This window comes from Acinetobacter sp. YH01020 (genome assembly GCF_013420275.1).
Classification (GTDB): Bacteria; Pseudomonadota; Gammaproteobacteria; order Pseudomonadales; family Moraxellaceae; genus Acinetobacter; species Acinetobacter amyesii.
In genome coordinates this window covers 1-46,588 of sequence record NZ_VOYN01000027.1, presented here as the reverse complement: position 1 = coordinate 46,588, position 46,588 = coordinate 1, and the positions used below count along the sequence as shown (strand labels likewise).

Sequence of the window (46,588 nt, the reverse complement as noted above, 5' to 3'; positions counted from 1 at the left end):
CTTGTTCCACTTTAGATATTTGTTTAAGATGAGATGTAACTCATTGAAATGTGTCATCATATTCGTCGTCAGAAAACAAGTATTATGCCATTATTTCAATGAGTTATCTTTTTTGTCGTGTACAAAGAAATCACACAGATTATCCGAAATAAATTTTAACTTTATATATTTTAATAATAACCAGAGGGCTTGTACGGTGTTGAAAAAATTAGTCGTCATCATCGCTTTAATCTTACCTATAACGGCTTGTGAAAAAATTGGTGATTTCTTGATTGCAAAATTCGAATCAAGCCTACCAAGTGAGACAAGCTCACAGCGTACCAAGTCAGAAAAATTATTCGCAGCACTACACCAACCCCATCAAGACAGCTTTTTGGCATTGGTTGAAGAAAATGTTCGTGATGCGATGCTAGCAGATCCAGAGCTGTTTTCACGTATGAAAAAGCTGATTCCTGCAGGTCAACCTAGCGCTGAAGCGGAAGTGATTCAGCGAATGGCAAATACTCGGCTGGGAGAAGGTAAGACCACAACAATTGTGTATAAATATGATTATCCGCAAAAAGAATTGTATATGAGTGTGGTCTTTGCAGGTCATGATGGGGACGATAAAGTGAAAGGATTCTGGCTTGAAAACGCTGCAGAAAAAGAATCAGATGATTTGGTTACTGAGATCACTTCAGATGCAGATGATTTTGATATTCAAGTGGATGAGGCATCGACTGTGACGCCAACAGCATACAGTTAATTGGCGACAGAAAGCATTAAAATTTCAGACATGCTAAGAAGCAAAGCGTTCGAGTCTATGATGAATAGGTTTGAACGCATTTCGCTTGAGACCAGACATGTCTTACAGCACAAACAGTTTTATCTTTTGGCAAACTTTAAACGCCAGACAGCAAGACATAAAAAAATCAGTCCAATACTTGTGAGATAAAGCAGTTTTGGGATGACGATTACTGTAGGCACACCCATCTGATTGAGTTGAAGGAACATTTGAATGCCTTGGGTCGAAGGTAATGCTTGAGCGAGTATTTGCATCCATTCAGGCATAGCTGCATGTGGCCATGCCGTTCCCGAAAGTAGAAATAGCGGAATAGAACTAAAAACGATGACATGTCCTGCACGTTCTGGCAGGTCAAGAAAGGTGGCTAGATAGAGCGTCATCGCAATAATACAACTGAGGAAGATAGGCACAGCAATGAACATGCCCCAAAAATTTCCACCCCGTGGATAGTCATTCAGCCAAAAGGTAAAACCAAATAAATAGAAGCACCCCAAAGTTCCAATGGTCAAAATACACAAGAAAATGCCAGCTAATTGTGTATAGCTTGGACGCCATGTGGTGTTTTGTCGATAGGTCGCAATCAGCATGCACAGACCCAATAAAATCGTCTGATGAATAATTAAGGGTGCAACCGCTGGGAAAATATAGCTGCCATAGCCTGAAAGTGGATTAAATAATGGAATCTTATGGATCGACAAAGCGGGGCTAAAATCGGATATGTTCTGGAATTTTTCTGCATATTCGACGAGGGCATTTTCCATCGAACTGGCTAAACCTAAGCCAATTTTTTGCGTCTTTAGAAAATTTGCAGCACTGAGATATAGACCAATTCCACCGGTTTCACCACGGCGAATGCTATTTGAAAGATTACTCGGTAGCAGTAAAATCCCGTCAGCTTGCTGACTTCTGAGCATATTTTCAGCTTCAGCAAAATTACCAGTCACAGCTCGAATTTCTACATTGGGACTATTGGCTACAGCACCAATAATCGTATTGGAGAGTATGCTTTGTTCCTCATCCACCACAATAATGGGGAGCGATTCTGCGTGTTCCGCTTGATAAGCAATGGGATAAAAAAAACTGTAAAGAAAAACAGAAAGCACTAAGGTGGTAAAAATCGAACTGTGCTTTACAATATCTTTAAAGGTTTGAATATAGTGTCTGAGCAAAGTTGATAGAAATGACACGATTTTATTCATATGACTTGCTCGTTTAGTACTTTACGTAAAAAGAAACTGGCGAGAACAAAATAGAACAGACAGTAAATGATCAGGGTGACAAGCGGTGTGATTGAAATGGAGTTTGGGCTACCAATGACCCATTGTTCTGTTTGTAATTTGGCATAAGGCGTATAGGGAATAATATTGGCCCAGAATTTTGTAAACATCGGAGCGTTATTCAGCGGCAATGTTACCCCTGCAAAACTCAGTGATGAGCCACCATATACCGCAATAAAACCAAAAGATTTGGTGAGATCACGTGTCGCCAAAACTACAGTAGAACTGATAAAGGCATAGGCTGTATAAAAAAACAATTGCCCAAGCAAAATGAGCAGTAATGAACCCTGAACAAACCACCCTCGAAACACGATTAGCCAGAACATCCACGCCCATGTCCAAGCGGTAAAAATGAAAACATAACTGAGATTTTTAGCGATTAAAGCTTGAAAGACAGAAGTCGGTTTCACCCATTGATTTACAGTGCCATATTTGATTTCTTGACCGACTGAAAATGCGACACAGCAACACAGTAATAAATGCAGAATCGCAGGAATCATGTACAGCTCTAAATAGAACTCATAATTTAAACCTGGATTATATAAAGGTGAAATTTTGACATTGGGTGTCGGTGCATCGAGGTAGGGAATTATATTTTCTAAATACTGATGACCACTAAAATCGGCCATGGCTTGCAATGTACTTAGCAGCATGGCTGATGAAATACTATTGCCAACACTAAAATAGCTTTGGTTATAGGCAATGCTGATTTCTGCATCTTTTGCTTGAACCAGTCGTTGCTCTGCGCCAGCAGGAATATGAATATAGCCCCAAATGTGGGTTTGATTTAAAAGCTTTTCAGCATCGTCCATACTGGGTGTAATGGTGGCTACTTTTAACGTATGGTTGAGCTGCGCAAAGTGGGTGATGTTACGGCTTAAACTGCTTTGATCTTGGTCTATGATCGCGATGGGTAAATGATCTGGTTTGCCTTGAGCAAACATATTAGTAAAGAGCAAAATCACCAGGGCAGGGGCAAGTGTGACCATACACAAGTCCCATTTATGCTGCATCAAATAGCGAAACTCACGCAGAATGCCTCTAAACATTATTTACGCTCTTCAATTTTAAACAAAACGCTCATACCCACTTTTAAGTCAGCAATCGGCTGAGCGGGTTTCAGTTGGACTTTAAAACTACGAATGTCATAGCCGCCCGTTTGTCGCGTGGTTTTAATCGTTGCAAATTCACCTTCGGCTTCGATGTGATCAATTTTAAAATCGGCAGATTTGTTTAGCGCCGGTATAAATCCTTGCATGGTCTTGAGTTGATACACTTGAGCATACTGGTCTTCACGGACATTTAAGCTAATCCATAAGCTATCATCTTGAATCAGGCTTACAACGGGCACACCCATCGCAACTAATTCTGAAACTTTGCCATAGGTTTTTGAAATGGTGCCATTGGAGGGTGCAAACAATTTGGTTTCAGCCTCAAGTGCATTGGCTTCAGCCAACGCGGCTTGCGCAATCTTGACTTGGGCATCTGCCGAGCTTTGTTGTTGCGGTGTACTGCCACGTTTTGCACGCGCATATTGTTGATAAGACGCTTCTGTCATTTGTGCAGCAGACACTGCGGCAGCTTGCATTTCATCACGGCGTTGTCGTGAAATCACACCTTCTTTATAGAGGTTTTGACCACGTTGGTAGGTGGTTTGCGCCAATTGTTGCTGTGCTTTTAGACTTTGCCAATTGGCATATAAACTTTCAATATTTTCTTGTTGAGAGCCACGTTCAGCTGTGGATTGCAGTGCTTGCGCAGATTGAAGTGCAGCTAAAGCCTGTTGTTTCTTTGCATCGACTTCAGGGCTGGTTAAACGGACCAGCGCTTGACCTGCTTGTACTTTTTCACCGTCATGCACATATATTTCTTCGATACGGCTGGGTACTTTGGTACTAATGTGGATGGTTTCAGCCTCAACTCGACCTTGTAATTCAACCTGTTTGGGCTGATAACTTTTCCATAAGCCAAATGCAATCAATGCCAAAAGCAGAACCAAGACAATGCCAATCCCGAACTTGATCAAAGCAGGTTTATTACGACTTTGCACTGAGGTGTTTTTCGTCTCTGTATCGGTATTGGTCGCCACTTTTTCTTGAGTATCCTCAGCAGTATTTGCTGTAGATGAAATGTCTGAAGTCGAGACATTGGATTGGGATGTTTCAGCTTTCGCAGAGGCATCTTCTTGGTGATCAGTTGGTTCCTGATTCATATTGTTTCCCCTCGGCTAAACTTAGCGAATATAGTCGGTGTGTGATTGATTGATATAGCTTTGGAACTGGTCAATGCTCCCGTGACTTTGTAGCAGTGTTGCGAGTGACATCACGTATTTATAAGCATTAAGCGCCATTTCACTTTGTAGCCCGTTCAATGCATTTTGTGCATCAATGACTTGTGTGGCCGTACCCATATCTTCTTTAAATGAAAGCTGTTGAATTCTTAAATTTTCTTGAGCAGCTTTTAGGTTTTGCTGCAACAACAGGTGACTTTGCTGAGCGCTGGTGACTTCATTAAATGAGCTATAAATCAGGCTTTCAATTTCTTGTTTGGTACGCTCAGTCATTAACTCAGATGCATAGCGTTGAAGTTCAGCAGCTTGTACGGATTTGTTTTTATCAATACCTGAAAATAAGTTGTAGCGAGCGGCAACACCAACGATCCAATTTTGTTTATCGTCGAGACTATATTCACCAAAGGCAAAGACGTTGGGTTTTTTTGCTGCGCTTTGGGCTTTCACATTAGCACCAGCCAATTGACTGTCCAATTGCATTTTACGCACCAAACTAGACTGATCCTGATAACTTTTTAGTAAGGCGGTTATATTTTGATTGTGTTGCTGATTGATAAATAATGGCGTTGTAAGATCAGTAATTTGGCTGCTTTGCATTAAGTTGTTTAACTTAAATAAGCTAGAGCGGAGATTCGCTTCAGTATTTTGAAAAGTTCTGAGTGCATTATTCTTCGCCACTTCAAATTGCATACGCTGGCCTTTGCTAATAAAACCCTGTTGTTCCATTTTGAGCGCATTGGCATAGTGTTGTTGCATCGCATTTAAATTGAAGCGGCTGCTTTCGACTAATTTTTTTTGTAATTGAGCATTGAAGTAGGCTTGGATTAATTCAAAACGTTGCACATCTTGTTGTTGTTCACTGCTTATCGCGCTGCGTTTGGCTTGGATATTGGCAATTTCCTTGGCGTTAGACGTTAACCCACCGGTATACAGCGGCATCATTACGGAAACGGTAGGGCGGATCACTTGATCATCTAAGACCACTTGGGAAGAATCTGGAATTAATCCGACACCATCACGGATTGGCTGTTGCAGACTGTCTTTTAATGGGTCTGCCAAATCACTCGGTAAGCTTTTATCAATTTTATTATTAATGCCATTACTCAGCGTTTGTTCTAAGTTGTTTTTTAAGGCGCCGAGAGGAATATCGAGTTCATTATGAAAGGCATAGGCACGGACGTTTAAATCCACACGAGGTAAACCAAGGCCTTTAATGGCCTGAGCTTGAAGTTCGGCAGATTGTTGTAGCGCTTGGTTGGCCTGAGTGCTAAAAGAACTAGTGAGTAGACTTTGTTCTGCTTGGCTATAACTGATACTTTGCGCAAGTACTGTCGGGCTAAAAAAGCCACTGAAACAACCAAGGCCAAGCAGCAATCCTGAACGAAATGTATGTTTAATTTTTATAGAATAATCTGTTCGAGGTAGAGGCATAAAAACACACTCACAGCTAGGATGGGTTCATTATAGTCATTGTGATGAAGTTGGGTAAATTCACTAAGTTGTTGTATTGTTTCATATACATATGTAAATAAATTTTATCTTTGTAGCGCACGTCATTTTCGCACATCAAGACCTTAAATTAGCATCAATTCAAGGGATAAAAAATATCAGTAAATCTAATAATTTGAATTAATAAGAATTAATTTTGATCTTTATTGAAAATTTGACTTCAAATGTCAGACAGCATTGGAATATTTTCAGCTTTAACTACTGCAAGCACGCGTCAGATATGGTTAAATGCCATCATTTTATTGTGTTTCACTTTGAAAGGAAAACTCATGCGCGCGTACAACTTCTGTGCTGGTCCTGCTGCATTACCCACTGCCGTTTTAGAAAAAGCTCAAGCTGAAATGCTTGACTGGCAAGGCAAAGGCCTTTCGATCATGGAAATGAGCCACCGTAGTAAAGACTATGTCGCTGTGGCAGAGAAAGCAGAAGCTGATCTTCGTAAGCTGATGAATATTCCAGACAACTATAAAGTGTTATTCCTTCAAGGTGGCGCATCACTTCAATTCTCTGCGATCCCATTAAACCTATTGGGTAAAAACAGCAAAGCAGACTATATCCACACTGGTATTTGGTCTGAAAAAGCGTTGAAAGAAGCACAGCGTTATGGCGACATTAATGTTGTTGAAGCGGGTACGATCATTGACGGTAAACTTGCGATTACTGATCAAAGCACCTGGAACTTATCTGATGATGCGGCTTATGTGCATTATGCAGATAATGAAACTATTGGTGGTCTTCAGTTTGCCAACATTCCTGAAACGGACAAACCATTGGTTGCCGATTTTTCATCGAGCATTTTATCTGCACCATTAGACGTATCTAAGTTCGGTTTAATCTATGCAGGTGCTCAGAAAAATATTGGTCCTGCTGGTTTAACTTTGGTGATTATTCGTGATGATTTATTGGATCAAGCGAAAGCAGATATTCCAAGTATCTTGAAATATTCAGCTCAAGCGAAAAATGGTTCAATGGTGAATACACCTTCAACTTATGCATGGTACTTATCTGGCCTCGTTTTTGAATGGTTACTTGAGCAGGGCGGTGTAGACGCAATTTATAAAGCGAATATGGCAAAAGCTGAATTACTTTATGGTTATATTGATTCAAGCGATTTCTATGCAAATCCAATTGCAAAAGAATTCCGTTCAATCATGAACGTACCATTTACTTTGGCGAATCCAGAATTGGAAAAACAATTCTTGAAAGAAGCTGAAGAAAACCACTTGCTGAATTTAGCTGGTCACCGTTCAGTGGGTGGTATGCGTGCAAGTATTTATAATGCTGTTCCGCTAGAAGGCGTTCAAGCACTGGTTAACTTTATGGATGACTTTGCAAAACGCAACGCATAATCCTAAAGGCATAAAAAAACCGGCAAATGCCGGTTTTTTTATTGAATAGATTAAAAAATAAAAGTATGTAACACGTATGCACAAATCAGCATACCTAACATAAAAAATAAGCAGGACATTGGCTCGATTTGATATCGAGATTCCATGTGATGGTCAACTTGCGATAAGTTTTCTTCTTGCACGACTTTCATAGATATTCTTTCCGATCTATTTATCGTTAATTACTATTTCTTAAACGCATTTTTAACATAATTATTTGATTAAATAAAGTACTATCTGCCATAAACTTACTAAACTATTTAGTTTATTTAAAAATAAGCAACCGAATTGCTAAATTTAGTTTCATAAATTTCCTATCTTATTTATTTATATTAGATTTTTATATTTTATCTTTTGCAGATGGATTTATTTAGCAGCATTATTTTGAATTTAATATTGTGGATAAGTTATTTTAATTTGAATTTAAAAATAGAATAAATCGACTGGCTTGTGGATAAAAAATATTCAATCATTTAAATATTCAGCGAATACACATGATTAGCGAGAAGTAAAAAAACTGCCCAGAGGCAGTTTTTTTATTTGAAATAGGGTTTTTGAATTCAAATTAGGCAGATTTTGCGTAAATATTGGCTTGTATCCACAGGTTGCCACGAATATATTGCCCAACATTGAAATCTTTATGCGCCGGATTTCGTGTTGCAACACGAACAATCACCGCTTCTTGGTTTTCTTCGTGGATTAAGGTTACATCATACAGCGTATAGTCTTGCTCTTTAAATTGCATGGCAGTTTTGCCAACTATATGCCCTTGGAACCATGCTTCATCTTCTTGACCGAGGTTTTCACCATATAGGTATGCAACCATTTTAGAAAAATCGACGGTGACTGGCGCTTTGTCATCTTCAGACTTTGGTTGCCATGCTTTAATTTGTTCGTGTAAATCTGCAGGGGCAACACCATTATTTGCTGCCAAGATATCGTTTAAAGCACGATGATGTTTAATCGATGCAGGATCATCAACGACAAGCTGTTCATGTTCTGCGACAGCTTCGAGTTCATAGGCCCAAGCATTGAGTTGCACACTGTAGCTTGCATCTTTTTCATATTGGTCGTGATTGACGCTATATAAACTATCAAAAGCATACACACTGGTATTTGCGCCTAAGTCGAGGCAAAGCACTGCTTGTGTATTGGATTTACAGGTAATAATACGTTCAATGGTGGCTTTGGTTTTATATGGGCTATCAAAACTTGGAAATGCAGTTTTAACGGCTTTAGGTTTATTATTTTCTACCGCAATCACTTGGCACAGTTGAATCGACGCTTGTGATGGACCTTGAATCAGCCAGGTACTTTGATCCATATCAGATTCTTGTGCGCATAAGCCCATCGGCATAATGGGTGCATCTAATGCCTGACCCAGCCAAACTGGTACATCCGTTGTCGGGTTGCCTGTAAGCAAATTCCAATGTTCAACATGACTACCAAAAGTTTGATCTTCAATAGTGATAATTTCAGGGCTATTTTGTTTTTTCATATGCACAATTGATATTGGGTTGGTTTCATAATTAATAAATCGAGGGTTATTTGAAATTTTCAAGTCACCGACGTCATATTTATCATGAAATCATGCATAAAAAATGTTTTCAGTAGGATTTAAATGTAAAAGCATTGGAAAATAAGCCCAAGTTGGAGTCAATTTGCAGCTTTTCGATTCTCATGATTAGAGAAATGTAGATCCATTCAGCGGATGCAGATCCCCAAATTGTCATGTAGATTTGTTACTATGAGTCATGTTTAAAAGTGAATGGAAAATCAGTGCTGCCATTTAAATTATGGGTGGATGCAGATGCGTTACCACGCATTTTACGTGATGTAATTGTTCGGGCTTCTGATCGTTACCAGTTAGAAGTCACTTTTGTCGCCAATCAAAATGTTGGGATAACGCCGTCGGTGCGGATTAACTCGATTCAAGTCATGAGCGGGGCAGATGCAGCGGATAAAGAAATTATTCAGCGCATGAAAGAGCACGACATCGTAATGACACAGGATATTCCACTTGCTGCTGAAGTGATTGAGCGGGGCGGTATAGCGATACATCCACGCGGTGAGATTTATACCACAGCAAATGTCAAAGCACGTCTACACTTGCGCGACTTTATGGATACATTACGGGGCGCAGGTGTGCAAACCGGTGGTCCAGCACCGATTTCTGAACGAGATAAGCGCGAATTTTCTAGTAGCTTAGATCAAACCATTCAAAAGCAAAAACGAAAAACGGCGCAGAAGTAAAAACCATGCCATCTAAAACAAATCTAGCGACCACCTATGCGTTGTTGGTCTTTATTTGGTCGACCACGCCACTTGCCATCGTTTGGAGTGTCAGTGATATCAATGCGTTTTGGGCACTGACATTACGCTTTTTTATCGCATTACCCTTGGCTGTCGCATTATTGTTTATTTTTAAACATAAACTGCCGATGGATAAAAACTCGCTGCACAGTTATTTGGCGGGGGCGTTTAGTTTTATTGGTTCTCAGATTTTTACCTATATGGCAACGGCCTATCTCAGCTCAGGCATTATTGCCCTGATGTTTGGTTTGGCACCAATTATGACGGGTCTGATCGGTCGTTTCTTCTTTCATACCTATCTGCATCGCTTGCAATGGATGGGGATGTTGATTGCCGTCTGTGGTTTAGCCATTATTTGCTTAGGCGGCAGTGATCAGCACGTACAGCCTGTTGGCATCGTCTTAATGTTAATGAGCGTATTCGTCTACTGTATGTCGATTTTTTGGGTGAAAAAAGTCAATGCACCTTTGCAGCCCATGTCTCAAGCCACAGGTTCGATTCTTATCTCTGCACTATTTTCTGCCGCGATGCTACCGTTTATATGGCAGTATGCACCGACACAGATGCCTTCAACTAAAGCGCTCATTGGCTTATTTTATGCAGTGATTATGGCTTCATTGATTGCAATGTTTTGTTATTTCAAACTGGTACAAAACATCAAGGCGACAACTTTGTCTTTAACAACGGTACTCACACCCATGCTTGCTATGCTCTTTGGTGCTTTACTGAATGATGAAAAATTATCATTGATGGTTTTACTTGGTGCTGTGATTCTATTATCAGGCTTGTTTGTTTATTTTTATAAAGATTTTCGGGCGAACAGAGAGCTCGCCCACAAATTAAAACATTGATTAAAAATCACTCTTTGTTTTGGGTCAGTGCGATACACTCTGCAAGTTTGACGCGGTCTTGAGGGAGCAGTGTGATAAAATAGGCACCCGTACGGTATAAGTTGCTTTCTTCTTCACGGCTATAAACCACTTGCGCAGTTGCCGCAATATGGAAAAAATTTTCAGGGTGGCTTAAGGTGAGGTGGATATAAGTACCTTCTTTGATTGGACGTTCACTGAAAAAACTTAATCCTGTTTCTGAAAAATTGACATGTTCAGGCACTGGTAACATGCTTTGTACAATTGCGTCGTATAAAGAACCCGTAATAAGGTTTAACTTTTGGTTAAATAAGGATAAGATTCGAGCAATTTGTTGATCTTTCTCAGCTAATTGTTCTAATTCGTAGTTGAGTGCATGATCAAATTGATCTAATTCAGCAAGTAGTAGAAAATAGCGCGGCAATACAAAATTAGGATCGTAAGGATCATTCAGTGCAACATCATCAGAGATAATCTGATAGTTGATGCGCAAAGCAGCATCGATACGCGACATTACACGGCGTTCAGTTTGAACGCTTTGATGCTGTAAGTTTTCCATAATATATATTACCTCGGACTAGATGGTTATGTTTAAACCAATCTCGCTGTATATAGGGTTGAGATACACTCGCGCTCGGCGCAGTAACCACTTTATTTCTTTTATTGCTCTGGTATCCATGATCGGCCTCACGCTTGGTGTGGCAGTCCTTATTACAGTTTTATCTGTGATGAATGGTTTCGATCGTGAGCTGAAAACTCGTGTCTTAGGAATGATACCTCAAGCCACTGTTTCTTCAACACAAATTTTAACAAATTGGCCTGAACTTGCAAAAAAAATTGAGCAGCATGAGCATGTTCAAGGTGTCGCACCATTCACCCAATTACAGGGAATGTTGACGGCACAAGGTCAAGTGTCTGGCATTATGGTCAGTGGGATTGAACCGCAGTATGAAAAAAAGGTATCAATTATCCAAGACCATATGGTGGAAGGCAGTATCGATAACCTGAAAAAAGGTGAGTTTGGTATTGTCCTTGGCAAGCAAATGACAGATGCCTTAGGTTTAGGCTTGAATGACAGTGTGACCTTAGTGCTTCCTGAAGCAACACCTTCTCCGGCTGGCGTTGTTCCGCGTTTTAAACGATTTAAAATTGTGGGTATTTTCAGTATTGGTGCGGAAGTTGATTCGATGATGGGCTATGTGGCCCTGAACGATGCGTCGACTTTATTAAGACTGCCAGATGGTGCACAAGGCATCCGTATGAAGTTGGATGATATTTTTGCAGCACCACAAGTCTCTCAAGAAATTGTGCGTGATTTACCTGCAAACTTCTATGCTTCAGATTGGACTTATACACACGGCAACCTATTTAGTGCGATTCAAATGGAAAAGGCAATGGTAAGTTTATTGCTGTTCCTGATTGTATTGGTTGCAGCATTTAATATCGTGTCTTCATTGGTGATGGTGGTCACTGATAAAAAATCCGATATTGCCATTTTGCGTACACTAGGCGCTTCACCGGCTACAATCACACGGATCTTCATGGTGCAAGGTACAGTGATTGGGGTGATTGGTACGGTGTCTGGGGCAATTTTAGGGATTATCGCTGCATCTAGTATTAGTAATTTTGTTGGTTGGTTGAATACAACACTGGGCTTAAATATGTTTGATGCTTACTTCATCAACTATTTACCGTCTTATTTAAGATGGCAAGATGTTGTGGTGATTGTGTCCTTATCATTGGGTCTTAGCTTTATCGCGACTATTTATCCGGCTTTACGTGCAGCTAAAGTTCAACCTGCAGAGGCTCTACGCTATGAGTAATTTAGTTTTAGATGCCCAAAACATTACCAAATCTTTTACTGATGGTAAGTCTACAGTCGATGTAATTCGCGGACTTTCATTACAAGTCAAAGCAGGTGAGTTTGTTTCAATTGTTGGTTCAAGTGGCTCTGGTAAAAGTACGTTGTTGCATGTATTGGGTGGCTTGGATCGTCCAACATCGGGTCAAGTGTTGATTAATGGTCAACGCTTTGACACTTTAGGTGAAGCAGAGCGTGGATATATCCGTAATGAGCATTTGGGTTTTGTGTACCAATTCCATCACTTGTTGCCTGAATTTACCGCGTTTGAAAATGTGGCGATGCCATTAATGTTACGTAAGTCGAGTAATTTCAAAGAAGTCAAGCAGCAAGCTGAATACCTGTTGGAACGTGTTGGACTTTCGCATCGTATGACGCACAAACCGGGTGAGCTTTCAGGCGGTGAACGTCAACGTGTGGCTTTGGCTCGTGCATTGGTAGCAAAACCTAAGTTGATGATGGCTGATGAGCCAACAGGGAACTTAGACCGCAAAACCGCAGTAAAGATTTTTGAGTTGCTATCTGAGTTGCGTAAAGAATTTAACATGGCCATGTTAATCGTGACCCATGATGAATATTTAGCTCAATCTGCTGATGCGATTTTGCATATGCAAGATGGTTTATGGGTAGATGACTAAGCGCTAAATTGATTTTGTAAAAAATTAGTGGATTAAGATTGTTTGATTGAAGCTCACCTCGGTGGGCTTTATTATTGCCAGCACATAATAAAAATAATGAAGACTCATGTTACAAATTTTTTGTATTGGCTGGATTTTAGGTATTTCTTTTATGGGGTTCATGTTTTGGAATCCACAACTCTCGACAGCTCAGTTGCTTTTTATTGTCCTGATTTGGCTAGTGCTACAGCTCTACATTTCACCAAAACTAAAAAGTATCTTTTCGAAAATCTTACAGCTCAGTACAAATCTTTGCATAGGTTCAATTCTCGGTTTTAGTTTCGCCAATACTCAACTCGATCAGCGTTTGGCATTGGTTGAACATCAGAGCAGACAAGGCGAGTTTATTGCGTATATTCCACAGATCAGCCAACTCAAAGACCAAGCAATTCAGCAAAAAATTGAAGTGCTCAATCTGAATCAGCAGATTCAATATTTTATGGCGTATTTACCCAAGTCAATTTTGCAAAATAATGAACAGACGATTCAGTTGGTCCCTGGACAATACTATCGTATGTATGGTGAATTACGACCTACCCAAAGCTATGTGACCGAAGGTGCATTTGACCAAGAAAGGTGGAGCATACAGCAAAATATACATGCCAGTTTAAAGGTGAAGTCGGTCGAACTTATACCATCTCGACATATGGTTGCTATGGGCTATGGGCAGCAGTATCAACGACATCAAGGTGTGCTACACCAGTTCAAAATAAAAGTCGAACAACAACGTTTATATTTAAGAGCGTTTATATACCAACAACCGCTGCAGAATCATGGCTTGCTGTTAGCGCTGCTTACAGGTGATAAAAGTTTACTCACTGAAGGCACCAGTGAGTTATTTCAACGCTTTGGGATGAGTCATTTACTGGCGATCTCTGGTCCGCATGTACTGGTTTTTGCTAGCATGCTCTGTTGGGCGATGCAGTTGGGTATCCGTAAATATTGTCCCAAAATCTATCTCAAATGGCCTAAACAATATGTATTGGTCGTGCCCTTTATCTTCTGTGTCCTTCTATATTGCGCATTTACTGGCTTTGAAATACCTGCACTGAGAACGCTGACGATCTGCCTAGTTGCAAGTAGCATGCTTTTGTTACGGCAAACCATTCAGCCTTTTCAACTGCTGATTTTTAGTGCCGCTATTTTATTGCTAGTGGACCCCTTTAGTATTTTATCCGCAGCATTTTGGTTGTCTTATGGCGCATGCTTTATTTTACTGCGGATTTATCAAACCTTAAGGAAGCATTTACTGGCTCAAACGGACGCCAGTTTTTGGCAAAAGTTAAAGCATTCAATGTGGTTGATGGTGGAATCACAATGGAAAATCTTTGTCGCTTTATTTCCATTGATGGTGATTTTTTTCAAGCAAGTGACTTGGATTAGCCCACTAAGTAATTTATTTGCCATCCCGTGGTTAGGGACTGTGGTGGTTCCTTTAGATATCATCGGAGGGGCACTTTCTTATATTTCTACACCTTTGGCGCATTTGGTTTTTTTATTCAATGATCTGTGTTTGGAAATATTGCATGTGTTTCTCTATGGCTTAGATCGACTCTTTGAACCAAAAATGCACGATGTCGCATTGACGTCAACTCAAATCATACTGTTGATACTCGTTGTAGTAATCTTATTTTTACCTGAAGGTATCTTGCCAAAATATTGGGCGGTCATTGCCTTTTTTGCTCTGTTTATCCCATGGAGAAATTCAGCAAACTTTCAACTTTCAATTTTAGATGTGGGGCAAGGGCAGGCGATCTATATCCGTTCTGTAGATCATCATATGATGGTAGACTTCGGTGGAAACTATGATGAAAGTCAATTTAGTGTCGGGCAAAATATCATCCGGCCATTTTTGAGTGTGAATGGTGTCCATCGACTAGATCGGGTGTTATTGACTCATTTAGATCAAGACCATAGTGGTGGCTTTTTCTCATTGGAGCAACGGCTTGATATTGGGCAGCTTTCAAGTAATGAACGGGTACAAACCACGAACCAAGCTCCACAGCGCATATGTCAGCGTGGTCAGCAGTGGAATTGGGATCAGCAAGTCTATTTTGAAATACTCTCGCCAAAGCCTGAAGATCTGAGAGATGCCCAATGGAATGCTAATGAACGCTCTTGTGTACTGTATGTGACGGTCAAAGGCGTCAATGGACCACAACATTTTCTATTGATGGGGGATGCGGGTTGGGAGACTGAATATCAAATATTAAGTGATTATCCAGACCTAAAAGTCGATGTCTTGGTACTTGGACATCATGGTAGTCAGCACAGTTCATCCTATGCATTTTTAACGCATTTTAAGCCCAAGTTGGCGATTGCTTCTGCCGGTCGGTTTAATCGTTATGGGCATCCTGCAAAGATGACCAAAACACGGCTCAAACAATTAGATATTCAACTCTTGCAAACAGCACAGAGTGGAAGTATTCATTTCAAGCAAAATAAACAGCAAATTGAACTAATTGAAGAGCGGACAAAGTATAAATGGCTCGATCTATATCGCAGGCTATCTAAAGAATCCGAATAGAAAAACTACTTCAAGTATATTGCTTGAAAATGTCATTCTGTCACATTTTTAATTTTTTGCTGTCTTTGATATTCCTCACGAATATCACGAATGCGTTGAGCGGCTTCCTCATCACTAATATTGTATAGATTTCTCAATTTTGGATTGGCTTTAAAGCGTTTATAGCTCCAGTGATAATGCTCTGGATAACGATGAATTAAATCTTCCACTGCTTTAAAGATAACTATAGAGCCATCATCTGCATTGCCTTGATAGATATTCTCATCCATAGGTTCGATATGCATATCAAAACCATGATTATCGTTACGAATGGCATACAGTAAGAGCGCACGTGCTTTGGTTTTTTGAATTAATTTTGCACTTAAGTTGCTAGTTTTTAGTGGAATACCAAAGTATGGAATCATTTCGCCGCCGACATTTGGCGTATGGTCTGGCAAGATCACAGTCGTCCCACCTTGTTTTAAGGCTTTGAAAATCTGACGTACACCTGATTCATCCGTAGGAACCAATATTGCTTGCTCACGGCTTCGAGCAGCACGGACAAAATTGTTGGCAGATTCGCTTTTTACAGGCTTGTACATGATGGTCATTTGAGTGTATTGCGCAACCCATGCATTCATGATTTCCCAAGTACCAAAATGTGGTACTACGAGTACAACGCCTTTTTGTAGGGTGAGCGCTTCATGTAAATATTCAGCGCCATGTACGTGATGAATTCGTTGAATATTTTTTTCTGTACTTGCACCCCAAATGTTAAAAAATTCAAAATAAGAACAAAGTTCGTTTCGAATCGCTTGTTTAGTGAGTTGAATGCGAGCTGACTCTGATAATTCAGGCAATGCAATTTTAAGATTGCGTTGAATCGTAGAGTAGGTTTTAGAGATTTTTAAAACATTGACTAACCCAGCCAAACCTTTTGCAATTAATCTTGAAATTTGAATAGGTTGACGGCTGATAAATTTTAACAGGTGATATGTGGTGTCCTGTGAATTTTGGTCGGTCATCTTATTTAAGTCTGAAAGAAATGAAAGAAAATTTAAAATAATTATAGGGGAAAATGAATTGATTAGACAGTTATAGCGATTAGCGTGTATATAATGACTACAAATTAACGACCAAATGGGTTTTTTTATGTCCGAATGGCCACCAAAACCTGAAGAAAAACAGCAAAGTTCTTCAAACAATATTCAGCAGCCAACTGGAAATGAATGGAAAATATTAGAAAAAGCCGTACTTTCTTCCGTTGAGGAACAACGTAGAGCACGTAGATGGGGTATATTTTTTAAATTTTTAACCTTTGCTTATTTGCTATTTATTATCATTGCGATGGCAAAAAGTTGCAGCATGTCATCATCAGATCCTGCAGCAACAGCGGGTTCACATATTGCCGTGGTTGATATCATTGGGACCATTGCAGCGGACAAGCAAAGTGTAAACAGCGCAAATACTATCAAAGCTTTGAAAAAAGCCTATGAAAACAAACAAAGCAAAGCGATTGTTTTAAATATTAATTCACCAGGTGGTTCACCTGTTCAGTCTGATGAAATTTGGCAAGAAATTCAGTACTTGAAAAAAGCCCATACCGATAAAAAACTGTATGCCATTATTGGTGATACAGGCGCTTCAGGTGCGTACTATATTGCGTCTGCGGCAGATGAAATTATTGTCAATCCTTCAAGTTTAGTGGGTTCAATTGGCGTGATCATGCCGAATTATGGTGTTAGTGGTTTGATGCAAAAATTCGGTGTAGAAGATCGCACCATGACTTCGGGTGAGAACAAAGCCATTTTATCCATGACTCAACCTGTAGATGCAGCACAAAAAGCACATGTTCAAGGTGTACTCGATAACGTTCATGCGCATTTTATTAATGCCGTGAAAGAAGGTCGCGGTAAGAAATTAAAATCGAATGATCCGGCTATTTTCTCAGGTTTATTTTGGACAGGTGATCAGGCTGTGAAGCTGGGTATTGCTGACCGTACAGGTAGTTTAAATAGCCTGAAACGTGAGTTGAAAACTGAAAAAGCTGTGAACTACACCATTGAAAATAGTCCATTTGATTCTGTACTTGGTCGTATGGGAAGTTCATTTGGTCAAAGTTTGGCAAGCGCATTGTCACAACAGGTTCAATCTGAAAACAGCACGAAGTTACAATGAAACCGTTAATTCATTTTGCGCACGCCAATGGCGTGCCATCACGGGTTTATCAAAAATTGTTTGATTTATTGAGTGATGAATATGATGTGATCTATGTGCCGCTACTTGGGCCAGATAAGCGTTACCCAATCGATAACCATTGGAAAAGCTTAACACAGCAAGTCATTGACAGTATTGTACGTCAGGCCAATGGTCGTAAGGTGATTGGATTAGGTCATTCATTAGGTTCGGTTTTAACATTTCAGGCTGCTTTACAACGCCCAGAATTGTTTGAACAAGTGTTAATGATTGATCCGCCTATGATCATGGGGAAAGAGTCTTTTGCTTTGCACATCGCAAAACTCCTCAAACTTAAAGTCCTCGATAAAATGTCCCCAGCAGGATTGTCGAAGCGTCGTCGTGATCATTGGGACAGCCGTGAACAAGCAGCAGAGCTTTTAAGGCCGAAAGGTTTTTATAAAGATTTCGATCCAGACTGTTATCAAGCTTATATTGATCATGCCTTGATGGACGATAAACTGCGTGGTGGGGTGGAATTGACGATTTCACGTGATGATGAAGTTCATATTTTTCGAACTAATCCTTCACTGTGGTGGTTACCTCATGCTCAACCGCAAGTACCTGTACAGCAGTTAATTGCAGAGCAGGGGCCATTTTTGGCACGTCACTTTCCCCAAATGGTCGAGAAAAAATTTGCGATTCCATTTAAAGTGGTTAGCGGCAGTCATATGTTTCCATTAGAAAAACCAGTAGAAACGGTTGAGTTAATCAAACAAATGTTAGCGGTTCATGCCAAACATGAATGATTGAATGTACTCAAATAAAAAAACGCATCCGAGGATGCGTTTTTTATTTCTATTTAAAATAGATAAAAACTGATTTTAAAACTTGCAGAATTGAACAGGTGCTTGCATCGGTTGATTGCGATATAACACCCCATCAGCAGTATGTTGGATCGTACCATTACAGATCCATTCTGCGACTTGAGGATAAATCACATGCTCAAGCATGTGAACCCGATCTGCCAGACTTTCAGCATGATCATGCACATTGACTTTAAGCACACCTTGAGCAAGCGCTTGGCCGGCATCTAGCTCTGCAGTCACGTAATGAACTGTACAGCCATGGAAGACATCACCAGTGTTTAACACACGTTGATGAGTATGCATGCCTTTATAATTTGGTAACAAAGAAGGGTGGATGTTAATCATTTTCCCTTCCCATGCTTTGACAAATTTTGGGCTTAAAATGCGCATAAAGCCTGCCAAAATCACCAAGTCAACATCCCAGTCGAGCAGTTGTTGATGCATCACATCATCAAAAGCTTCACGACTTGGATATTGTTTGTGTTCAATGATTGCAGTTGCAATCTTTGCTTTTTCTGCACGTTGCAGTGCAAAAGCATCAGGTTTATTGGAAATTACCCCAACGATTTGACCTGATAGATTGGCATCGATCAGGGCTTGCAGGTTAGATCCGCTGCCTGAAACAAGTACAGCAATTTTAATCATGAACGTTGCTTATGCGAAAACTACACGGATTTTTTCGTCAGCGCCTTCAACAGATTCAGCATTGTCTGCAATGTGACCGATTGTGAATGCTTTTTCGCCAAGGCTGTTGAGTAATTCAACAGTTTTGTCAGCATCTGCTGCATCAACTACGAGAACTATACCCACGCCACAGTTAAATGTGCGGTACATTTCAAATTGTTCAACACCACCTTCTTTTTGAAGTAGTTTGAACAATTCTGGCCATTCCCAAGATGCTTCATTGACTACCGCTTGAGCACCATTTGGCAGTACGCGAGGTAGGTTGCCTGGTAAGCCGCCACCCGTGATGTGTGCCATTGCGTGTACATCCACTTCTTTCAATAACTGAAGTATTGGTTTTACATAAATACGAGTTGGTTCCATTGCTGTATCTGCAAGTGGACGACCATCAACGATTTGAGTAAGGTCAACGTTTTTCACATCTAAAATTTTACGAAGAAGTGAATAACCGTTTGAGTGTGCGCCAGAAGATGCAACACCAACTAAAACGTCACCCGCTTTAACTTTAGAGCCATCAATAATTTTGCTTTGCTCAACTACACCTACGCAGAAACCTGCAAGGTCATAGTCTTCGCCTTCATACATACCTGGCATTTCAGCAGTTTCACCGCCAACCAATGCACAGCCTGCAAGTTCACAACCCGCACCGATACCAGTTACAACATTTGCTGCAACGTCAACGTTGAGGTGGCCAGTTGCATAGTAGTCAAGGAAGAACAGTGGTTCAGCACCACATACAAGAAGATCGTTTACGCACATTGCAACCAAGTCTTGACCAATTGTGTCATGACGGTTCAAATTCAATGCTAAACGCAATTTTGTACCAACACCATCTGTGCCAGATACGAGAACAGGTTCTTCATAACCTTTAGGAATTTTACAAAGAGCGCCGAAGCCGCCTAGGCCGCCCATTACTTCAGGACGTGCAGTACGTTTCGCGACAGATTTGATACGATCGACTAACGCGTCGCCCGCTTCAATGTCGACACCTGCATCTTTGTAGCTTAAACCAGTGTTTGGGGTAGAAGTTGAGTTGCTCATAATGAAGTCTCCGCATTCGCGCGGGGATTATAACCTGAATATGCAAAACTCTTATGCTATTTCGCACTAAAATGTTATCTTTATTAAAATATTTTCCTTTCTATAACGATTACATTGAAAAAAGGTGACTTTATATGGGTGATCGCACCTTGCGCCGAATATTTATTCTTGCTGGGATAGCATTGATCATATGGGTTTTATACTTATTAAAGCCTGTAGTTGTTCCTTTTATCGGCGCATTTCTAATTGCATATTTATTTAGCCCTTTAGTCGATAAATTACATAATATTGGCTTGCCGCGCTGGTTATCTATCAGTTTGGTCTTTATTGGAATTGGTGTTGCTATATTCCTTGCAATGTGGTTCCTCGTACCACTGGTATGGGAACAGTTGATGTATGCGAAAAACAATATTCCAAGCAATATTCATTGGGTCAACTATACATTCCTGCCGTGGTTATCAGAGACATTTAATCTTGTACCGATGGAAATTGATACAGAGCAAATGTCAGCAGCGATCATGGAGTATATTCAAACCAACTATAGTGCAGACAGTATCCAAGCCATGTTGTTAAAAGTGGCACAATCGGGTCTGAATTTCATACAGATTGGTGGCACGATTGTCTTAATTCCAATCATAGCTTTCTATTTCTTATTAGATTGGGAGCGTATGTTAGAAAACATGCGTCGACTTATCCCACGTAAATATGAAAAAAGCACGCTCACAATCGTGGGCGAATGTCATGAAGTTTTAGGTGCATTTGTAAAAGGCCAATTCTTGGTAATGTTCTTATTGGGCGTTGTTTATGCGGTTGGACTTCAATTAGTCGGTATTGAGGTTGGTATCATCATTGGGATGATTGCGGGTCTAGCCAGTATTATTCCGTATTTGGGTTTTGCGGTTGGTATTATTTCGGCAATTGTGGCTTGCTTGTTCCAATTCGGTTTGGATTGGGTGCATTTAGCCTTAGTTTTAGTTGTCTTCATGGTGGGACAGGCGATAGAAGGCTATATCCTACAGCCGTTCTTACTGGGTGACAAAATTGGTTTGTCTCCAGTAGCCGTGGTTTTTGCAGTACTTGCAGGCGCACAATTGGCAGGACTGCTCGGAATGCTCATTGCATTACCAGTCGCAGCGATTATTGTGGTGTTATTACGTCATGCGCGTGAAAATTATGAGAAAAGTAATTTATACCGAAATGATGTACTCGTGGTGAATGATGCTGAAATTGGCACATTAAGCGTAGAAACCGATCAAATTGCTGTCGATATCGAGCTCAAAAATCAGTCTGCAAATTCGCTGCAAGATCCTGAAATTTCGAGTAACATTGAACGATCAGAACATAAAGATTGATAAGGCCAAAATATAGATATGCGTCAATTGCAGTTAGATATAGAACCTCAGCTCGATGCCCGAATTAGTGATTTTTCTGGGCCGAGTTGGGGACATGTAATCGATGGTGTACGTCAATTACATGCAGGATTAATGAATCGTTTCTATATCTATGGCGGAGCTGGCACAGGAAAAAGCCATTTACTGTCTGCAATATGTGATTCATATTTAGAAATTGGCAAATCAGCAATTCAAGTTTCATTGCTTGAATTGCTCGATGCGCCCACTGAAGCGATTACTTCGCTAGATCGCTATGACTTGGTGGCTTTAGATGATATTGAAGCCATCAGTGGAGTTCCACATTGGCAAAAAGCCGTTTTTCACCTGATTAACTATAATAACGAAGAAGGTGGTCAATTGGTCTTTTCATCTCGACTGGCACCAATTGAACTCAAACTTGAACTGCCAGACCTACAGTCTCGATTAACTCAGGCTGTTAGTGTGAAAGTGCCGAATGGTAGCTTATACGCAGACCGTCAAGCGCTCGTTAACTCTGTTTTAGCGCGACGTGGCATCCATATGGATCAACAAATTGTGGATTATTTGTTGGCACATGGGCCGCATCAGGCGTCTATTTTACTTCGCTCTTTAGAACAACTTATTCAGATGTTAAAAGGTGAAAAAGTCAAATTGAGTCATGCCAATTTAAGACAGATTTTTGCCCTAATTGATGAATATCGGTAAGCAATAAAAATTCTTGAGTAATTACTCAAGCTGTGACAAAGTACATAAAAATATTTTAATGTTGCAAGGATTGTGCAACTTAAGAATAAAAAGATAAAAAATATTTAAGGAGATGGATATGCTCAAACAGAGCATAGGCATTGGCATGCTTCTCATGGCAGGTCATGCATTTAGCGCAGAAATTATCGTTACAACTACTGAAGATGTTGTAAAGGATGACAAGGAATGTTCACTTCGTGAAGCCATAGAATATATCAATAATGGTATGCCAGAAGCCGGATATAATGGTTGCGGGGGTAAAGACGCCTATGCCTCAATTTCTCTGAAAAAAAATGAAGTTTATAAACTCACTAAAAAAATTGATATTAAAGCGGAATTGAACCTGAAAACGGTGTATGACACTAACGTCAATGAAGATGTCGTACTCGGTCTCAATAATGCCGTCATTGAAATGACCGGTAAGGATCAAATTTTTAATATTAATGACGGCGAAAAAGAACTAATTGCGATCAATTTTAAAGAAATTTCATTTAATGGATGTAAGCAAGATCAATGCGCTGATAAGGGCGGCATCATTTTTAATAATGAAAAACTCACACTTGAAAATGTAAAGTTTGAAGATGGCTATGCACGACTTGGTGGTGCAATCTACAATGTTGGATTTTCAGAAGATGGCGCAGCTGTAGCCAGCCGTCTATATATACGAACCACGATTTTTCAAAACAACAAAGCGGTAGATGGTGGCGCAATTTACTCAGAAGCACCTGCTTATGAAATCTATACATCTTTATTTAAAAATAATGAAAGCACTTCTGCTCGAGCGATTGTTTACAATCAAAATGGGCTCGCAGACATCAGCAAGTTGGTGTTCAGTAACCCTCAAAATATCATTGCCAATAGTACCTTTTTCAAAAACAAAGGTTTTGCTGTCAACTTACGTGATGGTTTAGCACTCAATAATATTACAGTACTGAAGAACAGTGGTGGTATCGAACTAAATAGTACCTCTGAGCATGCTTATTTAGCCAATAGTGTGGTGATTGGTAATGCGCTCAGTGGTACCGCTCAAGATTGTAAAGTCGTGAACTCAGGAACAGACCAATCTGTTTTTTATAACAACTTAGTGGCTGCGAGTTGTCCTGTTGGACCTGCTGCAAATTTAAATGATGTGTGGTCTGGGACAAGTTTAATCGCGGGTGAAGATGAAGGTAGCTGTAAAACCTTAACAGAAGATCGTAATGCACTTTTCTGTCCATTTACCACAGCAAATAACGCATTTATTGGTTATTTACGTCCTCGTATTTTATTAGATTACGAAACGATTTTCTCAAGCCCGATATTAAATAAGGGCAAGACCACAGCAGATGGCAATGAGCATCATGTGTATTGTGAGTCTTCTGATCAGCGTGGAAAAAATCGTAATTTGGATGATGTTTGGTGTGATCGTGGTGCCATCGAAATTGTGGTTCCTGTGAGCATGCCTCGATTAGGTAAAGACATTCGTACAGGTGAAGTGGCCAAGTTTAATATTTTAGATGCATTAGGTGACAGTGATTTAATTCCAAAAGAAGAATGTACAAAAGTGATGGGTATGGCAAATCCAACGGGTGAGCCATGGCAAGATGGTTGCCCAATAATTGTACAAAGCACCGAATCTAAAGGTAAATTTACACTGAATTTGAATGGTGATTTTGAATACACGCCAAATGGAAATTGGCATGGCGCAGATATTTTTGAATTGCGTGTGGTGACGTCTTCAACCCGTTTTAATACTTCGGCAAAAAATTATTTAGCTGCAGTAGTGCGTATTTTCCAAGAACCAAACAATGAAATGGAAAGTAAGACTGTTAAAACATCGGGTGGTGCTCTAGGCTGGGCGAGTATTTTTGCGCTGCTTGGCTTAGTTGGATTTCGTCGCTTTAAAAAATAGTCTGGATAGAATTAAGGACAGCACATGAAAAATTATAAAAAAGGATTGCTGGCGGTCATGGTCCTTGCGGCTATGTCATCTATGGCAGCGACAAGTAACATCATCAAAGTTACGACCTTTGATGATGAAAATGGAGAAAATCTCAATCAATGTTCTTTACGTGAAGCAATTGAAACTGCGCGTAAAAACAAATCTTTTGGTGGATGTAATGTCGGCAATCCAAATAATGGGCAGACCGATTATATTCAACTTGAAGCAGGTGAATATCTTCTGACCAAAGGTGAGTTAGTTCCGCTCAATCAGATCGTGATTGAGGGGAAAAGTCGCTTTAACTATGATTCAAAAAATTTACTGACGCAGAAATTTCCTGCCTATGAGGATATTAGAACGACGATTAATGCCCAAGGCAAATCGCGTATTTTTAATACTTCACGCTCAGAAGCCAACTTTATCGTCAATAATGTTCGCCTTACTGGCGGTATGGCAGAAGACCGAGGTGGTGCCTTGTATTTAGGGGGAGCATTTACCTTAAATAATGGTGCGATAGAAAACTCTCAAGCCAAAGTTGCTGGCGGTGCAATCTACTCCGTTGCGCATAATATGTCGAAAAAAACATTATTGGTGAGCAGCTTAGTTCAGGGGAACATCGCACCTAAAGGTAGTGTTGTCGCTATGGACTGTATCGGGAACTTAGGGGATACCCAGCCTGAAATTGTGTTCCAGCAAAGCAGTATTATTCAAAATGGTTCATCGACGAGCAATAGTGTGATGGACTTCTGTGGAAATGCCAAGGTTGAACTGACAGCAAATACGATTGCAAAAAACCAAGCAAATCCAAGTACGGGTAGTATTATCCGTGCCATTTCTCAGGGAACGGAACGTTTAAGTGCTTTCTCTAGCTTCGTTTTAACCAGTAATACAATAGTCGAAAATAATGCGGCTAGTACGTATTATTATGATAACAATGGTACAAAGGCTTGGTATTTCAATGTATTGGCCTACAATACTGGTGGAAAATCTTGTCGCTATCTGAATAATGCTGTACCTGATAATAGTCAAAAATTTGTTGCAAGTAATAACGCTTTTGAACTGGCAGCCGCACAGTGTGATTTACCCGAAAGTGTACTGAATAGTACGGAAAGCTTTCTGCAAAACCATGATGTAAGTAGCTATGCTATGGGGACTTTATTAAGCGCCCTACAAACAAAATCTGCTTATAACTTGTATTTACCTTTGTATTACCCGAAAGCAATCGGCAGCGGTTTTGACTTGATCAATCTTGGCTTAGAAGGTTGTAGTGATGCGGATCAACGGGGCATTTTGCGGATCACAGATGGTACTTTACAGTTATCACCTACGCAAAGAAACACATGTGAGATTGGTTCGGTTGAGTTAATGAATTTAACCGCAGCAGATATGGCAGAGATTACCAATGAGTCTTTAACAGCTCTACAAGATAAGTATCAAAATACAATTGATGCATTGAAAAAGGATATCGACGATCCAGATTATGCAGAATATAAAGTTGCCAATCAGGATGATTTAACAAAGTACGAAGCGGTATTAAGTGCATTAAAAAATAACCTTAAATATCGTGCGGTTTATTTTGATCCATTCCCAGCATCATTACCTCAAGAAGAGTCTGTGAATGGTAGTGCTGAAACACGACAAATTACCTTAAATGCTGACAACTATACCGTGACGACTTCACCAATCGGCATTGGTAGTGAAATTACGGTGTCTAGTACAGGCGAAGCAAGTATTGTGGGTAATCCACCACATGACCTGCACTGTGATTGGGATGCTGGAATAAAACAAATCGTTATATATCGCACCAGTGGGGCAACAACAGCACCTACCGAATACGGTTTTTGTAAATATACGCTAAAACAAAAGACAGGGAGTCAGGCGGAATCCTCTGGTGTAGTACGTGTGGCATTTAAAAATATGACCCCAGTGGCCAAAGCTGCCCAATATACGATTAGTCCGTCAAATAATTTGTCTGTTACCGTCAATAATTTATTAGAAAATGCTAATGATGATGGTGATGGTCCAGTTGCATCTATGCCAGCGGGTAAATCGGTATGGCATAAAAATGAAGAAGGCCAAATTATTCCAATTCGTTTTACGAAAATCCCTGCAGGTTTGAACTTTGAAGCTGAGTATAGTGGCAGTTGTCCGGTAAGTTATTTAAAGGAAACTTGTTACGGTGGAAAAATTACCTTCTCAGTAAAAAATGGCTTCAGTCAGTTCGACTATCCTGTTGAATATAGCGTTATTGATAGTGATGGTATTGCCTCAAGTAATGCAATTCTGACCCTTAAGAATACCGCGAAAAACACCAACTCTTCTTCTAGCGGCGGTGGCTCTATGGGAGTATTTGGATTGCTGGCATTGATTGGTTTAGGTGTGTATCGTCAGCGTCGGTTGAGCAAGTAAGACAATAAAAAAGCCTCGATAAGAGGCTTTTTTATGGCTTAGCTAATGTAATGGATTTGATTTTCACAACATACTGTTGTTTTTAATTAGTGAACGACAGCGATAGGCTGTAAATATTTATTGATATACTCATCGCGAATAGCAGGTCGTTCATCAGGACTAGCTTTTTGCATACGTGTCGCGAGTTCTTTACGTTCTAAAGTACTCATTTTTTGCCATGTTTCGCGCATACGCTGCTTTTCACTGTCCGGAAGTTGGGTGAACCAATCCATGCGCTGTTGCAAGCTGACACGTTGATCTGCAGGAATCTCTTTGAGTGCCTGATACTTTTTAATTAAAGTCTGTTGTTCTGCTTCAGATAGCGAATCCCAAGTTTCATTAACTTGAGTATCTGCATCTTTTGAAAAAATCCAAAAGCGATCAAAGCCAGCAAAACTGGTTTGCAAAAAACTAAAAGCACAGAATGCAATTGCTAATTTTTTAGCTGCCATGTGGAACTTTGTCCTCACCCAGAACCATCAACATTTCAAGATCTTCCACCATTTGAGGGGAGAGCTTAGGGGTTGAAATCACCTGATTTTGTGGTTTGTCATCCAGTACAGTCGCATTCGGTAAAATGACAAAACCTGCAATTGCTGCTGCAAGTGCAAAGCCAGACATTTTCCAGAAACCATAACGAGAAGTTTCGCGCTGATGAATATCTTCAAGCACGTTATTCATGACAGTTGCTTTGTCTTTATGGTGCTGTGCGAGTCCATCAAGTTTGGAAGTTACTTGCTTTAAGAAATCATCTTGTTTCATTCGGATGATCCTCCCATATGTGGATTCAAATGTGCCAAAGCGGTACGTAAACCTTGAATGGCACGGTGGTAATGTGTTTTCACACTGCCTTCGGAACAATTCATAATTTCTGCAGTTGTATGCGTATCAAAACCTTCCCAAGCTCGCAACATAAATGCTTGTTGCTGGCGGACTGGAAGTTCTGCGATAGCATCTTGTATTTCCTCTGCAGTGACAGCCTGATCCAGAAAGTCGAAAGGGTTTGGTGTAGATTCATCTACAACATCCTGTATTTCGACATCGTCGTCATCTAGGCTGACTTTTCTAAATAAGGAAAACGGCTGCGAACGACGTGCTTCTTTTCGACGCCAGTCTTGCAGCTTGTTATTTAAAATGGTGTAAAACAGGGGATACCATTCCTCTGTGGACTTTTCAGCATAAGCTTTATGTAAGGAAATAAAGGCTTCTTGCACCAAGTCCATGGCAATGCCATGTTGACCGTGCGTTGCACTTTCCATCATTACTAAAGCACGCCCCGTCACTTCATTCATGAAGTTTTTCAGGCGAGACTCAGCCGTGCTTTTTAAAACACTGCTGTCTTGCGTCTCGGACTTTTTGGGTGCTAAATCCATAGAGATGGAAAATCCTGTCATCGGATACCCACCATTATTTCCATATTCATATACAAATAACGATGGAAATAACGGTTAGGTTGACAAAAAGAATTATTATTTTTTCTAGTGTAGTCTATTTTTTTCAGGCTTAAGCGCTAAATACAATAAAATAACGATTTTACTGACGCTGACGTACCATTTCAAAAAAACAGATCGAGCCAGCAATGGCTACGTTTAGTGATTCTTGACCACCCGGTTGAGGAATCGCTACGGCTTCTGCATGTTGTAATGCATACTCAGAAACACCTTGACCTTCATTGCCTAAAATCCACACACATTGTTTGCGCAAATTTTTGCTATATAGGTTTTCAGACTGATGTGAGCTTGTTGCATACACTGGAATTTTGAATTTCGTCAAAATATCTTCAAGGGCAATATTTTCAAAGGTATTTAATGAAAAATGTGCGCCCATACCTGCGCGTAATACACGCGGTGACCAGAGTGATGCAGAGCCTTTGGTACAAACGACTTGCTCAATACCCGCTGCGGCAGCAGAACGGAGTAGGGTACCTACATTACCAGGGTCTTGAATGTTGTCTAAAATTAAGGTGTCTTCACTGAAGTTAAGCGCTTCACTTGAACTTGGTAAATCCACAATCGCTAAGCAAGCAATAGATGTTCCAAGTGTACTGATATCTTTGTATAAAGATTCACTTAGAATGAACACCGCACCTTGATATTGTTCCGCAATGCGGTCGAAGTCGGCATGATTAATTGCTTGTTCAGTGGTGAAAATCGATTTGATTGGACGTTTTGAGTCTAACCATGACAACACCAAGTGTGTGCCTTCCAAAACAGTTTGACCTTGTTTTTTACGGTAGGCATTTTGTTCGATTAAGCCACGGAGGTGCTTAATTTTCGGGTTGTCTTTTGATTCGAGATAAATCAGAGCCATGAGGGAGATATCCACGAAAGTCAGCAAAAATACTGACTTTCGTTATTAGAAATTAATTATGGTATGAAGTAACTAGGTCAACTTCGTTTTTAGAACCAATAATCACAGGAACACGTTGATGAAGTTCTGTTGGTTGGATGTCTAGAATGCGGACACGGCCTGTTGTAGAAGCACCGCCAGCTTGTTCCATCAACATACTCATTGGGTTTGCTTCGTACATTAAACGTAGACGGCCTGCTTTTTTCGGATCTTTGAAGTCGTATGGATACATGAAGATACCGCTACGGCAAAGAATACGATGAATATCACCCACCATGCATGCGACCCAACGCATATTGAAGTCTTTTTCACGCGGGCCAGTTTTACCTGCAAGAAGTTCGTCGATATAACGTTTTACAGGTTCTTCCCAGTGACGTTGGTTCGATGCATTAATTGCATATTCTTTAGTGTCTGCTGCAACCGCAATCGCATCTTTAGTTAATAAGAATTCTTTGCTTTCTGGATCAAAAGTAAAGAATACTACGCCAGCACCGACAGTTAGAGCCATCATTGTTGATGGGCCATACAGTACATAACCTGCAGCCGCTTGGTTAACACCCGCTTGCATGAAATCTTCAGCTTGCGTTACCGCATTTTTTGCAGGAAGAATTGAGAAAATTGTGCCGACACACATGTTGATATCGATGTTGCTTGAACCATCTAATGGGTCAAATAAGACAAGATAATCGCCATTTTCTTGAGCTGGCGTGAATTCATCTAATTCTTCAGAAGCCAAACCACCAACATGTGGATGAACTTTTAATGCATCGATGAGGTAATCATTTGAAATGACATCAAGTTTCTTTTGTTCTTCACCTTGAACGTTTTCGTGTTGCGCGCTACCCAATACACCAGCCAAAGCACCTTTTTGTAAAAGAAGGTCGATGTCTTTGCATGTATTACCAATTGTTTCAATAACTTGTGCTAATGCAGGAGTAAGATTACCACTTTGTTGTTGTAGAAATTGGGAAAGGGTGAGATTTGACATAACCGGAAAACTCCAAATATTAATTTATCAAAAATGATAAAAATGTGATTGTGCAACATTTTAGATGAGAACGATGGAAAAGAAAAATTAAACTAGACTATTTGTCGTGATTTTACCCTTGCAAGTCCTGAATAACATGCTATGTTGAATCTAATGTATAAATCGAAAGACAGGGAGCACAACAATGACCACACAAAAATTTGATGCGACTCCGACTGCAACTGAGGGATTGAATTTAGACGATATTTCTGCGGATACCGTAAAAGCTGCTTGGAGCAGTTACGAAGCAAAAGCAGAGTATAAAAAGTTCAATAAACATGATCTCATTGAGTCGATGCAAACAGAAAAAGAAAATGCTGAACATCCAGAAGCAGAAGCATAATGATTTGGATTATTAAGCTAATTTTCTAGTTGGTAAAGCTAAGGATCTCGTTTTAAAAGTCGTTTATTTGTATTTTTAATTGGTATTTTCTTAAAGTTCTAAAGCCGCTAACTGAATTTATCCTGAGTTAAAGGGCTAAAATGAGTTAAGGACAGAACGTTGCAAATGAAACGATATAAATTAAATGATACGGGTTAAATCAAAAAAGCACTCATTAATGAGTGCTTTTTTTTAGCTCAGACTTTTTCAAGTCTTATTTAAGTAGCGGAGGAACAGCTTCGTAGTTAATTTCTACGCGGCGGTTTTCTTTCCATGCATTTTCATCATGACCCGCATTGATTGGCATTTCTTTACCATAGCTGACTGCTTCAAGCTGGTTAGGGCTTACACCTGTTGTAATCAGGAAGCTTTCAACAGCTTTGGCACGACGTTCACCAAGTGCCATGTTGTATTCACGAGTACCACGTTCATCGGTGTGACCTGTTAAAGCTACGCGTGAGTTTGCATTAGCAACAAGGAACTGAGCATGAGCTTGAAGGGTTTGTAAGTCTTCATTGCTAAGCTCGGTACTGTCGTAGTCAAAGTGTACTACGCGCTTCGCTAAAAATGCTTTATTCGCTTCAGTTACACCTTTCGATGATGCACCTGCAAGGTTTTGTGCATTGAGTGCTGCATCTTCACTTAAGCCTGAAGTGTTTACAGTGGTTGAGCCATTTGGGTTTTGTCCTGCTTGTACATCTGCTGCAGGTTTACGGCTGGCACAACCAGTCATTACTAATGCTGTAGCTAAAACAGGTAGCGCAATCAGTTTCATTGCTTTCATATTGATCTCCATGACGGTTATTTATGATGTTTCATTAAAAAGTTATTGTTGAATAAATCATGCAGTGTTTATTTCGGTGCCCAAGCTGGCTCACGAACTTCACCTTGTTCACTTGGTAAGTTCATGCGGAAACGACCATCTAAAGACATGATCGAGAGCAAACCACGGTTTGCTTCACGTGTTGCATACACGACCATTTGACCATTTGGTGAGAAGCTTGGGGATTCATCTAAACTAGTTGGCGTTAAAATATTGGTTACACCAGAACCAATGTCTTGAACCGCAACTTTATAGTTACTACCGCTAGGACGATGTACCAAAGCTAATTTTTTACCGTCCGCACTTAACGTACCACGTGCATTGAAAGCGCCACGGAAAGTTAAACGTTTTACACTTTCAGCACTTAAGTTGTAGGTATAAATTTGTGGAGAGCCACCACGGTCAGAGGTAAAAATAAATGATTTACCGTCAGGGGCATAACGTGCTTCTGTATCAATCGCTGTGTCATTGGTCATGCGTTTTAATTGGCGAGTCTGTAAATCCATTTGATAGATTTCAGGATTGCCATGCATTGAAGCGGTAAACAACATCGATTTACCATCAGGTGAGAAGCTTGGTGCACCATTTAGACCACGGAAACTTGCTACTTTTTCACGGTTACCACTTGCTAAGTCTTGGATGTAAATTGCAGGGCGCTTGGTTTCAAAAGAAACATAGGCTAGCTTTTTCGCATCAGGCGTCCACGCAGGGGAAAGGATTGGATCTCGTGAAGTCAAAATCGTACGGGGTTGTTCACCATCTGTATCTGCAATTTGTAGGGTATAGCGCTGATCTGGTGTTGCTGCATTACGCAATACATAGGCAATACGGCCGCTGAAGTCACCTGGAATGCCAGTTAAAGCTTGATAGATCGCATCACTGATCATATGCGCTGCTTGACGGTAACGTGAAGCAGGTACAGTGAGTAGTTCATTTAACAGGTATTGTTTTTTTTCAACATCATACAGTTGGTAGTGAATTTCATAAGAGCCATCAGCCGTTGTTTTTGATGTACCTGTCACGACATAGGGTACGCCCGCAGCTTTCCATGCTTCTGCATTAGGTGAATTTATTGTTGCAGTTGCAGGTAAGTTTTTAGAGGCACTGGTAAATTTACCTGAGCGGTTCAAGTCATTTTCAACCACTGGATAAATATTTGAGTCATTACTAAAAGGCACGATCGCAATTTTAGGTGCTTCTTCAGGAGCTTTAGTGATTTCGAGGTGAAGCTGCGCATGCGTTTGAGTCACTAAAACTGGGCTCAAAGCAGTGAATACGGCTAAGCAAAGAAGATGTTTACGCGTCATTTCCATCATTCGCTAATTACTCTAAAAATGTGAGTTATTGTCTGTATTTGGTTGTGTCACATAATGGCATGATTTTGGATTATTAAAAGCATGAAAATATGACTGAACTGTTATAACACTGTGAAAAATGCAGAGATTTTATTCGAGTTCACTGAAGTTTATCTTAAAATTGGTGCAGACAACATCACATTTTGAATTGGAAATGATAATTCTATATAGTTGAAATTTAATTTTTGAATCAAATGTTTAGAAGAAATAAGTAGCTCTTGATTAGGCTGAGTTAGTAAAACTTATATATATGTCATTTTATGAAAAGTGTCGACCAAATAGAATTTGTTTCATTCAAAAAATCAGTGAATGAACCCATCTAATCAATAAATTTTCCAAAGTTTGCCATATTCAGAAGAAATATAAAAAAATCCCCGCAATCAATGCAGGGATTTATCAAACTTAATTTGAAGATCTAAATGTAGAGGTAAAGCTTTGTGCTTCACGTCTAGCATCAGGGTCGCTTGGCATTGGGTACGGTGCTGCAGCACGAACCGCGGCTTCAATACTGGCTTTCATATCAGGGTCACTAGAGTTCACAATAACTGATCGGACTGAACCACTTTCTGATAATGTCACCCGAGCAGTTGCCGATTTACCCGCAGAGTCAGAAGGTGTGTCCCATGCACGACGGATTTTATTTTCAAAATCTTTCTTTGCAGTAGATGCAATCTTCTTCGCTTCAGCCTTTTTCTGTGCGGCTTCTTCAGCTGCTTTTTTAGCTGATGAAGCTTTGGCTTCTTCGGCTGCACGTTCGCGTGCTTCGGCATCGGCTTTAGCCTTTGCATCTGCCTTGGCTTTTGCATCGGCATCTGCTTTACGTTTTGCAGCTTCTGCATTGGCCTTGGCTTTCGCATCAGCATCTGCTTTACGTTTTGCAGCTTCTGCATTGGCCTTGGCTTTCGCATCAGCATCTGCTTTACGTTTTGCAGCTTCCGCATTGGCCTTAGCTTTGGCATCAGCATCTGCTTTACGTTTTGCAGCTTCCGCATTGGCTTTAGCTTTTGCATCGGCGTCTGCTTTACGTTTTGCAGCTTCTGCATTGGCCTTAGCTTTTGCATCAACATCTGCTTTACGTTTTGCAGCTTCTGCATTGGCCTTGGCTTTCGCATCAGCATCTGCTTTACGTTTTGCAGCATCCGCATTGGCCTTGGCTTTTGCATCTGCATTGGCTTTTGCCGTTGCTGCAGCTTTGGCTTTGTCAGCTTCTGCTTTTCTTAAAGCATCGGCACGGATTTTTTCAGCCTTGGCTTTGGCATCAGCATCTGCTTTACGTTTTGCTGCTTCAGCATTGGCTTTCGCCGTAGCATCTGCGTTTGCTTTTGCCTTGGCCGCATCCGCTTGGGCTTCTTGTTGTGCTTTTAGTTTTGCAGCTTCAGCCGCTTTAGCTTGTTCTTGAGCACGCTTTGCATTGTCCGCAGCTTTTTGTTCAGCAAGTTGTTGTGCTTTTGCCGCAGTGAGTGCCTGTTGAGCAGCAATCTGTGGATCTGCCTTAGGTGGTTCTGCTGGCTTAGGTGGTGCAGCCGTTGGAATCTCGGGTGCTGGTTCAACGCTAGGTTCTGCTGTTTGCGTGATTTGTTCAGCTACATTTTCATGCGCGGTTTCATCAAACTCAGTGACTTCACGTGTTACAGGTTTTAAATCTTCCGGTTTTACCAAAACAGTGGTTATTTTTTTAGGGGGCTCAGGTGGTTTACTCATGCCAAGATAAAGTAAGCCAACCACAGCGACGATATGCACACCTAGTGTGAAACCAATCGCAACGGCTTTTTGTTTAAAAGGCGGCTTGTTGAAATCTTTCATAAATTATTTTAATGGCTCAGTCAGTAAACCTACTTGTGTTAAACCTGCATCTTGAAGGGCAGACATGAGTTTCATGACTTCACCATAAGGACGAGATTCACTGCCGTTAATTAGGACACTCATTTGCTTTTTCTGTTCGTTCGCTTCATTTTGTGAAACGGTTAAAACAGATTTTAGTTCATCGAGTGTGAGTACATCATTTTGATGATTTTTATCTTCGAGTTTGATCGTACCATCCGCCTCAAGTGTAACAATCGCAGGGCGATCTTCCGCTTGCATAGGCGTGCCATTCGCCTGTGGTAAGTCGACTTTGACACCTGTGGTGATCATAGGTGCAGTGACCATGAAAATCACCAATAGAACTAACATGACATCAATATATGGTACGACGTTCATGTCACTTTTTAATGGTTTTTTGATGCGCTCAAAGCGTCCAGAACGTTGAATAGCCATTAGTCATTGTCCTGAGTTGAACCTACAGACTGGCGTTGTAATAACGCAACCATTTCTTCGGCAAAAAGAGCACGATCGTTATAAACGGCTTCACCTTTGGCTGTAAAATGGTTAAATGCTAGTACAGCAGGAATTGCCGCAAAAAGACCAATGGCCGTTGCAATCAATGCCTCTGCAATACCAGGAGCAACCGTAGCAAGGGTGACTTGGTCAACATCTGCTAAACCAATAAAGGCGTTCATAATGCCCCAAACGGTACCGAATAAACCGACATAGGGTGCAACCGAGCCAATACTCGCAAGCGCGCCTAAACCATTTTCTAAATGTCCTTGGTCACGGCTTAAACCCACACGAAGAATACGTTCTGTACCTTCAATTGATTGTTCTGCGCTGGCATTACGTTTTTTAAGTTTGAAAAACTCGCCTAAACCTTGATAGAAAACATCTTCAAGGCCAACACGTTTCGAGTTGAGCTGAGCATTGTTGTATAAAGTATTGAGTTCGGCGCCAGACCAAAATATTTTTTGGAAATGTTCATCGTCAGCCTGCGCTTTTTTATAACTCATGTGTAACTTGGCAATCAGATACCAACTGAATAACGAAGCTAAGAGCAGCAGGAGCATTACCAGTTGTACGACAGGACTTGCTTGTAAGATGAGGTCTGAAACTTTGAGTGTTGATTCTAGTTGAGTTGCCATAGTTACTACATGTGCCAAATAATTTTTTTAATCTTGTTCCAATTCTTTCAGAATCAGTTCACGTATTTCATCAGGAAGGCGACGGGGTTTCATCTCTGCACTGATACATGCCAATTCTACCTCACCTGATGCCAGCATAATATCACCACGATAAATATTTTGTTGCAACACAAATGACGTAGCCTTACACGAAACTACACTTGCTGTAACAGTAATCAGGTCATCCATTAATATAGGGCGTGAATATTTCACATTAATTTTATGAACGACAAAGTTATAATCTTTTTGATGCCAATAATGGTCTACACCTGAAGCGCGTAGCCATTCTGTGCGGGTACGTTCCATAAAGCGAATATGATTTGCATGGTAAACAATGCCACCTGCATCTGTATCTTCAATATATACACGAATGTTGAATTCGAATTTATTCGCCATGAGAGTGTTCCGTCTTTATAAAATCTGAAAAATATTGGTCTGCACTTCAGCAAAGAATTAGAGCATTTAAAAATGGCGATAATTCAATGACTCGTCAAGTGCTTCAATGACGGGCAGTTTAGCACCGTGAGTCATCAGTCCAATGGCACAAGGTTTCAACTCACGTAAATCTTTAACTTTCGTAGTTGTCCTTATTGGTTAAAAAAGAGACTACTTTTAATTTGTTTGTTCATCTAATTTAAATTTTGCATCGACAAAATCCTGTAGATGAGCTGCTAAATATCCCGCAATATGAAAGTGAGTTTCTTCCATTTTCTTATTCTGTTGCTTTGGGAGTAATGCCTTTAAAGATTCATACATATACGTTAAGCAGCAAAAGCCAAGGCCAATAACTAACATAAGTAAAAGTTTATTAGCTAGATCTATCCAGAAAAACACATAAACGAGTATGACTAAAGCAAAGAATGAGAGGCTGAAATAAAATGTATTAATTTTTGCTGGCTTAAAGTTTTCCTTGACCAAAGCTTGTACGTCGTCGTGATAGTACGTCCCAATAAAAATGAGGGCAGAAGTATAGTTGAAGCTCAGGTTTTTTATACGATATGCAGAAGGCGATTGTTTAATAGTTAAGATATTATCTTCACTTACTTCTATGGTTTCTTTGCTAAGAATGTTTTCACATTCGACAGTGATAAAATAATTGTATTCGGTGTGGAATAAGCTTTCAAAATCACTCATTTGTTTAGGGCTAAATGAACTGATGGGTTGTTCTCTGGGAATGTTTTCAATGGCACTGTCTAATGGAAGGTTTTGAATGTATTCGCTATTAATTTTGTTAATTATTCTATTCTCAAGATTTATCATTTTAGTTTGCTGTTTGTAGTGGATTGAATTTATTTAAAAATTTAAATAAACATTCAGGGAGAATTTAACTCCCCGAAGTCGTTCAGTGAATAATCGTCTATTTATCTTTCGGCTCTGGTGGTGTCATACCAAACTGTAAATAAGCCATATTGGTGGCAATACGTCCACGCGCAGTACGCATGACATAGCCTTGCTGAATGAGGTAGGGCTCGATTACATCTTCTAGCGTCCCTGAGTCTTCTGCCATAGCAGCAGCTAGAGCTTCTACACCTGCAGGGCCACCATCAAAACGCTCTAGTAGCATTGATAAATAACGGCGGTCTAGCGTATCTAAACCATCTTTATCGACATTTAGCATGTCCAAAGCACGTTGAGCCATCTCTTGGGTTACTTCACCTGTGCCTTTGACTTGCGCATAATCACGGACCCGGCGTAATAAACGGTTGGCAATACGTGGCGTACCACGTGCACGGCGTGCAACTTCTTGAGCACCTTCGGCGGTCATGGGCACATCCATCAAGTTGGCAGAACGAGTCACAATATGCGTTAAGTCTTTGACAGAATAGAACTCTAAACGTTGTACGATACCGAAACGGTCACGTAAAGGAGAGGTCAGTAGGCCTGCACGAGTCGTCGCTGCAACAAGAGTGAAGGGTGGTAAATCCAGTTTGATCGAACGGGCAGCAGGGCCTTCACCAATCATGATGTCGAGTTGGTAATCCTCCATCGCTGGATAGAGAATTTCCTCGATGACCGGTGAAAGACGATGGATCTCATCAATAAATAAAACATCACCTTCTTCGAGGTTGGTTAGCATTGCAGCTAAGTCACCTGCACGTTCAAGGACGGGGCCTGATGTTGATTTTAAGTTGCCGCCCATTTCACGGGCAATAATATTGGCCAGTGTGGTTTTACCTAAACCCGGTGGGCCAAAAATTAAGGTGTGATCAAGTGCTTCTTCACGGCCACGTGCAGCACCGATAAAGATTTCCATTTGTTCACGGACGACAGGCTGCCCGATGTAGTCATCAAGGGATGTTGGGCGAATGGCACGGTCGAAGTGGTCTTCGGGTTTTTCTGAACCACTGATAAGACGGTCTTGCATAATTATTTAACTAATCTCTATATCGTTGTGGAAGAATCACAGCCTCAAAAAGCGATTGAACTTTAAATGCCATTGTATAGGCGATTCTCACTTTTGACTGGGCAAAAGTGACAAAACCCATTTGTTAAACTGATGCTACGTCCTTGTAGCACAGTTTAACGGCGACATCCTTGTCGCCTGCGTGATTCACATACTGTCTATAGCTCTAAAAGGCAAAGGATACAGTGCTCATTAGAAACTAAAATTATTTATTCATCGACTTTAATGCAGCACGGATAATGTCGCTGGCTTCAGTATAATCAGCTTTGACGGCATTAATCAGTTTTTGTGCTTCAGCAGGTTTATAACCTAAAGACTGTAAGGCCGCTTCAGCTTCGGCTACGGCAGAGTTGCCCGTAAATTGAATTTGTTCAACAGTTGAATTCGTTGGTGCAGTGCCTGAAGCCATGGCTTTAAAGCGATCACGTAACTCAATCATGAGGCGTTCAGCGGTCTTTTTGCCTACACCCGGAACTTTGACTAAAGTGTTTACATCTTCATGTTCAACCGTGTGAATCAGCATTTCAACACTTAATGTTGATAAAATGCCCAGTGCCATTTTTGGCCCAACACCATTTACTTTAAGTAAAGTACGGAAAATTAATTTTTCTTGTGGGTTACTAAAACCATAAAGCAGTTGTGCATCTTCACGAACAGCCAGATGTGTCCACAGGGTAATTTTTTGACCTTTTTGTAGTTGGCAAAATGTAGAAAGTGGGGTGTCAATCTCATAGCCCACACCATTTACATTGAGTAATACTGTTGGTGCTTCCAATGCCAGCACTTCGCCAATTAAACATCCGATCATGTCATTTATTCACTTTATTTCAGTTTAGTCTGAGCTATTTGCTCAATTTCAATTTGTTGTGAGATTAGCTTGAAGGCCAGCGAATTACTAGCCTTCACATTTTTTCAGCTTTAAAAGAAACCAACTTTATTGCCTTGAAGTTCTTGTGCAAGGTTATAAGCCTGATGGTCTGAAAACTTAGAGATGATATCGAGTACTTGCATAATATTGTCATAATGCGACATACCAAAATGTGCTCCTGAACGATGTAAAATAGACATCAATCGTTGCTCTTTAAAGCTCAAAGTTTTATTGGGCGTGGTCAGTGGAATAAAGGCATCCAAAATATTTTGCAAACTTTGGTGTGCAATGATTTCCAAACCTGCCTTATGCGGATGTTCAAAGATTTTATCACGAGCCAGTTCTTTAGCACGGTTAATCCCGATTTCAATATCTTCACTGCAATATTGCAATAAACTGCCTTTAAGTTGGCCAGACAAAATTTCATTATGATGACGTGCAAAAGCTGTCGTTACTTCTTCAACCAAACGCTTCATCACACGGCCACGCAAAGCGGCAATTTTCTGCTGCCAAGTGGTATCGGTCATCGCTAATTCGGCAGGTATGCCATAGTCACCGACCAAATCAAGGAAAATTGGCTCAACTTCCTTATAGTTCAACATGTTGAGGATAATGCCATCTTCAAGATCAATTAAGGCATAACAAATGTCATCTGCGGCTTCAAGCAAATAGGTCAATGGATGACGGCAATAGTGATATTCGCCCAGTTGAATTAAACCCAATTGTTCTGCAATTTGCTGCAAGATTTCTTTTTCTGCTTGATAACAACCAAACTTTGCACGTTGACTCGCAGGTTTATTGCCTTGCGATGCAATGGTTTTTGAAAGCCACGGGTATTTTAAATATGCACCTAAAGTTGCATAGGTTAAACGCATACCACCATCATTCGGGTGATAGTCAATTTTAGTCAGTAAACGTAAGCCTTGTGCATTACCTTCAAACTGACGCACATCGGCTTCTTCTTCAGGGCTTAAGTCCTGTAAAAAGTTGGTATGTGATGCATCATCAAACCATTCTCGAATGGCATATTCGCCTGCATGGCCAAAAGGCGGGTTGCCAATATCATGTGCTAAACAAGCGGCTTGAATAATCGCACCAACATCGGCAGGTGAAATCCACATCGGGAGTTCATCTTTAATTTTTTCCGCTGCCAACATCCCCAATGAACGTCCAATACAAGACACTTCTAAAGAGTGCGTCAGGCGAGTATGAATGCCATCATGTTGGGTGAGGGGATGGACTTGGGTCTTGCGGTTTAATTGTCGAAAGCTTTGCGAAAAAATAATGCGGTCGTAGTCTTTGTGGAAGGGGCTACGTGCCTGTTCAGAACTGTGTTTATTGCTACCAATACGAACTGTAGAAAGAAGTTCAAGCCAACGCATTTGAGTCATTTATCATTATTCAATTATTACTTGAATTGAATAATGCCAAACTTAGCAGAAAAGCACTAGTGTGGGGCGACACAACTTGTCTTAAAAGATGTATGAGTGATTTGCCTTAATGAAATGCAAAACAAAACAGAAATTTAAAAAAGGGCTGTTAGTATAGATGGGCAAATTTTACCTTTTATCCCATTTTTTAATTTTCAATGAGAATAATTTAAATGTATAGAAAACAATTTCTTCCTACATTGACTGCACTAAGTTTGGGCGTGACATTTTTTTTGTCAGGCTGTACAAGTTTCAATACAGAAAAAAATATAACGAAAGTGCATCCAAACCAAAATGTTGCTGCATCAGAAAATAGCATGATGCATCATTTACAAACATTTGAAGAAATTGCGGAACAAAATGGTGGCAATCGTGCAGTAGGTACAGCAGGTGGATTGGCTTCTGCACAATATATTCTTGAACAAGCCAAGAAAGCAGGCTTGCACGCGCAAATGTTGCCATTTGAAAATCGAGAAAAGACCGTTGGGCAAAATATTGTGATTGAGATTGAAGGGCAATCCAAAGATACCGCTGTGATTGTCGGCGCACACTATGATTCGGTGAAAATGGGGCCTGGGATTAATGATAATGCTTCAGGCGTTGCAGTATTGTTAGCATTATTACAAGACTATGCGAAGCAAAAGGTAAAACCTAAACACACACTATATCTTGCTTTTTGGGATTCGGAAGAGGTTGGTATTGCAGGTTCACAAGTTTTTGTGAAATCACTCAGTGAGAAACAGCTTCAAGGCATTCAAGCCTATATCAATGTTGATATGGTGGGAACAAAGAATCCGAATATCATGATTGCCGATGGAGACCATTCATCAATTGGAGAAATGGCGGCACAGTTTAAAGCCAATGGACTTGCACAAAGTGATTATCAGCCAATTTTAGACAGCATGAGCCAATTACCTAAGCACCCGCAGGATGCTGCATTAGAACAAAGTATGCGTCAATATTTTAAAACCAATAATATGCAGATTAAAGATGATGTAACGACTTTAACAGCAAGCGATACTTTGCCATTTTTAGGGAAAGTTCCCGTTACTTCACTAATTTTATTTAATGAGCAAATGAAAGGTGATGAACTCGAATTTGCACCGTGCTACCACAAGGCTTGCGATACGATTGATGGTGTAGATGTAAACTCACTGAACTTAGTCCTTAATGTAATTCAACATCTATTGTCAGATTTGAATAAATAAAATGTTTCAATTTCAAATGTGAATTGATTTTAGTCTTTTATAAATTTCAGGTTTAAATCTCACACATTTAGACCTGAAATTCATTTTCAAATATGGTTTTAAAGCTTGATTAAAAAGTGAGTTGTTGTTGAAAAATAAAACATTTTTCTAGTTTGAATATTATTCTTAGGATGAAATGAAAAAATCAGATAATTTTGTGTTAATCTGTGCGACTAAATTCAATTTTATTATTTAAAAATAAAAGTATTATTGCCTAAACTTCCCGATATAAGCACTACAATTTCACTTTCACATCTAGCTGATTTAACTAATACACAGTAGAATATGCGCTCTCTCAAGTCACATTGTGGCATGGTCTTTTCGATCATCCCGTGGAGCCAAAATCAGCATGTTTATCGTTGCCGGTGCACCTGCACATTCTTCATTTAAGAAAACTCAACTATTATCACGTTTAACGTCAATTAGTTCTGTTCAATCAATTGAAAGTCAATGGGTTTACCTTTTTGACCAAGCGCTCAACGAGCAACAACAGCAATCCGCTTTACAGCTTCTCAACGATGGTCAATCTTTTGAATTGCACCAAGCAGCAAGTGACGAAGTCCAAATTTTAGTGACGCCACGTGTTGGAACCATCTCTCCGTGGTCGTCTAAGGCAACAGACATTTTTGCCAACTGTAATACACCGGTTCATCGCCTTGAACGCGGTGTTTTATTTACTTTGAAGGGTGTAAATGCTGTTTCTGATGAAGTAAAACTAGCATTACATGATCGCATGACAGAAAGCGTTTTCAATGCTATTGAAGATGCTGCGGCACTTTTCTCTGAAACTGAACCAAAGCCTTTAAACTCAATTGATATTTTGGGTCAAGGTAAAGAAGCGTTGGTGAAAGCTAACTCTGAATTTGGTTTTGCGCTTTCTGATGAAGAAATCGATTATTTAACCGATGCTTTCACAAAAATGGGTCGCAACCCGCATGACATCGAATTGATGATGTTTGCCCAAGCGAACTCAGAGCATTGCCGTCATAAAATCTTTGGTTCTGAATGGACAATTGATGGTGAAGTTCAACCATTGTCATTGTTCCAAATGATTAAAAACACCTATAAAGAATCACCTACAGATGTATTGTCGGCATATAAAGACAACGCTTCTGTAATAGTTGGTTTTGACACACAGCGTTTTTATCCGAAAAAAGACGAAGAAACCGGTCATCACGTTTATAAATACAAGAGCCAAGCCGCGCACATCCTGATGAAAGTGGAAACCCACAACCATCCAACAGCGATTGCGCCATTTGCAGGCGCTGCGACAGGTTCAGGCGGTGAAATCCGTGATGAAGGCGCAACAGGCCGTGGCGGTAAGCCAAAAGCAGGTTTAACAGGTTTCACTGTTTCTAACTTGAACATTCCGGGCTTTGAACAGCCTTGGGAAGAGAACTACGGCAAACCATCTCGTATGGCATCTCCACTTCAAATTATGATTGAAGGCCCATTGGGCGGTGCAGCGTTTAACAACGAATTCGGCCGTCCTGCGTTAAACGGTTACTTCCGTACATTTGAACAAAATGTAAATGGTGATGTAAAAGGCTTCCATAAGCCAATTATGATTGCCGGTGGTTACGGTAACATCCGTCCTGATCATGTAGAAAAAGATGCGATTCAACCAGGCGATTTACTGATCGTACTAGGTGGTCCTGCAATGCTGATTGGTTTAGGCGGCGGTGCAGCGTCTTCTGTAGACAGCGGTAAGTTGGGTGAAAACCTAGATTTCGCTTCTGTACAACGTGAAAACCCAGAAATGGAACGCCGTTGCCAAGAAGTGATTGATGCGTGCTGGCGCATGGAAGATCATAACCCAATCGTGTCTGTACATGACGTAGGCGCGGGCGGTATCTCAAACGCAATGCCTGAACTTGTGAACGATCACGAGTTAGGTGCGGTACTTGATCTGCGTAAAATTCCATCGCTTGAAAAAGGCATGTCTCCAATGGAGATTTGGTCGAATGAAGCGCAAGAACGTTATGTATTGGCCATCCGCCCAAGCTCATTAGAATTATTTGAATTACTGTGTGCACGTGAGCGTTGTCCGTTTGCGGTATTGGGTGAAGCGACTGAAGCGCGCCATTTAACCGTTGAAGATCCATTGTTTGAAAACAAAGCTGTGGATATGCCAATGCAAGTGATGCTTGGCGGTACACCACGCATGAGCCGTTCATACGAAACCATTGAACGTAAAGGCGATGACTTCACTGCTGAAACAGTAACAGATTTGAAAGATGCGATTTACCGCGTTCTTAAGAATCCAACTGTTGCATCTAAATCGTTCCTCATCACCATTGGTGACCGTTCGATTACAGGTATGGTTGCACGTGATCAGTTCGTCGGTAAGTGGCAAGTGCCTGTAGCGGATGCTGCAGTAACAACGACTAGCCTTGTTGGTTATACAGGTGAAGCGATGGCAATGGGTGAGCGTCCACCAGTTGCGTTGTTGAATCCTGCTGCTTCTGCACGTTTATCTGTAGCAGAATCAATTTCAAACATCATGTCTGCAAAAATCGACCAGATCAGTGACATTAAATTGTCTGCAAACTGGATGGCTGCAGCAGGTCAACCGGGTGAAGACCAAGCGCTATTCGAAGGCGTTAAAGCCATTGGTATGGAAATGTGTCCTGCACTAGGTATCGCAATTCCTGTAGGTAAAGACTCATTGTCTATGCGTACAACTTGGAATGATGACGGTGTTGATAAATCTGTAACATCTCCTATGACAGGCGTGATCACTGCATTTGCACCTGTGACTGATGTTCGCAAAACACTTACACCTGAACTTAAAAATATCGAGTCTGTACTGGTACGTATTGATTTGTCTAAAGGTCAGTTCCGTCTAGGCGGTTCGATCCTTGCTCAGGTTTATAAAGCAATTGGTTCTGTAACACCTGATGTAGACAGCTTCGATGACTTCAAAGCATTCTTTGCATTGGTTCAAGACTGGAACAGCCGCGGTCTAATCAAGGCTTACCATGACATCGGTGATGGCGGTCTGCTGGCAACTGTTGCAGAAATGATGTTTGCTTCACGCCTAGGTGTAGCACTTGAAGATCAATCTACTGCAAGCTTGTTTGCAGAAGAAATTGGTGCAGTGCTTCAAATCAGCAAAGCGGATTGGGCTGCATTAGAAACTGAAGTCGCTGCATCATCAATTGAAGATGCAATTGCAGTAGTAGGTACTGTAAATGATACAGATACTTTAATTGTAAATGGTTTGAGCTTAGACCGTGCTGAATTACAGCAAGCATGGACTGAAGTGTCTCATCAAATCCAACGTCTGCGTGACAACGTAGAAACTGCGGATCAAGAATATGCATTAATCGCGGACAAATCACATGCAGGTTTAATTGCAAAACCAACATTTGATTTGAACGAGCCAATCGAAGCACCGTACATCAATGAACGCCGTCCAAACATGGTGATTCTGCGTGAACAAGGTGTCAATGGTCATGTAGAAATGGCTGCTGCATTTGATAAAGTTGGCTTCAACACTGTAGACGTACACATGAGCGACTTGCTTGCTGGCCGTATCAGTCTTGATGACTTTGAAGGTTTAGTCGCATGTGGCGGTTTCTCTTACGGTGACGTATTGGGCGCAGGCGGCGGTTGGGCTAAATCTGTATTGTTCAATCCTAAACTTCGTGACCAATTTGAGAAATTCTTCAACCGTGATGAAACTTTCTCTCTAGGTATTTGTAACGGCTGTCAAATGTTGTCTCAGCTTGCACCATTAATTCCGGGTGCAGAAGCTTGGCCTCGTTTCCACCGCAATACATCTGAGATGTTTGAAGCACGTGCTGTAAACGTACGCGTTGAAAAATCAAACTCTGTATTGTTAGAAGGTATGGAAGGTTCGATTCTTCCAATCGCTGTTGCACATGGTGAAGGCCGTGTAGTTGCTAGCGCGGAAAACATTGCAGCATTGAATGCTGGCGATCAAGTGATCTTGCGTTATGTAGACAGCCAAGGCAACCCAACGCAGCATTACCCAATGAACCCGAATGGTTCGCCAGAAGCAATTTCAGGTGTAACATCTAAAGACGGTCGTGCAACGATTATGATGCCGCACCCTGAACGTAACTTCCGTGCGATTCAGCATTCTTGGAAACCAGAAGATTGGGATCAAGACGGTGCTTGGTTACGTATGTTCCGTAATGCACGTAAATTTATTGGTTAATCTTAGATAGATGAATAATAGAAAAGAGCTGCCTTCGGGTGGCTTTTTTATGGTTAAAATTTACCAAAAGATATATTAATTATTGTGAATGCTTGTTTTTACACATATAATCGCTTTCGATTTTTAACCACCTGCGGGTGGTTTTTTGTTGGTTTTAAATTTTTATTTCTCCCACTGAACTTGGTTTAGATTTTGCTTTTATATTTGTGGAAACATGCTAGTGTGTAATTTATGCACAATAACTAAGCAAGATAAAAGACAGCAAGATAAAAGAAAGATGGATAACTAAACGAGTTCAGTATCAACACTCATGATGAGGTGATGACATGATTAAAACAGCAGAATATTCGGCAGTGGATAAATCTGCGCTGCGTAAAAAGGGCTGGAAGCTTTTTGGTGCAGTGGTGTGTTTGCAGTTGGTGTTTTTAGTTTTGGGTTATGCGTTGCAGATGTAATATTTGAAATATAGAAACCGCCGTGAGGCGGTTTTTTATGTAAACTAATGCATAATTAAAAAACTGCAAAAATTAATAATGAGCTTTAAACAATTTGTATTATTAAAAGATATAAAAATATTTTTACTTTTAGGCTTTATGTTTCCGTCAACATTGTTAAGTGGGTGCTTTCCTATTTTAAAAACGAAGCATCCGAAAATTAATATAACTGTTATCAATAGACTTCCTTCATAAATCATTTTTCAATCAATTTAATTGTTTATCTTTCACCCAATCTAAATTGTATATGCCAGCAAGTAAATTAAACCGCAGGTTTAATCGTTTACGACGATTTCTATATACA

General features: G+C 40.5%; 41 protein-coding genes. 17 read left to right on the top strand and 24 right to left on the bottom strand.

Annotated features, from left to right (window positions below; translation table 11 throughout):
• Positions 1-196: 196 nt before the first annotated feature.
• Complete coding sequence (locus FTT85_RS11295; protein WP_180183572.1) at positions 197-745, top strand: hypothetical protein; 549 nt, start codon at positions 197-199, stop codon at positions 743-745.
• A gap of 119 nt (positions 746-864) precedes the next feature.
• On the opposite strand, the gene FTT85_RS11290 is transcribed toward FTT85_RS11295, so the two are convergent.
• From FTT85_RS11290 to FTT85_RS11275, 4 genes are all read right to left on the bottom strand, one after another.
• Positions 865-1,983, bottom strand: coding sequence for an ABC transporter permease (locus FTT85_RS11290; protein ID WP_180183571.1), 1,119 nt, complete (start codon positions 1,981-1,983; stop codon positions 865-867).
• Positions 1,980-3,110, bottom strand: a complete 1,131-nt coding sequence (locus tag FTT85_RS11285; RefSeq protein WP_180183570.1) for an ABC transporter permease — start codon at positions 3,108-3,110, stop codon at positions 1,980-1,982. The genes FTT85_RS11290 and FTT85_RS11285 overlap by 4 nt, the downstream gene beginning before the upstream one ends.
• Entirely contained in the window at positions 3,110-4,192 is a 1,083-nt protein-coding gene (locus tag FTT85_RS11280) for an HlyD family secretion protein (RefSeq protein ID WP_373886888.1), read from the bottom strand. Before FTT85_RS11280 ends, FTT85_RS11285 begins: the two co-directional genes overlap by 1 nt.
• 102 nt (positions 4,193-4,294) lie before the next feature.
• The gene (locus tag FTT85_RS11275) at positions 4,295-5,782 is read right to left on the bottom strand and encodes a TolC family protein (RefSeq protein ID WP_180183568.1); all 1,488 of its coding nucleotides are present in this window, start codon (positions 5,780-5,782) and stop codon (positions 4,295-4,297) included.
• A 347-nt stretch (positions 5,783-6,129) separates the two neighbouring features.
• Between FTT85_RS11275 and serC the strand changes: the two genes are divergently transcribed.
• Positions 6,130-7,209, top strand: coding sequence for a 3-phosphoserine/phosphohydroxythreonine transaminase (gene serC / locus FTT85_RS11270; RefSeq protein ID WP_180117482.1), 1,080 nt, complete (start codon positions 6,130-6,132; stop codon positions 7,207-7,209).
• A 604-nt stretch (positions 7,210-7,813) separates the two neighbouring features.
• Here the strand turns inward: serC and FTT85_RS11265 are convergent.
• On the bottom strand, positions 7,814-8,746 hold the full coding sequence (locus tag FTT85_RS11265; protein WP_180009976.1) for a hypothetical protein: 933 nt from the start codon (positions 8,744-8,746) through the stop codon (positions 7,814-7,816).
• A 266-nt stretch (positions 8,747-9,012) separates the two neighbouring features.
• Here FTT85_RS11265 and FTT85_RS11260 point away from each other — a divergent pair, with 266 nt between their 5' ends.
• Both FTT85_RS11260 and FTT85_RS11255 read left to right on the top strand, forming a co-directional pair.
• Positions 9,013-9,501: a YaiI/YqxD family protein gene (locus tag FTT85_RS11260; protein ID WP_373683441.1), complete on the top strand. Its 489-nt coding sequence runs from the start codon at positions 9,013-9,015 to the stop codon at positions 9,499-9,501.
• A 5-nt stretch (positions 9,502-9,506) separates the two neighbouring features.
• Positions 9,507-10,412: a DMT family transporter gene (locus tag FTT85_RS11255; protein WP_180009975.1), complete on the top strand. Its 906-nt coding sequence runs from the start codon at positions 9,507-9,509 to the stop codon at positions 10,410-10,412.
• A 7-nt stretch (positions 10,413-10,419) separates the two neighbouring features.
• Here FTT85_RS11255 and FTT85_RS11250 read toward each other — a convergent pair whose 3' ends face one another.
• The gene (locus FTT85_RS11250) at positions 10,420-10,989 is read right to left on the bottom strand and encodes a PilZ domain-containing protein (RefSeq protein ID WP_180117560.1); all 570 of its coding nucleotides are present in this window, start codon (positions 10,987-10,989) and stop codon (positions 10,420-10,422) included.
• A gap of 28 nt (positions 10,990-11,017) precedes the next feature.
• Here FTT85_RS11250 and FTT85_RS11245 point away from each other — a divergent pair, with 28 nt between their 5' ends.
• From FTT85_RS11245 to FTT85_RS11235, 3 genes are all read left to right on the top strand, one after another.
• Entirely contained in the window at positions 11,018-12,253 is a 1,236-nt protein-coding gene (locus FTT85_RS11245; protein WP_111883936.1) for a lipoprotein-releasing ABC transporter permease subunit, read from the top strand.
• Complete coding sequence (gene lolD, locus FTT85_RS11240) at positions 12,246-12,929, top strand: lipoprotein-releasing ABC transporter ATP-binding protein LolD (RefSeq protein WP_111883937.1); 684 nt, start codon at positions 12,246-12,248, stop codon at positions 12,927-12,929. The genes FTT85_RS11245 and lolD overlap by 8 nt, the downstream gene beginning before the upstream one ends.
• A gap of 106 nt (positions 12,930-13,035) precedes the next feature.
• The gene (locus FTT85_RS11235) at positions 13,036-15,495 is read left to right on the top strand and encodes a DNA internalization-related competence protein ComEC/Rec2 (protein ID WP_180183567.1); all 2,460 of its coding nucleotides are present in this window, start codon (positions 13,036-13,038) and stop codon (positions 15,493-15,495) included.
• A 32-nt stretch (positions 15,496-15,527) separates the two neighbouring features.
• On the opposite strand, the gene FTT85_RS11230 is transcribed toward FTT85_RS11235, so the two are convergent.
• Complete coding sequence (locus FTT85_RS11230; protein ID WP_180183566.1) at positions 15,528-16,499, bottom strand: lysophospholipid acyltransferase family protein; 972 nt, start codon at positions 16,497-16,499, stop codon at positions 15,528-15,530.
• Between the two features lie 127 nt (positions 16,500-16,626).
• On the opposite strand from FTT85_RS11230, the gene sppA reads away from it, so the two are divergent.
• Complete coding sequence (gene sppA / locus FTT85_RS11225) at positions 16,627-17,652, top strand: signal peptide peptidase SppA (protein ID WP_180183565.1); 1,026 nt, start codon at positions 16,627-16,629, stop codon at positions 17,650-17,652.
• Complete coding sequence (locus FTT85_RS11220; protein ID WP_180183564.1) at positions 17,649-18,458, top strand: alpha/beta fold hydrolase; 810 nt, start codon at positions 17,649-17,651, stop codon at positions 18,456-18,458. The genes sppA and FTT85_RS11220 overlap by 4 nt, the downstream gene beginning before the upstream one ends.
• 75 nt (positions 18,459-18,533) lie before the next feature.
• Here the strand turns inward: FTT85_RS11220 and purN are convergent, their stop codons facing one another.
• Entirely contained in the window at positions 18,534-19,163 is a 630-nt protein-coding gene (gene purN / locus FTT85_RS11215; RefSeq protein WP_180183563.1) for a phosphoribosylglycinamide formyltransferase, read from the bottom strand.
• Between the two features lie 9 nt (positions 19,164-19,172).
• Positions 19,173-20,243: a phosphoribosylformylglycinamidine cyclo-ligase gene (gene purM, locus FTT85_RS11210; protein ID WP_180183562.1), complete on the bottom strand. Its 1,071-nt coding sequence runs from the start codon at positions 20,241-20,243 to the stop codon at positions 19,173-19,175.
• A 134-nt stretch (positions 20,244-20,377) separates the two neighbouring features.
• On the opposite strand from purM, the gene cxpE reads away from it, so the two are divergent.
• The 4 genes from cxpE to FTT85_RS11190 all read left to right on the top strand — a co-directional run bounded on the left by cxpE (position 20,378) and on the right by FTT85_RS11190 (position 26,687).
• Positions 20,378-21,595 carry a chloramphenicol efflux transporter CxpE gene (gene cxpE, locus FTT85_RS11205; protein ID WP_180040181.1) on the top strand — a complete coding sequence of 406 codons (1,218 nt, stop codon included), beginning with the start codon at positions 20,378-20,380 and terminating at the stop codon, positions 21,593-21,595.
• Positions 21,596-21,613: 18 nt separating this feature from the next.
• A complete protein-coding gene (gene hda / locus FTT85_RS11200) occupies positions 21,614-22,318 on the top strand; it encodes a DnaA regulatory inactivator Hda (protein ID WP_078190380.1) in 705 nt (234 codons plus the stop codon).
• Between the two features lie 118 nt (positions 22,319-22,436).
• Complete coding sequence (rbtA, locus tag FTT85_RS11195; RefSeq protein WP_180183561.1) at positions 22,437-24,248, top strand: rhombotarget A; 1,812 nt, start codon at positions 22,437-22,439, stop codon at positions 24,246-24,248.
• A gap of 24 nt (positions 24,249-24,272) precedes the next feature.
• Positions 24,273-26,687 (top strand): CSLREA domain-containing protein, encoded by a 2,415-nt coding sequence (locus FTT85_RS11190; protein ID WP_180183560.1) that lies wholly within the window; start codon positions 24,273-24,275, stop codon positions 26,685-26,687.
• Between the two features lie 86 nt (positions 26,688-26,773).
• On the opposite strand, the gene FTT85_RS11185 is transcribed toward FTT85_RS11190, so the two are convergent.
• The 5 genes from FTT85_RS11185 to FTT85_RS11165 form a co-directional block, all read right to left on the bottom strand.
• Positions 26,774-27,178: a DUF3106 domain-containing protein gene (locus FTT85_RS11185; RefSeq protein ID WP_180183559.1), complete on the bottom strand. Its 405-nt coding sequence runs from the start codon at positions 27,176-27,178 to the stop codon at positions 26,774-26,776.
• The gene (locus FTT85_RS11180) at positions 27,168-27,488 is read right to left on the bottom strand and encodes a hypothetical protein (RefSeq protein WP_078190377.1); all 321 of its coding nucleotides are present in this window, start codon (positions 27,486-27,488) and stop codon (positions 27,168-27,170) included. Before FTT85_RS11180 ends, FTT85_RS11185 begins: the two co-directional genes overlap by 11 nt.
• Positions 27,485-28,099 carry an RNA polymerase sigma factor gene (locus tag FTT85_RS11175; protein WP_111883945.1) on the bottom strand — a complete coding sequence of 205 codons (615 nt, stop codon included), beginning with the start codon at positions 28,097-28,099 and terminating at the stop codon, positions 27,485-27,487. The genes FTT85_RS11180 and FTT85_RS11175 overlap by 4 nt, the downstream gene beginning before the upstream one ends.
• Positions 28,100-28,259: 160 nt before the next feature.
• Positions 28,260-29,036: an RNA methyltransferase gene (locus FTT85_RS11170; RefSeq protein ID WP_078192042.1), complete on the bottom strand. Its 777-nt coding sequence runs from the start codon at positions 29,034-29,036 to the stop codon at positions 28,260-28,262.
• 52 nt (positions 29,037-29,088) lie between these two features.
• Positions 29,089-30,063 carry a class 1 fructose-bisphosphatase gene (locus FTT85_RS11165; protein WP_078192041.1) on the bottom strand — a complete coding sequence of 325 codons (975 nt, stop codon included), beginning with the start codon at positions 30,061-30,063 and terminating at the stop codon, positions 29,089-29,091.
• A gap of 184 nt (positions 30,064-30,247) precedes the next feature.
• Here FTT85_RS11165 and FTT85_RS11160 point away from each other — a divergent pair, with 184 nt between their 5' ends.
• Positions 30,248-30,445 carry an NF038105 family protein gene (locus FTT85_RS11160; RefSeq protein ID WP_078190373.1) on the top strand — a complete coding sequence of 66 codons (198 nt, stop codon included), beginning with the start codon at positions 30,248-30,250 and terminating at the stop codon, positions 30,443-30,445.
• Between the two features lie 253 nt (positions 30,446-30,698).
• Here the strand turns inward: FTT85_RS11160 and pal are convergent, their stop codons facing one another.
• The 10 genes from pal to FTT85_RS11110 form a co-directional block, all read right to left on the bottom strand.
• Entirely contained in the window at positions 30,699-31,268 is a 570-nt protein-coding gene (pal, locus tag FTT85_RS11155; RefSeq protein ID WP_168378062.1) for a peptidoglycan-associated lipoprotein Pal, read from the bottom strand.
• Between the two features lie 68 nt (positions 31,269-31,336).
• The gene (gene tolB, locus FTT85_RS11150) at positions 31,337-32,620 is read right to left on the bottom strand and encodes a Tol-Pal system beta propeller repeat protein TolB (protein WP_171319182.1); all 1,284 of its coding nucleotides are present in this window, start codon (positions 32,618-32,620) and stop codon (positions 31,337-31,339) included.
• Positions 32,621-33,064: 444 nt separating this feature from the next.
• Complete coding sequence (gene tolA, locus FTT85_RS11145) at positions 33,065-34,465, bottom strand: cell envelope integrity protein TolA (RefSeq protein WP_180102934.1); 1,401 nt, start codon at positions 34,463-34,465, stop codon at positions 33,065-33,067.
• A gap of 3 nt (positions 34,466-34,468) precedes the next feature.
• Positions 34,469-34,918, bottom strand: coding sequence for a protein TolR (gene tolR, locus FTT85_RS11140; protein WP_180102935.1), 450 nt, complete (start codon positions 34,916-34,918; stop codon positions 34,469-34,471).
• Positions 34,918-35,616: a protein TolQ gene (tolQ, locus tag FTT85_RS11135; protein ID WP_078192037.1), complete on the bottom strand. Its 699-nt coding sequence runs from the start codon at positions 35,614-35,616 to the stop codon at positions 34,918-34,920. Before tolQ ends, tolR begins: the two co-directional genes overlap by 1 nt.
• A gap of 27 nt (positions 35,617-35,643) precedes the next feature.
• Complete coding sequence (gene ybgC / locus FTT85_RS11130; RefSeq protein WP_078190367.1) at positions 35,644-36,051, bottom strand: tol-pal system-associated acyl-CoA thioesterase; 408 nt, start codon at positions 36,049-36,051, stop codon at positions 35,644-35,646.
• 216 nt (positions 36,052-36,267) lie between these two features.
• Positions 36,268-36,915, bottom strand: coding sequence for a hypothetical protein (locus FTT85_RS11125; RefSeq protein ID WP_180183558.1), 648 nt, complete (start codon positions 36,913-36,915; stop codon positions 36,268-36,270).
• Positions 36,916-37,012: 97 nt separating this feature from the next.
• Entirely contained in the window at positions 37,013-38,020 is a 1,008-nt protein-coding gene (gene ruvB / locus FTT85_RS11120) for a Holliday junction branch migration DNA helicase RuvB (RefSeq protein ID WP_168378058.1), read from the bottom strand.
• A 244-nt stretch (positions 38,021-38,264) separates the two neighbouring features.
• Positions 38,265-38,867, bottom strand: a complete 603-nt coding sequence (gene ruvA / locus FTT85_RS11115; protein WP_180183557.1) for a Holliday junction branch migration protein RuvA — start codon at positions 38,865-38,867, stop codon at positions 38,265-38,267.
• A gap of 110 nt (positions 38,868-38,977) precedes the next feature.
• Positions 38,978-40,318 (bottom strand): deoxyguanosinetriphosphate triphosphohydrolase, encoded by a 1,341-nt coding sequence (locus tag FTT85_RS11110; RefSeq protein WP_180129311.1) that lies wholly within the window; start codon positions 40,316-40,318, stop codon positions 38,978-38,980.
• A 212-nt stretch (positions 40,319-40,530) separates the two neighbouring features.
• Here FTT85_RS11110 and FTT85_RS11105 point away from each other — a divergent pair, with 212 nt between their 5' ends.
• The 3 genes from FTT85_RS11105 (at position 40,531) to FTT85_RS18735 (ending at position 46,245) form a co-directional block, all read left to right on the top strand.
• The gene (locus tag FTT85_RS11105; protein ID WP_373886887.1) at positions 40,531-41,565 is read left to right on the top strand and encodes a M20/M25/M40 family metallo-hydrolase; all 1,035 of its coding nucleotides are present in this window, start codon (positions 40,531-40,533) and stop codon (positions 41,563-41,565) included.
• Between the two features lie 388 nt (positions 41,566-41,953).
• Positions 41,954-45,790, top strand: a complete 3,837-nt coding sequence (gene purL, locus FTT85_RS11100) for a phosphoribosylformylglycinamidine synthase (protein ID WP_180183556.1) — start codon at positions 41,954-41,956, stop codon at positions 45,788-45,790.
• A gap of 326 nt (positions 45,791-46,116) precedes the next feature.
• The gene (locus FTT85_RS18735; RefSeq protein WP_257223017.1) at positions 46,117-46,245 is read left to right on the top strand and encodes a KGW motif small protein; all 129 of its coding nucleotides are present in this window, start codon (positions 46,117-46,119) and stop codon (positions 46,243-46,245) included.
• Positions 46,246-46,588: the final 343 nt, after the last annotated feature.

Excerpts from the sequence above, each read along its gene's own strand:
- FTT85_RS11290 (WP_180183571.1), bottom strand. The coding sequence starts at position 1,983 with ATGAATAAAATCGTGTCATTTCTATCAACTTTGCTCAGACACTATATT.
- FTT85_RS11285 (WP_180183570.1), bottom strand. The coding sequence starts at position 3,110 with ATGTTTAGAGGCATTCTGCGTGAGTTTCGCTATTTGATGCAGCATAAA.
- FTT85_RS11275 (WP_180183568.1), bottom strand. The coding sequence starts at position 5,782 with ATGCCTCTACCTCGAACAGATTATTCTATAAAAATTAAACATACATTT.
- serC (WP_180117482.1), top strand. The coding sequence starts at position 6,130 with ATGCGCGCGTACAACTTCTGTGCTGGTCCTGCTGCATTACCCACTGCC.
- FTT85_RS11265 (WP_180009976.1), bottom strand. The coding sequence starts at position 8,746 with ATGAAAAAACAAAATAGCCCTGAAATTATCACTATTGAAGATCAAACT.
- FTT85_RS11255 (WP_180009975.1), top strand. The coding sequence starts at position 9,507 with ATGCCATCTAAAACAAATCTAGCGACCACCTATGCGTTGTTGGTCTTT.
- FTT85_RS11250 (WP_180117560.1), bottom strand. The coding sequence starts at position 10,989 with ATGGAAAACTTACAGCATCAAAGCGTTCAAACTGAACGCCGTGTAATG.
- FTT85_RS11245 (WP_111883936.1), top strand. The coding sequence starts at position 11,018 with ATGTTTAAACCAATCTCGCTGTATATAGGGTTGAGATACACTCGCGCT.
- lolD (WP_111883937.1), top strand. The coding sequence starts at position 12,246 with ATGAGTAATTTAGTTTTAGATGCCCAAAACATTACCAAATCTTTTACT.
- FTT85_RS11235 (WP_180183567.1), top strand. The coding sequence starts at position 13,036 with ATGTTACAAATTTTTTGTATTGGCTGGATTTTAGGTATTTCTTTTATG.
- FTT85_RS11230 (WP_180183566.1), bottom strand. The coding sequence starts at position 16,499 with ATGACCGACCAAAATTCACAGGACACCACATATCACCTGTTAAAATTT.
- sppA (WP_180183565.1), top strand. The coding sequence starts at position 16,627 with ATGTCCGAATGGCCACCAAAACCTGAAGAAAAACAGCAAAGTTCTTCA.
- FTT85_RS11220 (WP_180183564.1), top strand. The coding sequence starts at position 17,649 with ATGAAACCGTTAATTCATTTTGCGCACGCCAATGGCGTGCCATCACGG.
- purN (WP_180183563.1), bottom strand. The coding sequence starts at position 19,163 with ATGATTAAAATTGCTGTACTTGTTTCAGGCAGCGGATCTAACCTGCAA.
- purM (WP_180183562.1), bottom strand. The coding sequence starts at position 20,243 with ATGAGCAACTCAACTTCTACCCCAAACACTGGTTTAAGCTACAAAGAT.
- cxpE (WP_180040181.1), top strand. The coding sequence starts at position 20,378 with ATGGGTGATCGCACCTTGCGCCGAATATTTATTCTTGCTGGGATAGCA.
- hda (WP_078190380.1), top strand. The coding sequence starts at position 21,614 with ATGCGTCAATTGCAGTTAGATATAGAACCTCAGCTCGATGCCCGAATT.
- rbtA (WP_180183561.1), top strand. The coding sequence starts at position 22,437 with ATGCTCAAACAGAGCATAGGCATTGGCATGCTTCTCATGGCAGGTCAT.
- FTT85_RS11190 (WP_180183560.1), top strand. The coding sequence starts at position 24,273 with ATGAAAAATTATAAAAAAGGATTGCTGGCGGTCATGGTCCTTGCGGCT.
- FTT85_RS11185 (WP_180183559.1), bottom strand. The coding sequence starts at position 27,178 with ATGGCAGCTAAAAAATTAGCAATTGCATTCTGTGCTTTTAGTTTTTTG.
- FTT85_RS11180 (WP_078190377.1), bottom strand. The coding sequence starts at position 27,488 with ATGAAACAAGATGATTTCTTAAAGCAAGTAACTTCCAAACTTGATGGA.
- FTT85_RS11175 (WP_111883945.1), bottom strand. The coding sequence starts at position 28,099 with ATGGATTTAGCACCCAAAAAGTCCGAGACGCAAGACAGCAGTGTTTTA.
- FTT85_RS11170 (WP_078192042.1), bottom strand. The coding sequence starts at position 29,036 with ATGGCTCTGATTTATCTCGAATCAAAAGACAACCCGAAAATTAAGCAC.
- FTT85_RS11165 (WP_078192041.1), bottom strand. The coding sequence starts at position 30,063 with ATGTCAAATCTCACCCTTTCCCAATTTCTACAACAACAAAGTGGTAAT.
- FTT85_RS11160 (WP_078190373.1), top strand. The coding sequence starts at position 30,248 with ATGACCACACAAAAATTTGATGCGACTCCGACTGCAACTGAGGGATTG.
- pal (WP_168378062.1), bottom strand. The coding sequence starts at position 31,268 with ATGAAAGCAATGAAACTGATTGCGCTACCTGTTTTAGCTACAGCATTA.
- tolB (WP_171319182.1), bottom strand. The coding sequence starts at position 32,620 with ATGGAAATGACGCGTAAACATCTTCTTTGCTTAGCCGTATTCACTGCT.
- tolA (WP_180102934.1), bottom strand. The coding sequence starts at position 34,465 with ATGAAAGATTTCAACAAGCCGCCTTTTAAACAAAAAGCCGTTGCGATT.
- tolR (WP_180102935.1), bottom strand. The coding sequence starts at position 34,918 with ATGGCTATTCAACGTTCTGGACGCTTTGAGCGCATCAAAAAACCATTA.
- tolQ (WP_078192037.1), bottom strand. The coding sequence starts at position 35,616 with ATGGCAACTCAACTAGAATCAACACTCAAAGTTTCAGACCTCATCTTA.
- ybgC (WP_078190367.1), bottom strand. The coding sequence starts at position 36,051 with ATGGCGAATAAATTCGAATTCAACATTCGTGTATATATTGAAGATACA.
- FTT85_RS11125 (WP_180183558.1), bottom strand. The coding sequence starts at position 36,915 with ATGATAAATCTTGAGAATAGAATAATTAACAAAATTAATAGCGAATAC.
- ruvB (WP_168378058.1), bottom strand. The coding sequence starts at position 38,020 with ATGCAAGACCGTCTTATCAGTGGTTCAGAAAAACCCGAAGACCACTTC.
- ruvA (WP_180183557.1), bottom strand. The coding sequence starts at position 38,867 with ATGATCGGATGTTTAATTGGCGAAGTGCTGGCATTGGAAGCACCAACA.
- FTT85_RS11110 (WP_180129311.1), bottom strand. The coding sequence starts at position 40,318 with ATGACTCAAATGCGTTGGCTTGAACTTCTTTCTACAGTTCGTATTGGT.
- FTT85_RS11105 (WP_373886887.1), top strand. The coding sequence starts at position 40,531 with ATGTATAGAAAACAATTTCTTCCTACATTGACTGCACTAAGTTTGGGC.
- purL (WP_180183556.1), top strand. The coding sequence starts at position 41,954 with ATGTTTATCGTTGCCGGTGCACCTGCACATTCTTCATTTAAGAAAACT.
- FTT85_RS18735 (WP_257223017.1), top strand. The coding sequence starts at position 46,117 with ATGATTAAAACAGCAGAATATTCGGCAGTGGATAAATCTGCGCTGCGT.